Origin of the sequence: Brevundimonas sp. (assembly GCF_046293315.1) — a bacterium.
In the GTDB taxonomy this organism is placed as follows: domain Bacteria; phylum Pseudomonadota; class Alphaproteobacteria; order Caulobacterales; family Caulobacteraceae; genus Brevundimonas.
In genome coordinates this window covers 57672-115342 of sequence record NZ_JBKBPF010000009.1, presented here as the reverse complement: position 1 = coordinate 115342, position 57671 = coordinate 57672, and the positions used below count along the sequence as shown (strand labels likewise).

Sequence of the window (57671 nt, the reverse complement as noted above, 5' to 3'; positions counted from 1 at the left end):
GCGAATATACCGGCCCGCGAGGGTCACAGGTGACGTTGCGTCTGGTGACGCTGGACGGCGGCGACCTGGCCGCGCTCGATCGTCTCGAGACCGAGATTCAAGGGCTGCTGCCCGCGGCCATCGACCGCGTCGGCGGCGCGGCCTCAGCGACGGCACAGGGCGTGGACATCGCGGCCTACGCCGGTGACGGCGAGGTGGACGTGCGCGTGCCCGGCGTCAGCATCCAGGCGGAGGGGGAAACCGCCACCGTCCGCCTTCCCGGCATCAGCATCGACACCGACGGCGGCCAGTCCAGTGTCCGCGTGGGCGGCATCAGCATCCGCAGCGACGATACGGGCGACCGCGTCAACATCAGCAGCGACAACGAGGCCGTCCGAATTCGCGCCCAGGACGAGGCCGTGGAGATACGCACCCGCGACACCGCCAACGGAATCCGCGCCACCTACATTCTGGTGGACGAGCGGGGCTCCGATCTGGGCTGGCGGCTGGTGGGCTACGAAGCGCGGGGCCCCGAGGGCGGCCCCGTGGTGGTGGCGCTGGTCCGCAGCAAGGAGCGCCGCGAGGACGAGGTCTTCGACGCCGCCAAGTCGCTGGTCCGCCTGAACGTCGGGGAATAAGCCGGACGGCGGGCTTGATCGCCGTGCCCGAATGCGTCACGTCCGAGGGCCTCGAACCGACGGAGTGATCTTGGCCCAGGCGCGAAAGACGACCAGCGAAAAGGCGCCGCGGGCGTGGCAGCGGATGCTGTCCGGGCGGCGGCTGGACCTGCTGGACCCCTCGCCCTTCGACATCGAGATCGAGGACATCGCCCACGGCCTGGCCCGCGTGGCCCGCTGGAACGGCCAGACCATCGGCGACCACGCCTTCTCCGTGGCCCAGCACAGTGTGGTGGTCGAGGAGATCGTGGCCCACATCCAGCCGGACATCGCGCCCAAATGGCGGCTGGCGGCCCTGCTGCATGATGCGTCCGAATACGTCATCGGCGACATGATCTCGCCTTTCAAATCGGCCCTGGGCTTCAACTACAAGGAATTCGAGGCGCGGCTGGAGAGCGCCATCCACCTGCGGTTCGGCCTGCCGCCGAAATCGCCCGGGGCCATCAAGACCCTGATCAAGAAGGCCGACCGCGCCTGCGCCTTCTTCGAGGCGACCCAGCTGGCCGGGTTCGACCGCAAGGAATCCCTGCGCCTGTTCGGCGCCCCACCGCCGGAGTATGATCTGCTGATCCAGCCCCTGCCCGCGGGTCAGGCCCAGGCGCGGTATCTGGAACGGTACAAGGTGCTGGCCGGGGCAATGGGCGTTCTGCCCGCCGCCGACGCCTGGCACACGGAGTGAGCATGGACCGCGCCGTTCAGGACCAGGGTGTGCTGATCGGACTGTCGGTGGTGGTGTTCGCGCTGCGTGACGGCGAGGCGGTGGTACTGACCACCGGGAGCGGCCCCGACGGCGCCGGCCTGCCCTTCGGACCGTTCGAGCCAGCCCGTCACCGCACCTTCGAGCTAGCCTTGCGCGACTTCGTAGCCGAGCAGACCACTTTTCCGCTCGGCTATGTGGAGCAACTCTACACCTTCGGCGACGCGGGCCGGGAATCACCGCGCGCCGAGATGGGCGTGGGCGCCCGGCGGGTGGTCTCGGTGGGCTACCTTGCCCTGACCCCTGACGCCAGCGCAGTGGCCGGGCCGGGCGCAGCCTGGACCCCGGTGCTGGACTTCTTTCCGTGGGAAGACTGGCGCGACGGTCGTCCCGCCGTCATCGATCAGGTGCTGGCGACCCCGCTGAGGGCCTGGGCCGCCTCCAAGGACGCCGCCGTCCGCACCGCCCGTGCCGAGCGCCTGTTCGCGCTCAAGCCGGGCGCGCGCTGGAACGAGCAGCAAGTGCTGGAACGTTATGAACTGCTGTACGAGGCCGGTCTGGCCCCGGAGGCAGGCCGCGACCACGATCAGGCCCCCGCCCCCCTGCCCGGGCGCGCCATGGTGTCGGACCACCGCCGCATCCTGGCCACCGCCCTGGCGCGGCTGCGCAGCAAGATGAAATATCGTCCGGTCCTGTTCGACCTGACCGCCGACACCTTCACCCTGTCCCAGCTTCAGGCCGCCGCCGAGGCGGTGTCGGGCCTGTCCCTGCACAAACAGAATTTCCGCCGCGGCGTGGAGCGCACCGGCCTGGTCGAACCCACCGGACGGCTGAGCGCGGCCACCGGCGGACGGCCCGCCGAACTCTATCGGTACCGGGGCCCCGAAGCCTCCGGCGGCGGCGTCACGGGCCTGTCCCTGCCCGGCCAGCGATAATCGCAACGGAACGCTTGCGGGAAACGCCCGAGGCGATTAGGTATCCCGCCTCGCTCGACCACCCCTTGGGGAAACAGCGACCGCGGAGAGGTGGCAGAGTGGTCGAATGTACCGCACTCGAAATGCGGCGTACGTGGAAGCGTACCGTGGGTTCGAATCCCACCCTCTCCGCCACTGCTGAATGAACCGCATCCGGATGCGCCCCAGACGCGTCGTTAGCTTCATTCTGCTAGATTTCTTGATTTGGCTGCGGGCGAGGAGCTGCGGAGCGTCCACCTGACGGTCAGAACGTAAGGTTTCCCGGTCATGAAACGGAGACATTTCCGTCAGTGATCCGTGACGCTCGGGGCCTAACCCTGCCGTGTTGCAGGAGCGGGGCGTATCTATGGCGTTAGTGAGGGAGATCGATCGATGGTTCATCGATCAGGTGCTGCCCCACGCGCCGGCCTATCTGCGCCAGGCACGCCGCTGGGCCACGGATCCTGAAGCGGCCCGGGACATCGTCCAGGAAGCCTACGCGAGGGTCATCGCCGCACCCGACTGGCGAGCCATCACGCGACCGCGGGCGTACGTGTTGATGGTGGTTCGCAACATCGCGATCGATCGGCTACGTCAGGCTCGGCTGGCGCCGTTCGACCGCCGTGGGGACGAGGCGCTGCTGTCGGTCGAGGACGACCAGCCCGACGCCTTTCAGGCCATAGCGTCCCACGAACGGCTGCGGACGGTCCGGGCGGCCATGGCGGCCCTTCCGTCCCAGTGCCGCAAATGCCTGGAGATGCGGAAATTCGAAGAGCTGACGGTTCGTCAGATAGCGGATCGTCTGGGCCTGTCCGTCTCTACAGTCGAGAAGCATCTGTCGAAGGGGCTGCGCCTTGTCATGGAGGCCCTCAACGGCGAAGAGACGACGATCAACAGGGATGACGGCGGCGGTGACCAGGGACGGAGATCTCAGAGCGGAGGCGGCGGACTGGCTGGCGAGTCTGGACGCCGGGACTGCTCGGCCTGAGGAATTCGCCCTCTGGCGGGACGCCGATCCGCGCCGCGCCGTCGCCTTTGCAGAAGCGGTCGCCGCCTGGGAGACCTTGGGCCGGGACCAGGCGCGCGAGTCCGTCCCGGTCCCCGCCTCACCCGCCCGGGCGCCAAGTCGGCGAGCCCTCCTGCGCGCGGCGGCGGTCGCCGGCCCGGTCCTGACGCTGGCCGGCATGGCCGCGGTGCTGCGCGACGGACGCGCCCATGCCGCGACAGCCGTGGGCGAGATGCGGCGTTTCGAGGCGGCGCCGGGCCTGACGATCGAACTGAACACCGACAGCCGCCTGTCCTGGGAAGTCCGGGGCCGCGATGGCGAGGTCTGGCTTGAGAAGGGCGAGGCAGCCCTGTTCATCGACGGCGAGGCGCTCAACGGCGTGACGCTGAACCTGGCGCGTGAGAAGGTCCTGCTCGCACCGGGGGCCTACTCCACCCGGTCTCTGGGCGAGGAGCCGGAGGTCCTGGTGCTGGACGGCGGCGCGCGGGTCTCGGGCGCCGCTGCTGCGCCCCTCGCCCAGCGGGGTCAGAGGCTCAGCCTGGCGCGCGGCGCGCGGCCCACGCCTCAGCCCGAGCCGGACCTGGGCGCCGCGACCGCCTGGCGTCGGGGCGAAATCGTCTTCACCGGCGAGACGCTCAGCGAGGCCGTGGCCGAGTACAATCGCTATCTCGATCGCAAGCTGGTGCTCGCGGACGAGGACATCGGCGCAATCCGCATCGGCGGTCGCTTCGAGACCGTGCGGCCCGAGCCGTTCCTCAGGGCGCTTGAAAGCGGCTTTGACCTGACAGCCTCGGTCCAAGGCGATCGCATTCTTATCGAAAGAATGTCGACTGCCGGATAGCGGAGTCGAGCGTCGACTTCGTCTTAGCAGGCAGAAGCCGGCGGAGTATCCGCATGGCGACCAGGCAAATGGGGACCTCATGCCTTCGACCGGATCACGGGCGCTCGCGCTCATGCTGTCCACAGCGCTCATCACCAGCCTGCCGGCCATGGCCCAGGCGCAGGAGGCCGCGCAGGCCCGACCCGCCGTCTCCGCCGCCCAGACCGCATTCGATGTGCCGGCCGGTCCGGCCGCAGCCGCCCTCAACGCCTTCGCCACCCAGGCGGACGCCGAGATCCTTTATCCCTACGACGTCGTGGAAGGCCTGACGTCGCCGGGCGTGCGGGGAACCATGAGCCGGGGCGAAGCTCTGCGCCGTGTCATCGCCGGGTTGCCGCTGACCGTGGTTCAGGAAACCGGCGGCGTGATCACCCTGCGGAGAACGGCGGAGACCCGGCGGCCCAACGTGGGCGAAGTGACCACGGTCTCGGAAATCATGGTCACCGGGTCCCGCGCAGCGATCGTGCGCGCCCAGGAGGTGGAGCGAGCCGCCGATAATCTGGTCAATGTCATCTCGGCGGAAGACATCGGACAGTTCGCCGACCAGAACGTGGCGGAATCCCTGGCCCGCCTGCCGGGCGTGTCTCTCGGGCGGTCCGAGGGCGAAGGCCGCAGCGTCTCGGTGCGGGGGCTGCCATCCGAATACACCGCCGTGACCGTCAACGGCGTGCGTCTGGGAACCTCCAACGTGAACACCGCCGCCGTCTCCCTGGACTCGGTGTCCAACGAGCAACTGGCCCAGATCGAGATCAGCAAGTCGACCCTGCCCTCCCAGGACGCCGACGCCATCGGCGGCATCATCGACCTGAAGACCCTGTCGGCTTTTTCGGGGCGCGAGACGGCGCAGATCCGGGTCGAGGGCTATTACGGCGAGGAAGTCGGCGAATGGGGCGAGGAGGTTTCCGCCAACTTCACCCGCCGCCTGATGGATTGCCGGCTAGGCCTGGGCGCCAGCCTCGGCTATTCTCGCCGGCCGATCGCCGGAACCGAGCTGGAAGGCGATGCGGGCCTGGATTACGTCACCGCGCTGGAGGCTGACGAACCGGAATTCCTGCGGCCCAACGAGGTGATCCAGGTCACCGAGACCGGTGAACGGACTCGCTGGAACGCGTCGGTCAATCTGGAGTACCGGCCGGCCGCCGACACCGAACTGTTCCTGCGCGGCACCTGGAGCCGGTTGAACGACGAGGACCTGAGCTATCAGGACATCTGGGTCATTGAGGAATCCGAGGACGAGGACATTCTGGAGCTGGGCCCGCGCGGCGGCCTGTTCGACATCGTCGAGAACGAGCGCCGGCTGTTCTTCCAGGATATCTATGACAACATCACCAGCATCTCGGCGGGGGCCGACCTGACGCGGGGCGGATGGGACATCGGGCTGCAGCTCGACTACGCCCTGTCGAAGTTCGAGAACACCGACGCCATGCGCGGCCGCTTCCGGGCCGAGGACCTGCTGGTCGACCTGGACTTCACCGACGAGGGCTTCTCCCTGACGCCGGCCGTCGGCGACGGAGGCGACGGCGATGACCCGTTCAATCCGGGCGACTATCAGTTCAACCAGCTGCTATTCGTGCCCGAGGTTCGCGAAGACCAGATCTGGACGGGTCGCATCGACCTGGGCCGCGATCTGGACTTCACTATGCCCGTGCGCATCGATTTCGGCGTGAAGGCGCGCCTGCGCGAGAAATTCAACGACCGCAGCGAATACACCGGCAATCCGCGCAGCTTCGGCTACTCCATAGACATGGCCGACCTGGACGTCTTCGACGTGGCCGGCCAGGGCTACGCCAGCTTTTTCCCCACGGCCCAGAGCGGCTACCGCGCCTTTCTGGAAGCCCGGAACATCCTGCTGGCGCAACCGGAGTACCAGCGCGAGGACCTGTCGGTCGCGGTGGACTATTTCACCGCCGAGGACGTCATCGCCGGCTATGGCCAGGCCAGTTTCGAGCCGGCCCCGAACATCAAGGTGATCGCGGGTGTGCGGGTCGAGCATACCGAGGCTGAGGGCCAGGGCTTCTACACCGAGTTCGACGGCTCCGGCCGCGGCCCGGACGGCGAACCCGGCACAGGCGAGATCATCGACCTGGGCACGGTATCCAACAGCTACACCGACTGGTTCCCGGGTCTGCACCTGCGCTGGGACGCGACCGATCAGGTGGTGGTCCGCGCATCGGCGAACCGGGGCATACAGCGTCCCAACTTCACCGACCGGGCCAACCGCATCCGCGTCCAGTTCGACGAGGACGATCCAAGCGACCGCGATCTGGTCGCGGGCAACCCCTGGCTGGAGCCGCTGACGGCGAATTCCTTTGACGTTTCGGCCGCCTGGTATCCGTCGTCGGAAACCACCATCCAGGTCGCCGCCTTCTACAAGCAGATCGACAACTTCTTCATCGACTTCGAGGGGGATGGCGCCGATCTGCCGCTGCTGGGCCTGCAGTTGCCCGATGGGGTTTCGGACGACTTCGCGTCCGTCGACACCGTCATCAACGGCGAGGACGCCGAGGTGATCGGGCTGGAGCTGTCGGTGACGCAGGGGTTCAGCTTTCTGCCCGGCCTGCTCTCGGGTCTGTTCGTCCAGGGCAATGTCACCTTTGCGGACTCGGAATCCTCGGCCAGCGTGCGCGCGGGCGAGACCTTCTCCCTGCCGAACCAGCGCGACTTCCTCGGCAATCTGTCGCTGGGCTGGGAGAACGACAGCCTGTCGCTGCGTCTGGCGGCCAATCACAAGGGTGAGGCCCTGGCGGTGCTGGCCAGCGGGCCCGAGGAAGACGTCTGGAGCCGCGCCGTCACCCAGGTGGACTTCAATCTTCGCTACGACCTGAACGACAGGGTGCGGCTATACTTCGACGCCGCCAACATCACCGACGAAGCGGAAATCGACGTCTATCGGGGCGATGAGAACGGCCCGATCTTCTACACCAACTCGGCCTTCGGCAGGACGGTGCAGGTCGGTCTGAGGGCCTCGTTCTGATGTGGCTAGGGCTGGCCGCGGCCGCTCTGCTTCTGGGCGCTCAGTCCGAGGCGCAGGAGTTGCGTCCCGACAGCGCGCGGCCTGAGACGGTGGCGCGCTGGGCGCCCGGCGGCTGGCCCGACCGGGTGGTGCTGACCCCCGGCGCCGATCCGGCTCGCGAGATGGCCGTGGCCTGGCGCACTGACGGGCGTCAGGCCACGGCGCAGGCGGAACTGGCCCGAGCCACTCCCGGACCCGACATCAAGGACGGGGCGCAGGCCGTCGACGGTCGGTCAGCAAGGCTTGAGACCCAACTGGGTCCTGCAACCTATCACCAGGTCCGCTTCACCGACCTGCAGCCCGACACCGCCTACGCGTACCGCCTGCGCGGCGCTGACGGCTGGGGAGAATGGCGGCCGTTCTACACCGCGGCGGACGGGTTCGAGCCCTTTCGCTTCATCTCTCTGGGCGATATCCAGAACGATGTGCTGGAGGTCGGCGCCCGCATTGTGCGTCAGGCCCTTCGCGCCGCGCCGGATGCCGCCCTGATGGTGCATGCGGGCGACCTGGTGCAGCAGCGCGACGGCGACCCGCATGACGCGGAATGGGGCGAATGGAACGCCGTCGGCGGCCATGTCTATGGCGAGGTCCCCCAGATCGTCGCCACCGGCAATCACGAGTATATGGAGGTCCGCGAGGCCGACGGTGGCGGGGCCTATACCCGCCTCGCGCCTCACTGGAGCGCCCAGTTCGCCTTGCCGGACAATGGCGCAGCGGGGGCCCGCCAGACCACCTATGCGGTGGACCGTCAGGGCGTTCGCTTCATTGTCCTGGACAGTACTTCAGCCCTCAATTTCGGCACCCTGGAGACCCAGCGCGCCTGGCTGATCCAGACCCTCGCGGCGCCAGGGGCGCGCTGGCGGATTGTGGTCATGCACCATCCGCTTTTCAGTTGCGGCCGGGACTACGAACCCATCCGTATCCGGTCGGCGTTCGCCGACGTGCTGCGCGCAGGCGGCGCCGATCTGGTGCTGCAGGGTCATGACCACTGCTACAGCCGCGTCAGCGACCTCGACGTCGGCCCCCTGCCGCCGGGCGGGCGTCGCACGCTGTCGGGGCCAGCCTATGTAGTGTCCGTCGCCGGGGCCAAGATGTACCCGCTCAACGCCGATTCCGAAGCCCGCGCGGACGTTCGACTGGGCGACACCCAGACCTTCCAGATCGTGGACGTCACCTCGGACCGGCTGAGCTTGCGGGCCTACGACGGGACGGGCGATCTGGTCGATGCGTTCGACATCGAGCAAACCGGTGATGGTCGCATACTGGTAGATCGCCGGGACTGAGGCAGAGGCGCTCCCCGCGCGCCACGGCCGCTTTGTGCAACCCGTCCTGCGCGTCTGCATCAAGGCCTGTCCCTTCTCCCTACCGCGTCCGCCAAAGTCGGTGAAGGCTAGCTGCCCCCCATCAGGTGCGCAAAGGCGGCCATGCCCTCGGGGTAATCGCGCCAGCCGTCGCGGGCCTTGAGAGCGTCCACCCGCGCGGTCAGGTCGTCGGGACCGAAGCCATCGGGGAACCACTGGGCCCCGCCTTCCACCTGGGCGGCGAGACGCACCCCGCCGGCCCCGGCAGTGACCGTCTCGCCGGTCAGGGGACAGTCAGGCGACATGAGCCAACTGGCCACCGGGGCGACCCGGTCGGGCGACAGACGGGCGGCCTGCTCCGGCGACAGGAATTCGCCTGTCATGCCGGTGTCGGCGAAGGGAGCGATGGCGTTGGCGGCGACGTTGCGGCTCGCCCCTTCCAGGGCGATGACCCGCATCAGGCCGATCAGACCGGCCTTCGAGGCGGAATAGGCCGCCATGCCGTGCACGCCGTGCAGCCCGGCGGTGGATGTGGACACCAGAATCCGGCCGCCGCCCGCCTCGCGCATGTGCCGGTAGATGGGCAGGGTCGGTGTCAGGGTCCCAAAGAAATTGACCTCGAAATTGGCGCGGAATTCCTCGACGGTCTGTTTGTGCAAGGTCGAGGCTTCGGGCGCGCCGGCGTTGTTCAGCAGGCCATCGATGCGGCCGAAGGCGTGCAGGGCCGCCGCCAGCAGGCGCTCGCCGGAGTCCGCGTCCTCCACCGCCACGGGCGCGGCGACGGCGCGACCGCCCCGGGCCTCGATCTCGGCGACCACGGCCTCGGCCGAGCCGGGCGCGTCCGCCCCGCGGGGGCGCGTATTGACCACCACCGAGGCGCCGCGCGCCGCCAGATCGAGGGCATAGGCGCGGCCAAGGCCCCTGCCCGCCCCCGTGACGACGACGACGCGATCCTTCAGGTAGCTCATGACGGTTTCCTCTCGGGGGCGACGGCGCGCGGACGCGGCCAGGGCAGGAAGCGGGGGGTGCGGGCGCAGTAGGCGGTCCAGGCCTCACCGCGGGTGCGGGCCATGTGCGCCTCCTTGAACGGGGCCGCGGAGGCGTAGCCCATAAACCAGCCGGTGAAGAGCGGCGCGAACAGGGTGATCCAGCCCCACGGATGGGCCAGGGCGAACACGAACCACGCGGCCCACATCAGGGTCTCGCCCAGATAGTTGGGATGACGGACCCAGGCCCAGACGCCGGCGTCCAGCAGACGGCCGCGGTTATTCGGGTCGGCCTTGAAGGCCGCCAGCTGCCGGTCGGCGAGGGTCTGGAGGATGAAACCGCACAGCCAGACGGCCACGCCTGCAATGCAGAAGCCCCTCCGGGCGGGCCCGGACACGCTCGCCGGGACGGTGAGGGCGAAGACGATTGGGGCCGACCACAGCCAGAGAGTCACGCCCTGCAGCAGGTGCACCTGAAAGGCGCTCCACCACAGCCAGCGTGACCCGTGGCGGGCCCGCCAGTGGGCGTAGGGCTGGCGCTCGGCGCCGATGTTGTGGCCCCAGGTCTGGATGACCAGCCGCCCGGCCCCAATCACCAGAAACACCATGAGCAGCAAGCCGGGACCGTCCGGCGCGCGACCTGAAACGAACAGGGTCAGGATCGCCACGGCCACCGCGGCGGCCGGGTAGGAGATGTCCATGACTCCATGGTTCCGGGCCAGGGTTCCCCACAGCCAGGCCAAGGCCATGACGGCCAGCACCCCCGCCCCGCCGGGCAGGATCCATATCCGAAGGCTGTCGCGGAGCGCGGATTCGGGGACCGTCGTCGCTAGGATGATGAAGGCCAGCGGCGCAGCCGCGAGGCCGTAGTGCCAGGCCCGGCCACGGGTTCCGGACGGGATCAATGCCAGCCAGAGGATCGCCGTGGCGGCCCATGCGGCGCCGGCCAGAACAATGGATGAAACGTCCGCCATATTTCGCCCTCAAACACGCTTGCGTAAAAAGACTTGCAAAACTGGTTCATTAGCGCAAGCTACTCCTGCAATGAGCCCGCAAAGGGCCGTACACATTCGGAGGGAATGTCTTGACCAGCATCACAATGCGCGGCTCGTCGTGGCGTCGGCGTCTGGCCGGCGTGTCGACGATCGCCCTGGCCGTCACGGCCGGACTAGCGGCCCCGGCGCTCGCCCGGCAAACCGGACAGGCCCAGCCGGGGGCCGTCACGCTCGACGAAATCATCATCACGGCCCAGCGCCGCGAACAGGGTCTACAGGAAGTGCCGATCGCCGTTACGGCCTTCAGCCAGGAGACGCTGGAGCGCACGGCGGCCACCGGCCTTCAGGACGTGGCGGGCAAGGCCCCGGGCGTCACCATGACCCAGTTCAATGTGGGCGAGCCGCAGATCTTCGTGCGGGGCGTCGGCACCACCAGCGATTCCGCTGCGAGCGACCCGTCTATTGGCGTGTCCATCGACGAGGTGTCCATCGGCCGCGCGGGCGCCAGCGCCCTGGCCTTCATGGATGTGCAGCGGGTGGAAATCCTGCGCGGCCCTCAAGGAACTCTGTACGGGCGCAACGCCTCGGGTGGCGCACTGAACGTCTATACAAACAGGCCCGACTTCGCGCCCTATGGCCAGCTGACGGCGCGCTACGGCAGCTTCAACGAGATGGGCCTGGAAGGCGTGTTCAACGGCGAGATCGCCGAAGACACCGCCGGCCGCGTCGCCTTCCGCTTCAGCACCAATGACGGCTACGCCGAGAACGTTCTTACGGGCGCGGATCTGCATGGCGGGACATCCTTCGGCCTGCGCGGCCAGATTCTGCGCAACGTCGGCAACTGGACCTTCCTGGCCGGCTTCGACGGCAGTATGGAGGAGATGGACGGTCAGGCGCGGATCCCCGTCATCGTGGCTACCACCCCGGCGCCGTTCGTCGCCGTGATCGACGCCCTTCGCGCAGGCCTCGATATCCGCGAGACCTTGAATCCCGACGACACTTACCAGAACCGCACCAACTGGGGCGTAACGGGTCGGGCTGAATGGCAGGGCGACAATTTTGGCTTCGTGTCCCTGACATCCTTCCGGGACAACGACTATGACTGGCGGGACAATCTCGGAGGTCTGACCTATCCGGCGTTCCCACTGCGGGTGGACAATCAGGCCGAAGAGCAGGCGGACCAGATCAGCCAGGAATTCCGGTTTGTGTCCGCGCCGGAGTCGAACATCAACTGGGTGGCCGGCGCCTATTTCTTCCGTGAGAACGTGACCCGCACCGAACGCTTCCTCGTGCAAACGGCCCTGCCCATCGCGCCGCCCAATTTCGGCGGCGATACGACCTTCTTCCAGGACGCCACCAACACCAGCTATGCGGTGTTCGGACAGGCGGCGATCCCGTTCGCCGACATCTGGGAGCTGACCCTGGGCGCTCGCTGGACCCACGATGAGCGCGAGGTTCATCAGGTGGCCATCGACAACGACGGCGGACTAAACGCGCCTCCGGGAATCCCGCTGGGCCCCACCGGATCGCCATATGACGTGACTGCCAGCACCAGCTTCGAGGAGCCTACCTGGCGAATCGCCCTGTCGGTCGAGCCCCTGCCGGACGTGCACCTCTATGCGAGCTATGATCGCGGCTACAAGGCCGGGGCCTACATCAGTGCGGCCCAGACCGGAGCGCAGGCGATTCAGCCGCTGAACTCCGAACTGCTGGACAACTACGAGATCGGCGCCAAGACCACCGTGTTCGACGGGCGTCTCCGCTTCAACGCGGCGGCTTTCCGGCTGGACTACACCGATCTGCAGGTCAACGAACTGGCCGGTCTGAGTCTTGTGGCCTCCAACGCCCAGGCGGAGGTCGAGGGCTTCGAGATCGAGACGGCGCTCGCCGTCAGCTCGGCCATCACCATCGGCGGTTCCTACACAAGCCTGGACGCCCAGTTCACCTCCGACGCGATCTCGGCGGGCGGCACGCTGCCCTATGAAGGCAACGCCCTGCCCCGTTCGCCGGAGAGCCAGTACACCCTCTACGCCGACGGCGAATGGCGTGTGGGGCAAGGGACCCTGGCGACGCGCATCGATTACCAGTGGACGGACGACTACTTCTTCGACCCATCCAACAATCCCGAGGTGCTGATCCCGTCCTACGGGCTGCTCAGCGCCTTTGCGTCTTGGGAGTCGGACAACGGCTACAAGGTTTCGGTCTACGGCAAGAACCTGACCGACGAGGAGTACCGCAACCACGTCATCAAGAACGTAGGCGTGGGCTTCAGTGTTTTCGGTCCGCCGCGCTCGTTCGGGATCGCCCTGACCCGCACGTTCTGAGCCGCGTTTCCGAGTGAAAAACGGCCGTCGTCGCATGCCTGCGGCGGCGGCCTTTCCTTGTCAGGCGGCTCCGCCCGCCGGCGCGGCTTCACGCTCGACTTCCCAGCGGACCTGTCGGGGATCGATGGCCCGGCCCGTCGTCCGATCACAAACCACCGGTGTGAGGATTTCGCCCGTCGTCCTGTCCTTGAGCCGCAGGGGCGGCGCCTCGTCTGGGTAGAGCCAGCGCTCGCTCCAGCCGTGCATGGCCAGCACGATGGGATACATGTCGCGCCCAGCCTCGGTCAGCCGATATTCGTAGCGCACCGGGGCGTCCTGATACGGTTTGCGCTCCAGCACACCGTGCAGAACCAGACGCGACAGCCGGTCCGCCAGAATGTTGGTGGCGACGCCCAGCGCAGCGTGGATCTCGTCGAAACGGCGCAGGCGGAAATAGGCCGCCGACAGCACTGCCCAGCTCCAGTAGTCGCCCATGATGTCGGTGGAACGGTCTATGATGGGCCGGTCGGTCTCGATGGGCTGGGAGCGCCGCCTGCGAGACGTCGGCGGGGCGATCGGCGTCATGGGCGCCGTGACCGCCCAGACAACATTGTCGATTCCCGCCGGCGTTCCGTGCTCGCGGCCCAGCACCACCGGTTCCAGGCGGTCTCTGGTCTTACGGTCGTAGAAGCGCAGCGCATAGCGTTCCTGCAGTGGCGAGCGGGCCCATTTGCGCTCCCACTGTCCCTGCATGACCGCCACGCCGAACATATCCAGCCCCATGGCTGTCAGGCGGTACTCCAGCCTCGCGCCGCCTTCGGCCACCGGCTTGGTCTCGAGCATTCCGGCGGCCGTGAGGCGTTGCAGGCGATCGGCCAGGACGCTTCGCGGGGCGCCGAGCTGGTCGCGCCAGGCGCTGAAGCGCCGCACGCCGTAGAACGCCTCGCGCAGGATCAGCTGGGTCCAGGCGTCACCGGTGATGGCGAAGGCCCGCGCCACCGGATTGCCCATGATCAGGGCCCGCATGTCCGGCTCGCCCCCAAGCTCTTCGCTGCTGTCCATATCTTCCTCTAACCCAATTCGCATGCGGGTCGAGGCGGACGCCAACGCTTGCGTTAAGCGACCAAATATCCGAAGGTCTGTTCTGAAAAGTTTCTGGAGGCAATTGCCATGGCCGACGACGCCACCGCCGCACGCCGTATCGAAACCGGGCCGTTGAGCCCGCTGAATACGCTCAACCCTTATCTGCAGGGCGTCTATGAGCCGGTTTCCCGCGAGACCACGGCTATCGACCTGCCCGTGATCGGCGAAATCCCGCAGGACCTGCACGGCGCCTTTTATCGAAACGGCCCCAATCCGGCCCAGGCGCCGCAGGGCATGCACCACTGGTTCGACGGCGACGGCATGGTCCACGCGGTCTGGTTCGAGAACGGCAAGGCCGAGTACCGCAACCGCTTCGTCCGCTCGGCGGACCATGTGGCGGACCTCAACGGCGGCTGCGGGGCGGGCGGGGTGATGGAGCCCTCCACGCGGGCCGATCCGTCGTCCACGCGCGGGGACAAGGTCTACAAGGACACGGGCAACACCGATCTGGTGCTGCACAACGGTTCGTTGATGGCCCTGTGGTACATCTCGGGCCATCCGGTGCGCATCGACGCACGCACCCTGGAGACCATCGGGACCGAGACCTTCGGCGGGGCCCTGTCGCGCCATGTGTCGGCCCACTCCAAGGTGGACCCGAAGACCGGCGAGTTCGTGTTCTTCGACTATTCGCTCTACGAGCCCTGGATGACCTTCGGGGTGGTCAGCCCGACCAATGAGCTAACCCATTTCGCCCGCGTCGAGCTGCCGGGCCCGCGCCTGCCCCACGACATGGGCCTGACCGAAAACTACGTCATCCTGCACGACCTGCCGGTGGTGTTCACCGACGGTGGGTTGAAGCGCAGCACCTGGAACATTCATTTCGCCGACCAGCCGGCCCGCTTCGGCGTGGTGCCGCGCAACGGCTCGGGCGATCAGGTCCGCTGGTTCGAGACCGACAGCTGCTACATCTATCACGTGGTCAACGCCTGGGAGGACGGCGACGAGGTGGTCATGACCGCCTGCATGATGACTCCCAACGGCTTTGCCCCCAACGCTGAGTACGGCCCCTACGCCGCGATGGTGAACGTGCTGGCTCTGCACGCCGTGCCGGTGGAGTGGCGCATGAACATGAGGACCGGCGAGGTGAAGAAGCGCCAGCTGGACGACCGCATCGGGGAGTTCCCGGTAGTCAATCTGGACTATGCCTCGCGCCCCACGAAATGGTCCTATCACGTAGCCATGGCGCCCACGGAGCTGCAGCGCTTCAAAGGCCTGATCAAGTACGATCTCGAGACCGGCGCCGCGCGCTCCTGGGACTACCAACCCTCGCAGTTCGGCTCCGAGCCCGCCTTCGCCCCGCGCGTCGGCGCGACCGGGGAGGACGACGGCTATGTCATCGCCTTCGTGACCGACGACGAGACCGGCAAGTCCGAGGTGCAGGTGATCGATGCGCAGAACATGGAGGCCGGGCCGGTGGCCCGGGTGATCCTACCGGTGCGGGTGCCCGCGGGCTTCCACGGCACATGGGCGCGCGGCGACCAGCTGAAGGCCGCCTGATCCATGAGCGCCTACATCCACGACGCCGTCCGCACGCCCCGCGCCAGGGCCCGCCCCGACGGCGGACTGGCGGCGCTGAAGCCTCACGAGCTGATCGGCGGGCTGATCGACGCCATCCAGATGCGCGGCCACGCGGCGCGGGCGGCCGAGGCCCTGATCGTCGGCTGTGTCGGACAGGTGGGGGCACAGGGGGCCAATGTGGCGCTGGTGTCCAAGCTGCATGCCGGCCTGCCGGACGAAACGGCGGCGTGGAGCATCAACAACTACTGCGTCTCAGGTCTGACCGCGATCGGACAGGCCGCCGACATGGTCCAGACCGGACGCGCCCGCTCCGTGCTGGCGGGCGGGGTCGAGATGATGTCGCGCGTGCCCTTCATGGGCGACCGGGCCGACTATTACGCCGATGGGTCCTTCCCGCCCCGTACCCGCTACCTGCCGGTGGCGGTCGCCGCCGACCGGCTGGCCGAAGACGCGGGCGTGTCCCGCGCGGAGATGGATCAGGCGGCATTCGTCTCCCAGTCCCGCACGGCCGAGGCCGAGGGCGGCCCGCTGGTCGCCTCGCGCATTGCGCTGAACGGACTGGACAGTGACGAGTGCGCCCGCCCGACGACGCTGGAAAAACTCGCCAAGCTGCCCTCCGCCTTCGCCGAGATGGCCGCGCCTTATGCTGAGGCGCTGGAAGGCTGGGCCATCGATCATCGACACACCGTGGCCCACGCCCCGCCCATGTCCGACGGCTCCGGTCTGGCGCTGGTCTCGTCCGAGGCCGAGAGCGCCCGGGCGCGCATCGTGGCCCATGTGGAGGTAGGCGGCGATCCGGCCGCCTCCCTGACCGCAGGTTTCACGGCCATGGACCGGGTGCTGGAGCGGGCTGGCCTGACTCTGTCCGACATGGATCGCATCGAGTTCATGGAGGCCTTCGCCGTCACCATCGTCACCTTCCTGCGAGAGCGGGACGTGGACCCGAACAAGGTCAATGTGGGCGGCGGCCATCTGGCCAAGGGACACCCCATGGGGGCCACCGGCGCCATCCTGCTGTCGTCGCTGCTGGACGCGCTGGACGCGTGCGAGGGGCGCTATGGCCTCGTGGTCGCGGCGGGCGCCCAAGGGGTCGGCTCGGCCATGATCGTCGAACGGATGGCTCGTTGATGGACGCCCGCTCGCCCGCAACCCGCGACGCCGTCGTGGCCCGCCACGCCGCGCTGATCGATAGCGCGCTGGAGGCCATCCGCACCCGCCGCGCCTGGTCGCCGTTCAGGGACTCGCCGTCGACCAAGATCCACGGCCCGGACAAGCCCGTCGCCGGCAAGGCCGCCTTCGAGGCGCAGCTGGGCCAGCGGTTCGCGCTGGACCTGCCGGGCGTCATCAACTGGGAGGGCGCCGAGGTCTCGCCTTATACGCAGAAGCCGCTGGGCATCACCTATCCGGTGAGCACGCCCGAGGCCCTGATCGAGGCGGCGCAGGCCGCCATGCCCGACTGGGCCGCCGCCTCGCCGGACCTGCGCGCGGCGCTATGCGTCGAGATGGCGGTGCGGCTGTACGAGGCCAATTTCGAGATGGCCCACGGTGTCATGCACGTGGCGGGGCAAAGCTACACCCAGGCGTTCAGCGGTTCGGGCCCCAATGCGCTGGACCGGGGCATCGAGGCCCTGGCCTATGCGGTCAAGGCCATGCGCGACGTGGCGCCGACCGGCCGTTACGAGCGCGATTTCGCGGGCGAGCGGGTGGTTCTGGACAAAAACTATTCCATCGTCCCGCGCGGCGTTGGTCTGGTCATCTGCTGCGCCAGCTTCCCCACCTGGAACGCCTATCCGGCCATGTTCGCCAGCCTCGCCACGGGTAATCCGGTGATCGTCAAGCCGCACCCCATCGCCGTGTTGCCCATGGCCATCGTGGTGCGCGAATGCCGTCGGGTGCTGGCCGAGCACGGCTTTGACCCCAACCTCGTCACTCTGGCCGTGGACACGCTTGAGGCGCCCGTGGCCCAGCATCTGGTGGACCATCCGGCGGTGCAGATTGTCGATTTCACCGGCAGCCCCCGCTACGGCGGCCATCTGGAGCGCACGGTAACCGGCAAGCTGCTGTTCACCGAGACGGCGGGCGTCAACACGGTGGTGGTGGAGTCCGCCGCCGATCTGGACGCCGCGGCCCGGGCCATCGCCCGCGCCTCGTGCCTGTTTTCGGCCCAGATGTGCACCAGCCCGCAGGTGATCTATGTGCGCCCGGATCTGGCCGATGCGTTCGGAAATGCGCTGGCGGCGCAGATCGACGCCATCGTCGGCGATCCGGCTCTGGCCGCCGGCATCATGGGCGCGATCCAGGGCGAGGTCAGTCTGAAGGCCGTGGCCGATGTGCGCGGCGCCCTCAAGCAGCATCCCAAGGCCCGGGTGTTGCGCGAGGCCGCGCCCTACGCCCACCCGCAGTTTCCCGAGGCGCGCACCCTGACCCCGCTGGTGGTGGCAGTGGACGGTTCGGACCCTGACCTCTACGCCGAGGAGCATTTCGGGCCGGTGCTGTTCGTGGTCCGCGTGGACGGCGATGCGGCGGTGGCCGAGGCGACCCGGCTGGCGCGCGAGCACGGCTCGATCTCGTCCTATCTGTATTCCACCGACGAGGCCTTCATCGACCGCTCGACGCCGCTGTATGAGCAGGCGGGCGCCAATCTGACCATCAATCTGACCGGCGCCATGTGGATCAATTTCGCGGCGGCCTACAGCGACTATCACGTCTCCGGCCTGAACCCGGCGGGCAACGCCTGTCTGGCCGACCTGGCCTTCGTCGCCTCGCGCTTCCGCATCGTGCAGCGACGCCGCCCGGCGGCGGCATGACGGCGGACGTCTTCATCGCCGGGATCGGCATGACGGCGCTGGGCAAACGGCTGGACCAGAGCGTCAAGTCACTGACCGCCGAGGCGGTGCGCGCCGCCCTGGCCGACGCGGGTGCGGACACTGCCCACATCCAGGCCGCCTGGTTCGCCAACACCCGCCAGCCCATGCTGGAGGGGCAGAACACCGTGCGCGGCCAGATCGCCCTGCGCCCGCTGGGCCTGACCGGCATCCCCGTCATCAACGTTGAGAACGCCTGCGCCTCGGGCTCCACCGCCCTGTGGCTGGCCCTGCAGTGGCTGCGGGCGGGCGGCGGCGAAATTGCGCTGGTCGCCGGGGCCGAGAAGATGGTCTGGCCCGATCGGCCCGAGCGGGTGGCGGCGGCTTTTGCGGGGGGGACCGACATCCACGACCGCGAGGGCGTGCTGGCCTATATCCGCGAGATGGGCGGCGAGGAACCGGGCGAGGGCCGCAGCCTGTTCATGGATCTGTACGCCGCGCAGGCCCGCGCCCACATGGCCCGGCACGGCACGATCCAGGCCGACTTCGCCCATGCGGCGGCAAAGAACCACACCGCCGGAGCCCTGAACCCGCTGGCCCAGTACCGCAACCCCATGACGGCGGCTCAGGTGCTGGCCGACAAGACCATCGTCTTCCCGTTCACGCGCGCCATGTGCGCGCCAGTCAGCGACGGGGCGGCAGCCATGGTGGTGTGCAACGGAGCCGGGCTGAAGCGGCTGGGCGCCGCCGCGCGGGCGGTGCGGGTGCGCGGCTGCGCCCTCGTCAGCGCGTCCATGCGCGAGGCGGCGGACATGGACAACCACATCGGTCGCCGCGCGGCGCTGGCGGCTTGGGAGCAGGCGAGCGCCGGGCCCGACGATATCGACGCGGTGGAGGTGCACGACGCCACCAGCTACGCCGAAATCCAGCAGATCGAGAACCTGGGTCTGGCCCGGCCGGGGACCGTGGGGGAGCGGCTGCGGCGCGGCGACTTCGCCCTGGGCGGACGCACGCCCGTCAACGCCTCGGGCGGTCTGGTGGCCAAGGGCCATCCGGTGGGCGCCACAGGCATCATCCAGCTGCACGACCTGACCCGCCAGCTGCGCGGCGAGGCCGGGGCGGCCCAGATCGAGGGCGCGCGCATCGCGGCTGCCGAGAACGGGGGCGGCTTTCTGGGCGTCGAGGAGGCGGCCACCGTGGTCACTGTTCTGGAGCGCGCAGCATGAACCCGGTCGGCGTCATCTATGACGGCTGGCGCGCGCGGGCCGACCGCCCTGCCCTGATCGACGGCGACCAGACCGTCACCCATGGCGAGCTGATCGCGCGGGTGGACGCCCTGGCCGCCGACCTGCATCGCCGGGGCCTGGACCGGGGCCGCCGCATCGGCCTGTGCGCCGCCAACAGCTGGCGTCATGTGGTCGCCTATCTGGCCATCCTGCGGGCCGGCGCCGTCTGGGTTCCCCTGAACCCCCGCAACGGCCCCGGCCTGAACGCCGAGCTCCAGCGCCGCGCCGAGCTGGACATGCTGTTCGTCGATCAGCCCTCGCGGGACCAGATTGCCCCCTGCGCCCGCCGTCTGGAGCTGGAAAGCTGGATCGACGCGGTGGAGACGGGGCCGACGCCGCCGCCGATCAACGACGACCCGGACGGCGTCTTCGCCATCAAATTCACCGGCGGCTCCACCGGCAAGCCCAAGGGCGTGGTGCAGAGCCGACGCAGCGCGATGGCGGCCCTGCGATCGATGCAGGCCTACTACGGCTTCACCGCTGACGACGTGAATCTGGCGGTGGCGCCCCTGACCCACGGCTCGTCGCACTATGTGCTGCCGGTGCTGGCGGCGGGCGGGGCCCATGTACTGATGGCCCAGCCGGACCGGGCGGCCATGCTGGACGAAATGAAGCGCCGGGTCACGGTGGCCTTCATGCCGCCGACCCTGATCTATCTGTTGATGGAGGAGGCCGCCTTCGGACCGGATGACTTCACGGCTCTGCGCCACCTGACCTGGTCCGCCGCCCCCATGCCGCCGGCGCGCATCGATCAGGCGGTCGCGCGCTTCGGCCCGGTGCTGGGCGCCCTGTTCGGCCAGACCGAGGCGCCCATGACCATCGCCGCCCTGACGCCTGAACAGGTCGCGCGGCCGGAGCTGCGCGGCGCGGCAGGCTATCCCTTCCCCGATACGCCCGTGCGCGTGCTGACCGCCGGGGGCGATGTGGCGAAACAGGGCGAGGGCGAGATTCTGGTGGGCGGCGATCTGGCCGATACCGCCTATCTGGACGATCCGGTGGCGACGGACGAGGCCCGCCACGACGGCTGGCTCAGGACCGGCGATCTGGGGCGGCTGGAGTCGGACGGCCTGCTGACCATTCTTGGCCGGTCGCGCGAGATGATCATCTCGGGCGGCTACAACATCTATCCCGCCGAGGTGGAGGCCGCCCTGGGCGCCCATCCGGCGGTGCGCGAGGCCTGCGCCTTCGGCGTGGAGGACCCGGTGTGGGGCGAACGGCTGGAGGCCGCCGTGGCCTACGATCCCGCCCTCGCCGACGAGGCCGCCTTGATCGACCATGTGCGCCGGACCATCGGTCCGGTGCGCACCCCCAAGACCCTGCATCCGCTGGCCGCCCTGCCCCGCAATCCCGTGGGCAAGGTGGTGCGGGCGGATGTGAGAACCCTGATCTACCCGGCGCCCCAATGACCGGGAGACAAAACGAGAGACGGAGGAAAACGCCATGATCGTCGTGCCGAAGGACCGCATACGCGCCTACAGGGACAAGGGCTGGTGGGGTGACGACACCCTCGACGACCTGTTCCGCCGCCACTTGAAAGCTCATCCCGACGCCGAGGCCCTGATCGATCCGTTCAACGCCGCCGACATCATGGGCGGCCAGCCGGAGCGGCTGACCTGGGCCGAGGCGGACGCGTCCATCGACCGGCTGGCGGCGGTGTTTCACGCGCACGGCCTGAAGAAGGATGACGTGCTGGTCGTCCAGTTACCCAACATCAACGACCTGAGCCTGACCTATCTGGCGGCGGCGCGGCTGGGGATTATCGTCTCGCCCGCGCCGGTCCAGTACCGCGAGAGCGAGCTGGGCTACATCGTCGGCAAGACCGACGCCGTGGCCGCCCTGACCACCGACCGCATCGGCAAGCACGCCCACGGCGACATGCTGATGACGGTGGCCGGCCGCTCGCCCGGCCTGAGGCATGTGTTCGTCATGGGCGAGACCTGCCCCTCCGGCGCCATCGACCTTGAGCCTCATCTGGACGCGGTGACGCCGAAACAGATGAAGGCCGCGCGCGACGCCATCAAGGCCGCGAAGATCAGCGCCGACGACGTCTTCACCATCTGCTGGACCTCCGGCACCGAGGCCCTGCCCAAGGGCGTGCCGCGCAGCCACAACGAGTGGATCATCATGGGCGCGGGGGTGGTGGATGCTGCGGACCTCGGCCATGGGGCGCGCATCCTGAACCCGTTTCCCATGGTCAACATGGCGGGAATCTCCACCGGCTTCGTCAGTTGGTTGGTGACCGGTGGGGTGCTGATCCAGCACCACCCGTTCGACCTGCAGGTTCTACTGAAGCAGATGCGCGATGAGACCATCGACTACACCGTCGCGCCGCCCGCTGTGCTGAACCTGCTGCTGCAGAACGAGGCCCTGCTGGCGGGCATCGACTTCAACCGCCTGAAGGCCATCGGCTCGGGTTCGGCCCCTTTGTCGCCCTGGATGGTCAAGACCTTCCACGAAAAGTACGGCGTCCAGATCGTCAACTATTTCGGCTCCAACGAGGGCTGTTCATTCCCCAGCGCGTGGCAGGATGTGCCCGACCCGGCCGAGCGCGCCGCCCTGTTCCCCCGGTTCGGAGAGGGCCTGCGCTGGAAGGCCATGCTGCACGACCGCATCTCCACCCGTCTGGTGGACCCGGAAACCGAAGAGGAGATCCGCGAGCCGGGCCGTCCCGGCGAACTGCGCATGAAGGGCCCGACGGTGTTCTCGGGCTACTGGCGCGCGCCGGAGGTCAATGAGCGGGCCTTCGACGCCGACGGCTGGTTCCGCTCTGGCGACCTGTTCGAGCTGGCGGGCGAGGACAATCGCTTCATCCGCTTCGTGGGCCGGCTGAAGGACATCATCATCCGCGGCGGCATGAACATCTCGTCCGAGGAGATCGAGGGCCATCTGATGGGCCACCCCGCCATCGCCGAGGCTGCCGTGGTGGGCGCGCCCGACGAGCGGCTGGGCGAGCGCCTGTGCGCCTTCGTGGTGTTCCGCCCCGACCAGAGCGCCGACATGGTCGAGATCAACCGCTACCTGACCGAAGAGAAACAGGTGGCCGTCTACAAGCAAATCGAGCGGCTGGAGGTCATCGACGCCCTGCCGCGCAACCCGGTCGGCAAGGTCCTCAAGCGGGACCTGCGCGACCGTCTTGGAGAAACACCCTCGGCATGAGTTCCGCCTTCCCCCAGTCGATGCGGCTGCCCGTCATCGCCGCGCCCATGTTCCTGGTCTCCGGGCCCGAGCTGGTCATCGCCGCCTGCAAGGCGGGGATCGGCGGCGCGTTCCCGACGCCGAACTGCCGGACGCCCGAAGATCTGGACCGCTGGATGGACCAGATCACAAGCGCGCTCAAACCCGGAGACGGGCCGTGGATCGCCAATCTGATCACCCACTCCACCAACCCCCGGCTGGCCGACGACCTGGCCATGGTGGCCCGCTACAAGCCGCCCATCGTCATCACCGCCCTGGGGTCGCCCAAGCCGGTGATGGAGACGGTCAAGGGCTACGGTGGGCTGGTCTTCGCCGACGTGGTCAACATGAAGTTGGCCCGAAAGGCCGCCGAGGCGGGCGTTGACGGTCTGGCCTGCATCAGCGCGGGCGCGGGCGGGCACACCGGCCATCTCTCGCCCTTCGCCTTCGTCTCGGCGGTGCGCGAGTTCTTCGACGGCTATCTGACCATCGGCGGCGGCATCGCCGACGGCGCGGGGGTGGCGGGCGCGATCGCGGCGGGGGCGGACATGGTCTATATGGGCACCCGGTTCCTGGCCACGCGCGAGAGCATGGCCCAGGACGCCTACAAGCAGATGGTGGTGGACTGCGACGCCGACGACCTGATCGTCTCGCCCGCCGTCACCGGCACCGACGCCTCCTGGCTCAAGCCCAGCCTCAAGGCCGCGGGCCTCGACCCCGACGCCATGGGCGGGGCGATCCAGCGCGACTACTCTGGCGGCCAAAGCACCAAGCGCTGGAAGGACATCTGGGCCGCCGGCCAGGGCGTGGGCCGCATCGAAGCAGTGGAGTCCACCGCCGAGGTGGTGGCGCGGCTGGAGCGGGAATACCGTGAGGCGGCCGACCGCTTCCTCCGACTGAACAGCCGGGCGGCGGCGGCGTGAGCGAGCCGTTCCCGTCCCTCGCCTCGCGCTTCCATCTGGACCCGGCGGTCGACGGACTGGAGCTGGCGCGCCGCTGGGCCGAGGCGCGGTTTGCGGGCGGCTTCGCCGAGCGGCTGCGCGCCTGGCCGACCGAGGTCGAGCGGGGCCGCATGGTGATCCGCTGCGACCTGGATCCCGGCCACGCCAATTTCGTCGGCCTGGTCCACGGCGGGGTGACGGCGGCGCTGGTGGACATCGCCGGGGGCGGGGTGGCCATGACCCTGCTGAAGCCGGGCGAGCACCTGCTGTCCACCGACCTGACCCTGCGCTTCCTGAACGCGGCGCCCATCGACGCGGACCATCTGATCGCCGAGGCGCGCGCCGCCTATGCCGACCCGCGCAAGGTGGTGGCCGAGGTGACGGTGGCTCTGCCCAACGGTCGCGTGGTGGCGCACGGAACCGCCGCCGTCTCGATCCGGCGGCGCGAGAGCTAGACTCCGATCACGAGGCTGACGGTGGTGGTGGTGGAGCCGCCGATGTTCAGGGTCTGGACGGTGCTGGCGCCCTCCACCTGATAGGCCCCGGCCGTCCCGGTCGTCTGCTTGAAGGCATCCAGCGCCATGCGCACCCCCGTGGCGCCCACCGGGTGACCGCAGCCGATCAGGCCGCCAGAGGGGTTGATGGGCAACCGCCCGCCAATCTCGATGTCCCCCGCCTCGATGGCCTTCCACGCCTCGCCCGGCGCGGTCAGGCCCAGGTGGTCGATGGCCATGTACTCGGTCATGGAGAAGCAGTCGTGGGTCTCCACCGCGTCGATCTGGTCCAGCGAAACCCCGGCGCGCGTGCGGGCTTCGTCGATGGCGCGCTTCACCTGCGGAAAGACATAAGCCTCGTCCGCGCTGGCGGCGATCTTGTGGGCGTAGCTGATGGGGGCGTTGCGATGGCCCCAGCCCTTGATGCGCGGGATGGACTCCAGCGCGATCCCGCGACGCCGCGCGTAGTCCGCCGCCCGCTCGGCCGAGGCCAGAACCACCATGGCGGCGCCGTCCGTCACCTGACCGCAGTCCGTCTTGCGCACCCGCCCCTCGATCACCGGATTGGCCTCGTCGTCATTGGCGAAGGCCGCGTCCGGGAACACATAGTCACGGGTCTGGGCGTTGGGGTTCAGCCGGGCGTTGTCGAAATTGATCCGGGCGATGCGCCGCAGGTGCGCCTCGTCGATGCCGTAGCGGCGGTCGTATTCCTCGGTCAGGTCCGAAAAGGCGCGCGGCCAGACATAGCGCGCGTCCTGATACTCGTGGCCCGCCCAGGCCGCCGCGCCCAGATGCTGGGCCGCCGTCTGGCCTGGCACATTGCGCATCAGCTCCAACCCCAGCACGGCAGCGGTTCCGTAGCGGCCGGACTCGAGGTCGGCCATGGCTGCGAGGATAGCCAGCGAGCCCGAGGCGCAGGCCCCTTCGTGGCGCGAGGCCGGCATGCCATCGAAGCGCGGGTCCGACAGTGCGAAGAACCCACCCAGCATGCCCTGACCGGCGAACAGGTCGCCGACGAAATTGCCCACATGGCCCACGTCGATGTCGCCGGGATCAAGCTCGACGGCCTCCAACCCACTGGTCAGGGTTTCGGCGAACCCGTCGGCGATCTCCATGCCCTCGCGGGCCCAGTTGCGCCGGAAGTCCGATTGCCAGCCGCCGAGAATATAGACCATCCGCTCAGTCCCCTGCCGCAACGACAATGACGCCCGCGTCGGGCTGGTCGCCGTAGAGGCGCGACACGTCCTGGCTGCGGTTGTCGATCACCCCGCGCCGGTTGATGCTGCCCTTGTCCGACACCTCGTGGGCATTGGGGTTCGGCGGCGCGGTCAGGATCACGGCCCGTTCGATGCGCATGGAAGCCATGGGGTGGGCCCGGTTGTGCGCCGCCAGCCGCTCGCGCACGGCCTCGCCCAGCCGCCCGGAGGTGATCGCCTCGCCGATCTCCAGCCCCAGCTCGCGCTTCACGCCCTCCGCCGACGGCCAGGCGAGAATGCCCAGATACGGTCGGTTCTCCTCGCACAGAACTAGTTCGGTGACCAGGGGCGAGAGAGCAGTCAGCACCGCCTCGCGCGCCGGGCCGCCGTAGACCCAGGTCCCGGTGGACAGCTTGAACTCTTCCGCCAGCCGTCCGGCGAAGGCCAGGCCGCCAGTCACGTCGCCCGGCGTGATGAAGGTGGCCAGATCGCCCATGCAGTAGAAGCCCTCGTCGTCGAAGGCCTGGGCGCTGCGCTCCGGGTCGTCCAGATAGCCGCGGGTCACGTTGGGGCCCTTGACCCGGACCTCCCACCGCGTGCCGTCGTGCGGCACCAGCTTGAGGGTCACCGCCGGCAGGGGCAGGCCCAGCCCGACCTTGTCCGTATAGGCGTAGCCCGCCAGGAACCCGGCCGTGGTCTCCGTGGATCCATAGGCCGAGGTCATCATGATGCGCTGGCCGGTCTCCGCGACCGCCATCTTCTGGATGCGGTCATAGACGGGCTGGGCCAGGGCGGCGCCGCCGAACAGCATCAGCCGCAGCTCCGAGAAGAAGGTGCGGCGCAGGTCCGGGTCAGCCTCCAGCGCATCGGCCAGCAAGGCGAAACCCAGCGGCACATTGGCGTAATACTCGACCGGGATTTCCTTTAGATTCCGCAGGGAGATGTCCAGCATCCCGGGCAGGGGCTTGCCGTCGTCCACATAGAAGACGCCGCCCGCCAGCAGGGTCGCGCGCAGGACGCTGGCCCCGGCGGTGTGGTGCCACGGCAGCCAGTTCAGAATGCGCCCGTCCCAGCGCAGGCTTTCGCCCGTGGCCTGGATGCCCTGGGCCGTGTTGGCCGCCAGATTGGCGTAGGACACGGCCACCACCTTGGGCAGGCCGGTGGAGCCGGACGTCAGCAGATAGTTGGCGTGATCGTCGGGCTTGAGCGCCGCGAGACTGGCCTCGACCGCCGGGGTCGCGGGCGTGGCGAAGACCTCGGCCAGATTCACCACATGGGGCGCGTCCACCGCCTCGGGAGTCGCGGTGACCACCGTCACCCCGTCCAGATCCAGCGACGCCAGCGCAGCGGCGACGGGCCGGGCGTCCTCGATCACCAGAACGGCGGGCCGAATGCGGTCCATCACATGGCGCAGGCGCCCCAGATCGCCCCCCAGCATGGCGTACAGCAAGCTGACCGGGGCGGCCGGAGCGCCCGCCGCCATGGCGCCCAGCGCCGCCGCCGCGAAACCGGGCGAATTGGCGCCCATGATCATCACCGCGGCGCCGGACGGCAGTCTGCGATCGAGCAGCCACTGGGCGAAGCCGTCGATCTGGTCGGCCAGCTCGCCGTAGCTGGTGAAGCGCCAGTCCCCCACGCCGCCTTCGCGCCGCGCCAGGGCGGGCGCCTCCGGGCGCGACCGCGCCGTCGCACGGATCGCGCGCGGTACGTTCCAGTCATGCTCGGCCAGCGGAATGCGCGAGCGCACCAGCAGCGCGCCGTCGGGCCGCCCGGTCACCTCAAGGTCCACCGCCATGAGCCCCGCATCGCGGAAGGTTGGGGCATCCGTCGTCGGCGATTGGGCAGCCTGCACGGTCATGACGTTTCCCTATTATTGGTCTGCTTATGCAACCATGCTAGCACAGGGCCCCGTAGGCGCAACAATCTGTCGCGGCGGTTTGCCGAGCTAACCCCTTCCCATAACTTGCGTAAACAGACTATTGAGTCCTATCATCCCCGCACGGCGCGTTCGCGCCCGAGGAGCCGCACCATGACCGTTCATCAACTGCCGCCGATCAAGTCATCGCTGAAGCCGTCCAACCACCCCTATCTGACCGGCGCCTGGACGCCCATCTTCACCGAGGTGGACGCCACGGACCTGACGGTGCTGGAAGGCCGCATCCCGGACGACATCGACGGCGTCTATCTGCGCAACACCGAAAACCAGATCCACCAACCGCTGGGTCGCTATCACCCCTTCGACGGGGACGGCATGGTCCACGCCATCAGCTTTCGCGAGGGCAAGGCGGACTATCGCAACCGCTTCGTGCGCACGCGCTGCTTCCAGGCCGAGCAGGAGGCGGAGGGGTCGCTGTGGGGCGGACTGATGGACCCGCCGGGCACATCCGTGCGTCCGGGGTTCGGGGCCCACGGCGGCATCAAGGACTCCTCCAGCACCGACGTGGTGGTCCACGCCGGACAGATCCTGTCCACCTTCTACCAGTGTGGCGAGGCCTACCGGCTCGATCCCGAAACCCTGGAGCAGTCCGGCGTGGCGCCGTGGGGCCCGCTGGACGGGGTCTCGGCCCACCCCAAGGTGGACGAGGCCACCGGCGAGATGCTGTTCTTCAACTACGGCGTCCACGCGCCCTATATGCACTACGGGGTCGTCGACCGGACCGGGACCCTGGTTCACTACGTGCCGATCGTTCTGCCAGGGCCGCGCCTGCCCCACGATATGGCGTTCACCACCAACTACTCGATCCTCAACGACTTCCCGCTGTTCTGGGATCAGGAGCTCCTGAAGAAGGGCGTCCACGCCTCGCGCATGCACGACGGGCTGAAATCGCGCTTCGGCATTATTCCCCGGTACGGCCGGCCGGAGGACATCCGCTGGTTCGAGGCGGACCCCACCTATGTGCTGCACTTCCTGAATGCTTATGAGGACGGCGACGAGATCGTTCTGGACGGCTACTTCCAGGAGACCCCCTGCCCCGAGCCGCTCGAGGGCTATCCTCCGGGCATGGGGCACATGATGGCGTTCCTGGACGAGCACAGCTTCCGCCCCCGGCTGCACCGCTGGCGCTTCAACCTGAAGACCGGCGAGACCCGCGAGCATCATATGGACGACCGGCTGCTGGAGTTCGGCATGTTCAACCAGCGCCACGCCGGCGTGCCCTACCGCTACGCCTACAGCACCACCACCAGACCCGGCTGGTTCCTGTTCACCGGCTTCGTCAAACATGACCTCGAGACCGGCCAGTCCTGGGCGGTCAACCTGCCCGAAGGCGTCTACGCCAGCGAGGCGCCCTTCGTCCCCCGCATCGACGCGAAGGATGAGGACGACGGCTATCTGGTCAGTTTCCTGATCGACGAAACTACTCAAACGTCCCAGTGCATCCTGATCGATTGCAAGGACTTCGAGGCCGGGCCGGTGGTCCGCATCGCCCTGCCGCACAAGATCTCCAGCGGCACCCATTCTGTCTGGGCCGACCGCCGCTTCATCCAGAACGGTGTCCTGCCGCGATCCTGAGACGAGGGTTTCAACTCTCCCTGGCCACAACTGGGCGGTCCGGGGCGCCACGCGGCATTCCGGGAATTTTCTCACCTTGAGCGGGTCCTTTCCGCCGGTTTATTTTGTATGAGTTATGTCTGGCTGGACAACGGAGCCCCCATGCCTCTCAGACTCGTGCAACTGGACGACGCCGACGGGGATCGTCTGCTGGCCGCCATGACCGACGACGGCCGGGCCCATCGGGTCGAGGGCCATGACACTACCTATGGCCTGGCCCAGGCGGCCATCGCGGCAGGCTCAACACTGACCGAGGCGGTCGAGGTTGCCGGGCTGGGTGAGGCCGTGGACGTGCGCGCCGCCCTGGCCAAGGGGCGGGTCCGCGCCCCTATCGATCATCCCGACCCCGCGCACCTGCTGGTCACCGGCACCGGCCTGACCCACCTCGGCTCGGCCGAAGGACGCGACAAGATGCATCGCGACCTGAAGGACGCGACGACCCTGACGGACTCCATGAAGATGTTCAGGCTGGGGCTGGAGGGCGGCAAGCCGGAGCCCGGCCAGACCGGGGTACAGCCGGAGTGGTTCTACAAGGGGGACGGCGCCATCATCGCCGCGCCCGGCGCCCCCCTGAAATCCCCCGCCTTCGCCCTCGACGGCGGCGAGGAGCCGGAGTTGGCGGGCATCTATGTCATCGGCCCGGACGGAACGCCCTTCCGGCTCGGGTTCGCCCTGGGCAACGAGTTCTCGGACCATGTGACCGAGCGCCAGAACTATCTCTACCTGGCCCACTCCAAGCTGCGCGCCTGTTCGCTGGGGGCGGAGATCCTGCTGGGCGAGCCGCCCGCCGACGTGCGCGGGACGGTGCGCATCCTCCGCGGCGGGGAGGTGCTGTGGGAGAAGCCGTTCCTTAGCGGGGAGGCCAACATGTGTCACAGCCTGGTGAACCTCGAGCATCACCACTTCAAATACGCCCAGTTCCGCCGACCGGGCGACGTGCATGTCCACTTCATGGGCACGGCGACCCTGTCGTTCAGCGACGGGATCGAGGCCCGGCCGGGCGATGTGTTCGAGGTCGAGGCCGCCCCGTTCCTGACGCCGGTGCGCAATACGCTGGCCATCGAGAAGCCCGCGCCGGTGACGGTGCGTTCGCTGTGAGCACCGACCCCATCCGGCTGGGTCTGGTGGGCGTCGGCGTCATCGCCCGCAGCCAGCACCTGCCCGCGATAGCCTGCAGCCCACGTTTTGATCTGATCGGCGCCGCAGACCGCACAGGCGATCTCGACGGCGTGCCGACCCGGACCAGCCTGGCGGATCTGCTGGCGGCTGTGCCCCACATCGAGGCCGTGTCCCTGTGCACGCCGCCCGCGCCCCGCTTCGCCGACGCCCGCCTGGCCCTGTCGACCGGACGCCACCTGATGCTCGAGAAACCCCCCGGCGCCACCCTGGCCGAGGTGCGCGCGCTGGCGGAGCAGGCGGACAAGGGCGGGCTGACCCTGTTCACCACCTGGCACTCGCGACACGCCGCCGGGGTCGAGCCGGCCCGCGCGTGGCTGGCAGACAAGACCATCCAGCGCGTCCACATCGAATGGCGCGAGGACGTCCGGGTGTGGCATCCGGGACAGGACTGGATCTTCGAGCCCGGCGGACTGGGCGTGTTCGATCCCGGCATCAACGCCCTGTCCATCGTCACGCGAATCCTGCCCGTCGCCTTCCTGCTCAGGACCGCACGCCTGCATTTCCCGGAGAACCGCCAGACCCCGATCCTTGCGGATCTGGCCTTCGAAACGGTCGACGGGGCGCCGGTGACGGCCGTGTTCGACTTCCTGCAGACGGGGGACCAGACGTGGTCGATCCGTGTCGAGACCGACGACGGCGTCCTGACCCTGACGAACGGCGGCGCGGACCTGTTCATCGACGGCGAGCAGCGGCCCGGACCCGCCCACGACGGCGTGCTGGGGGGCGAGTATGCATCGCTCTATGGCCGCTTCGCCGACCTGATCGCGGCGGGGCGCAGCGATGTCGACGTGACGCCGCTCAGCCATGTGGCGGACGCCTTCATGCTGGGCGAGCGGATCAGCGCGCCGGCCTTTCAATTCTGAGACGGCCACGCGGTGTGTCCATTTGCGGCGAGAGAGGCTTGCGGGAAATGTCTGACTATTCGATGGTGAGCTCCTGAATACGACCGGCTCAGTCGGCGCCCAAGGAGAGAAACGCCATGAAGTCCCTGCTCAAACTGGGCGTAGCCGCCCTCGCGTGCGCCGCCATCGCCGGATGCGGCCAGGGTCAGGACAGCGATCAGATGGTGGTCGGCTTCTCCCAGATCGGATCAGAGTCGGGCTGGCGCGCGGCGGAGACCCGCGTGGCCCGCGAGCAGGCCGTGGAGCGCGGCATCGACCTGCGTATATCCGACGCCCAGCAACGTCAGGAGAACCAGATCCGCGCCATCCGCACCTTCATCGCCCAGGGCGTGGACGCCATCCTGCTGGCCCCGGTGGTGGAGACCGGCTGGGACGCGGTGCTGACCGAGGCGCGCCAGGCCAACATCCCCGTGGTCCTGCTGGACCGCCGCATCGATACGGCTGACGAAGGCCTCTATCTGGCCGCCGTCGCCTCCGACGCCGTCGAGGAAGGCCGTGTCGCGGGCCGCTGGCTGGCCGGGGCAGTGGGCGCCCGGCCATGCGGCGTCATCGAGCTTCAGGGCACCGTGGGCGCCAGCGTCGCCAATGACCGGCGCGCGGGCTTCGCCGAGATCGTCGCCGCGAACGCCAACCTGACCATTCTGCGCAGCCAGTCCGGAGACTTCACCCGCTCCCGCGCCAAGGAGGTGATGGAGAGCCTGATCCGTTCGGTGGGCGGCCCGAACATCTGCGCGGTCTATGCCCACAACGACGACATGATGATCGGCGCCATCCAGGCCATGACCGAGGCGGGCCTGAACCCCGGCGAAGACATCCTGACCGTTTCCATCGACGGCGTGCCCGACATCTTCCGCGCCATGGCCGAGGGTCAGGCCAACGCCACGGTCGAGTTGACCCCGAACATGGCCGGACCCGCCTTCGACCTGCTGGAGGCCTACCTGGCGGACGGGACCGAGCCCCAGAAGTGGGTGCGCACGGACTCGCCGCTCTATCTGGCGGACACGGCCGAGGCTGAGTACGCACAGCGCCGCGACCGGTACTGATCCATGGCGCACGCCCCCGGCGCCACACCCCTGCTGCAGGCGCGGGGCGTGGACAAGATCTTCCCCGGCGTACGCGCCCTGGACGGCGTGGATTTCACCCTTCGAGCCGGCGAAATCCACGCCCTGCTGGGAGAGAACGGAGCGGGGAAGTCCACCCTGATCAAGGTCATCACCGGGGTCCTGCGGCGTGACGGCGGCGACCTGGTCCTGAACGGACAGGAGATCGACCCTCACGCCCCCGCCGAAAGCGAGCGGCTGGGGATCGCCGCCGTCCATCAGGAGGCGCCGGCCCCCGTCAATCTCAGTGTGGCGGAGAACATCTTCTTCGGCCGCCAACCGATCCGCTTTGGCCTGGTCAAGCGCAGCGAGATGAACCGGCGCGCCGCCGAACTGATGAAGCCCTTCGGCCTCGACATCGACGTGTCGCGGCCCCTTTCGGTCTATTCCCTCGCCGTGCGCCAGCTGACCGCCATCGCCCGCGCCGTGGATCTGGGGGCGAAGGTGTTGATCCTAGACGAGCCCACGGCCAGTCTCGACAAGGCCGAGGTCCAGGCCCTGTTCCGCGTCCTGCGCGGCCTCGCGGAACAGGGCGTCGGCATCATTTTCATCACCCACTTTCTCGATCAGGTGTTCGAGGTCTGCGACCGGCTCACCGTCCTGCGCAACGGGGCCATGGTGGGCGAGCGCGACATCGCCGGGCTGGAGCGCCGAGAGCTGGTGGAACTGCTGCTGGGCCGGGCCTTCGATGACGCTCCCCGCATCGCGCCGCCGCCGGATCCGCATGCGCCGGTGGTCGCCCGTGCCCGGGGGCTGGGGCTGAAAGGGGTCGTCGAGCCCTTCGATCTGGAGTTCCGCGCCGGTCAGGTAGTGGGCGGCGCCGGCCTTCTGGGGTCGGGCCGGACCGAGACCGCGCTGCTGATGTTCGGCGCCCTGACGGCGGACGTGGGCGTGCTGGAAATCGACGGCGCGGCCGTGCAGATGAGCGCGCCGCGTCAGGCCCTGGCGCGCCGGTTCGCCATGCTGCCCGAGAACCGAAAGGCCGATGGCATCGTCGGGGCCCTCAGCGTGCGCGAGAACATCATCCTGGCGCTTCAGGCGCGTCAAGGCTGGCTGAAGCCCATTCCCCGCGCGCGCCAGAACGAGATCGCCGAGCGCTTCATCCGCCTGCTCGACATCCGCACGCCGGATGCGGAAAAGCCTATCGAACAGCTGTCGGGCGGCAATCAGCAGAAGGCCCTGATCGCCCGCTGGCTGGCCACCGAGCCCGTCCTGTTCCTTCTGGACGAACCGACACAGGGCGTCGACATCGGCGCCCACGCCGAGATCCTCAAGCTGGTGGACGAGATGCGGGCGAACGGCATGGCGGTCTATCTGATCTCCTCCGAGATCGAGGAGCTGACCGCCCTGTCCCAGACCATCTCGGTCATGCGCGACCGGCGTCAGGTCCGGGTCCTGTCGCACGACCAGATCGATCCCGACCGCATCCTGGGCGCCATAGCAGACATGGACGCCGCATGAGCGCCCTGAAGGACACGGCCCGCTGGCTGATGACGGCCCGGCCGCAGCTTGCGGCCCTGGCGCTTGTGCTTGCTTTGAACATGGTCATCGCGCCCGGCTTTCTGGACCTGACATGGTCCGACGGGCGTCTGTACGGCAGCCCGATCAATCTGCTGAACCGCGCCGCGCCGGTGGCCCTGCTGGCGCTGGGCATGAGCATGGTGATCGCCACCCGGGGCATCGACCTGTCGGTGGGCGCGGTCATGGCCATCGCGGGCGCTGTGGCCGCAGTGCTCGTCAACGGCGGCGCGCCCTGGCCCGTGGCCGTCGCGGCGGCGCTGGGCGCGGGATTGGCGTGCGGCCTGTGGAACGGGGTGCTGGTTGCGGTCATCGGCATCCAGCCCATCGTGGCCACCCTGATCCTGATGGTGGCCGGGCGCGGCGTCGCCCAGCTGATCACCGACGGCCGCATTCTGACCTTCAATGACCCGGGGCTGGCGACCATCGGCAGCGGAGCGTGGCTGGGCCTGCCCATTCCCGTCTGGATCACCCTCGCTGCGGCCGCGGCCCTGATCGTCCTGACCCGCCGAACGGCGCTGGGCCTGTTCATCGAGGCCATCGGGATCAATCCCGCCGCCAGCCGCCTGTCGGGCGTCAACAGCCGTATGGTGCTGATCTGCGTCTATGTGGCCTCGGGCCTGATGGCCGCCCTGGCCGGGCTGATCGTGGCCGGCGACATTCGCGGCGCGGACGCCAACAACGCCGGTCTGTGGCTGGAGCTGGACGCCATTCTGGCGGCGGTGATCGGCGGGGCGTCCCTGTACGGCGGGCGTCTGGGGCTGTCGCTGGCCCTGCTGGGGGTGTGGATCCTTCAGGGGCTGAAGCTGGCGATCCTGCGCTCGGGCCTGCCGGCGGAATACAATCTCATTGTGATGGCGCTGCTGATCGCCGTCATTCTGGCGCTGCAGTCGCCGGCGGGCGGCCGGGCGTGGCGCCGCCTGACACCCCCTCGCCGGGAGACCGCCCCATGATCGGCCTTCGCGCCCCGACGCTGGTGACCATCGGCCTGTTCGTGCTCATGTACGCCGTCTTCGCGCTGCAGTTTCCCTACATGGCCACCCCGCGCGTGGCCGGGAACCTGCTGACCGACAGCGCTTACCTGGGCATCCTCGCCGTGGGCATGACCATGGTGATCGTGGCCGGAGGCATCGACCTGTCGGTGGGCGCGGTCATGGCGTTTTCGTCCCTGCTGATCGCCATCGCCATCGGCGACTGGGGCCTGCACCCGCTGGCCGCCTTCGCCGTGGCGCTGACGCTGGGCGCGGGCTTCGGCGCCCTGGTCGGCGCGGCCATCCACTATCTGGAGGCGCCGCCCTTCATCGTCACCCTGACGGCCATGTTCCTGGCCCGGGGCGCGGCGCTGGTGCTGTCGCAGGAGTCCGTTCCCGTCCAGCACCCCCTCTACGCCCAGCTGGCGTTCTGGAGCCTGCCGCTGCCGGGCGGCGGGGGACTGACCCTGATCGCTGTCATCATGATCGCGGCGGTGGTCATCGGCGGCCTGCTGCTTCACCGCACCCGTTTCGGGTCGCAGGTCTACGCCGTCGGCGGCGACGCGCGCGCGGCCCTGCTGATGGGCGCGCCGGTGGGCCGGGTCACCATCCTGATCTACGCCTTCTCCGGCTTCATGGCGGCGCTGGCGGGGGTGGTGTTCTCCATCTACACCGGGGCGGGCTACGCCCTGTCCGGGGTCGGCGTGGAGCTTGAGGCCATCGCCGCGGTGGTCATAGGCGGCGCCCTTCTGACCGGCGGCTCGGGCGGCATGATCGGCTCGTTCTTCGGGGTGATGATCCAGGGCCTGATCCTGACCTACATCACCTTCGAGGGCTCGCTGACCAGCTGGTGGGCCAAGATCGTCATCGGCCTGATGATCCTGCTGTTCCTCGTGCTGCGCGCCGCCAGCGACAGCCGCTGGCTGAACCGGCTGCGCGCGCTATCGTGGTTCGGCGCAAGGAGATGACCATGGCCAATGCGGACAGGACCCGGTTCGGCGTGACCCCCGACGGCGAGGTCGTGGAGCGGGTCACGCTTCGAAACGCCGCGGGCATGCAGGTGGATGTGATCACCCTCGGCGCCTCTCTGCAGGGCGTCCAGGTTCCCGACCGCGAGGGCCGCCTCGGCCATGTGCTTCTGGGCCACGAGACGCTGGAGCCCTATGTGCGCCAGCCCCACTTCATGGGCGCCTGCGTCGGGCGCTACGCCAATCGCATCGGCGGCGCCGCTTTCACCCTGGACGGCCGCCCCTTCCGCCTCACCGCCAATGAAGGCGCCAACGCCCTGCACGGCGGCGTTCGAGGGCTCGACAAGGTAGTCTGGCGCATCCAGTCCGCGGACCCGCATCAGGTGGTGCTGCGCCACGTCAGCCCGGACGGCGACCAGGGCTTTCCGGGCGCGCTGACCATTACGGCAACCTACCGGCTGGACCCGGAGGCCGACCATCTGGACCTGATGCTGGAGGCCGTGACCGATGCGCCGACCGTGGTGTCGCTGGCCCCCCACGGCTATTTCAACCTGGCCGGGGCGGACGGCGATCGCGACGTGATGGATCACGCCCTGACCCTCGCCGCTTCTTCCTATACCCCGGTGGATGAGGACCTGATCCCCACCGGCGAGGTTCGCCCCGTGGACGGCACGCCCTTCGACTTCCGCACCGCCCGCCGCATCGGCGACAGGGTCCGCGACGGGCGGGACGCGCAGATCCGGATCGGCCGCGGCTATGACCACAATTTCGTTCGCGAGGACGGGCGGACCGGGACCCCGACCTTCACCGCACGGCTGGCCGATCCAGCCTCCGGCCGCGTGATGGAGCTGCTGACAACCGAGCCGGGGCTGCAGGTCTACTCGGGCAACTTCCTGACCGGAGAGCTGATCGGTCGGAACGGGGTGGCCTATCGGCAGGGACAGGGTCTGTGCCTGGAGCCCCAGAACTTCCCGCACGCGCCGAACCAGCCGGGCTTTCCCTCAGCGCGGCTCGATCCGGGCGACACCTATCGCCATCACACCGTGTGGCGGTTCTCCGCGGGGTAAATCACGACCAGCCGGGAGGACGAGCGTCCGACCCGGCTGGTCGCCTGGGCGTCACGCCGCGCGACGCTGGGCCGGGGCCAGGTCAAAGCGGTCGGCGTTCATCACCTGCACCCAGGCCGCGATGAAGTCCTTGATGAACTTCGCCCTGGCGTCCGAGGCCGCATAGACCTCCGACAGGGCGCGCAGCTGGGAGTTGGAGCCGAACGCCAGATCCGTGCGGGTGGCGGTCCACTTCTCCTCGTGGGTCTTGCGGCAGGTGCCGAGGAAGACCTCGTCGCCCCGGTCGTCCACTTCCTTCCACGCTGTGCCCATGTCGAGCAGGTTAACGAAGAAGTCGTTGGTCAGCTGGCCCGGCCGGTCGGTGAACACGCCGTGCTTCGAGCCGTCGTGGTTGGCGCCCAGCACCCGCAGTCCGCCCACCAGAACCGTCATCTGCGGGGCGCTGAGGCCCAGCAGCTGGGCCCGGTCGACCAGCACTTCCTCGGTCGGCACATTGTAGCGCACGCCGAGGTAGTTGCGGAAACCCTCGACCTTGGGCTCCAGAACGTCGAAGCCTTCGGCGTCGGTCTGTTCGGCGCTGGCGTCGGTGCGGCCGGGGGTGAACGGAACCTGCACCTCGTGGCCGGCGGCCTTCGCCGCCTGCTCGATGCCGACGGAGCCGCCCAGAACGATCAGGTCGGCGATGGAGACCTTGCGGCCGCCCGCCGCCGTGGCGTCGAACTCGGCCTTGATGCGCTCATAGACCTGGAGGACCTTGGCCAGCTGTTCCGGCTGGTTGACCTTCCAGTTCCGCTGAGGCTCCAGACGGATGCGCGCGCCGTTGGCGCCGCCCCGGTGGTCCGACCTGCGATAGGTCGAGGCCGAGGCCCAGGCGGTGGTGACCAGTTCGGACACGCTGAGGCCGGAGTCGGCGATCTTGCCCTTCAGCGTCTTGATGTCGTTGGCGTCGACCACCGGGTGATCCAGCGGCGGGATGGGGTCCTGCCAGAGCAGGTCTTCTGCCGGCACTTCCGGGCCCAGATAGCGGGCCTTGGGGCCCATGTCGCGATGGCACAGCTTGAACCAGGCGCGGGCGAAGGCGTCGGCGAACTGGTCCGGATTGGCGCGGAAGCGCTCGGAGATCGCGCGATACGCCGGATCCATCTTCATGGCCATGTCGGCCGTGGTCATCATGGTCGGGACGCGCTTGCCGGGGGTGTGCGCGGCCGGGGCCAGGGTCTCGTCCGGATTGCCCACCGGCTGCCACTGCTGCGCGCCCGCCGGGCTGCGGACCAGTTCGTACTCGTGGTCCAGCAGCATCTCGAAATAGGTCATGTCCCACTGGATCGGCGTGGGGGTCCAGGCGCCTTCGAGGCCCGAGGTGATGGTGTGGTCGCCCATGCCGCTCTCATGGCCGGACTGCCAGCCCAGGCCCTGCTGGGCGATGTCGGCGCCCTCGGGTTCGGCCCCGATCTTGGAGGCGTCGCCGGCCCCGTGGCACTTGCCGAAGGTGTGGCCGCCGGCGGTCAGGGCGACGGTCTCCTCGTCGTTCATGCCCATGCGGGCGAAGGTCTCGCGAATGTCGCGGCCCGACTGGATCGGATCGGGATTGCCGCCCGGGCCTTCCGGATTGACGTAGATCAGGCCCATCTGGATGGCGGCCAGCGGGCTTTCCAGCACCATCTCGCGGTCAGGCTGGATGCGGGTCTCGTTGCCTTCCTGGCCGACCCACTTCTCCTCGGTGCCCCAGTAGATGTCCTTCTCGGGCTCCCAGATGTCGGCGCGGCCGCCGCCGAAGCCGAACACGGGCCCGCCCATGGATTCGATGGCCACATTGCCGGCCAGGATCATCAGGTCGGCCCAGGACAGCTGGGCCCCGTACTTCTGCTTGATCGGCCACAGCAGACGCCGGGCCTTGTCCAGGTTGGCGTTGTCCGGCCAGCTGTTCAGCGGCGCGAAGCGCTGCGATCCGGACGTGGAGCCGCCGCGGCCGTCGCCGGTGCGGTAGGTGCCGGCCGAGTGCCAGGCCATGCGAATGAAGAAGGGGCCGTAGTGGCCATAATCCGCCGGCCACCAGGGCTGGCTGTCGGTCATCAGGGCGTGCAGGTCACGCTTCACCGCCGCATAGTCGAGGGCCTTGAAGGCCTCGGCGTAGTCGAAGTCGTCGCCCATGGGGTCGCCGCTGACCCCTTGCTGGTGAAGGATCTCCAGCGACAGCTGATTGGGCCACCAGTCGCGGTTCGTGCGTCCCAGCAGCGAGCGCAGGGCCCCCTGCTTCTTCATCGGGCAACCGAGGGGTCCGCCGTTCTGTTCACCGTCCATGATGTTCCTCCTTTTATCGCTGGCCAGACAACAACCGTAGCCGCTTCGAGATCAAAAGGAAAATCGATAAACTTTTTTTGCAGCGATAGATAAATCTATAGCAGGCGGCGTTTGAGGCCCCGGAGCCGAAAAAAACACTGTCCGAATTGTCCGAATTGTCCGAATTGTTGAAATCGACCTCCCTCCACGCATCGCGTGAGCCGGCAGTTTAAGGCGCCGCGGAGGGCGTGAGACCAAAAAGCGGATTCAGCGCCGGTCCCGCGCGGCGATTCGCCTGTCGGGCCAGGTTCCGCCACGCCGCGCATCACTGGTTTGCGCGTCCTTTCGCGGTTGCGTAAGACAGCAGTCTCCCCCACGCCCAACCCCGGATCGCTCATGTCCAGCCTGCAGTCCTCCGCCCTCGCGCGCGTCAAGCCTTCGGCCACCCTGGCCGTGACCGCCAAGGCGCGCGAGCTCAAGCGGGCCGGCCGCGACGTGATCGGCCTCGGCGCCGGCGAGCCGGACTTCGACACCCCCGACAACATCAAGCAGGCCGCCATCGCCGCCATCCAGCGCGGCGACACCAAATATACCGACGTGGACGGCACGCCCGAGCTGAAGGCCGCCGTCGTCGCCAAATTCGCCCGCGAGAACGGCCTGACCTACGAGACCAGCCAGATCCATGTGGCGCCCGGCGGCAAGGCGGTGCTGTACAACGCCCTCGTCGCCACCCTGTCGCCCGGCGACGAGGTGATCGTGCCCGCGCCCTACTGGGTCAGCTACCCGGACATGGTGCTGCTGGCGGGCGGCGAGCCGGTGGAGATCGTGGGTCAGGCCGCCGACGGCTTCAAGCTGAAGCCTGGGGTGCTGGAGGCCGCCATCACGCCGAAGACCAAGTGGTTGATCCTCAACAGCCCCTCCAATCCCACGGGCGCCGCCTACACCCGCGCCGAGCTGGAATCCCTGGCCGAGGTCCTGCGCCGTCATCCCCACGTCTGGGTCATGACCGACGACATGTACGAGCATCTGGTCTACGGCGGGTTTGACTACACCACCATCGCCCAGGTGGCGCCGGACCTTTACGAGCGCACCCTGACGGTCAACGGCGTGTCCAAGGCCTATGCGATGACCGGCTGGCGGATCGGCTATGCGGGCGGGCCCAAGCCCCTGATCGACCTGATGCGCAAGGTGGCGGGCCAGACCACGTCCAACCCCTCCTCCATCAGCCAGGCCGCCGCCGTCGAAGCCCTGAACGGGCCTCAGGACTTCATGGCCGTGCGCCGCGCCGCCTTCGAAAAGCGCCGCGATCTGGTGGTGGCCATGCTGAACGAGGCCGAGGGCATCACCTGCGCCACGCCCGAGGGCGCCTTCTATGTCTATCCGTCGGCCGAAGGGCTGATGGGCAAGACGACCACAACCGGCGTCGTCATCGACAGCGACGAGGTCTTCGCCCGCGAACTGCTGGAGGCCGAGGGCGTGGCGGTGGTGCACGGCGCGGCCTTCGGCCTGTCGCCCTTCTTCCGCATCAGCTACGCCACGTCGGAGGATGTGCTGGAGGAAGCCTGCAAACGCATCCAGCGGTTCTGCGCCTCTCTTTCCTGACGCGTCGCCGGGGGCTGGCTTCCGCCGGTTCGCGTGCCATATGTCGGGCTGAACCGCTGATCAGGGACGCCCCATGACCGACCCCGCCGCCCATGCCGCCGACGCCCGCATCGTCATCGTCGGCGCGGGTCATGCGGGCGGCTCGGCGGCGGCGTTTCTGCGCCAGTACGGCCATGGGGGCCCTATCGTCCTGATCGGCGACGAGGCGTCCATTCCCTACCAGCGCCCGCCCCTGTCCAAGGCCTGGCTGAAGGGCGAGGCGGACATCGCGGCGGTCGAACTGCGCCCCGCGTCCTGGTACGCCGAGAACCACGTGGACCTGCGCACCGAAACCGCCGCTGTCGCCATTGATCGGGACGCCCGGACGGTGACGCTCAATGATGGATCGGCTGTTCCCTACGACGTGCTGATCCTGGCCACCGGCTCGCGCGCCCGCCGGCTCGAGATTCCCGGGGCCGACCTGCCCGGTGTGCTCGCCCTGCGCACCTTCGCCGACGCCGAGGCGCTGAAGGCGGTGCTGGAGCCCGGCGCGCGGCTGGCGGTGATCGGGGGCGGCTATGTGGGGCTGGAGGCGGCCGCGTCGGCGCGGGCGCTGGGGGCCGAGGCCGTCATCATCGAGCGCGAGGCCCGCTGTCTGGCCCGGGTCGCCTGCGGGCCCCTCTCGGACTTCTTCCAGGACCTTCACCGCGCCCATGGCGTCAGCCTCGAGCTGAACGCCGGCGTCTCCGGCTTCGAGGAGGCGCACGGCGTCCTCACCGGCGTGCGGCTGGAGGACGGGCGCGTCATCCCCTGCGACATCGCCCTGGTGGGCGTCGGCGGCGTGGCCAATGACGAACTGGCGTGCGCGGCGGGGATCGCTTGCGAGAACGGGGTGGTGGTGGATCATCAGGCCCGCACCGGCGATCCCGCCATCTTCGCCATCGGCGATGTGACGTTCCGCCCCCTGCCCCTCTATGAGGACCGCTCGTTCCGTCTGGAAAGCGTGCCCAATGCGCTGGAGCAGGCCAGGCAGGTCGCCGCCGCCGTCACCGGCCGCCCTGCGCCTGCGCCCGAGACGCCGTGGTTCTGGTCGGACCAGTACGATGTGAAGCTGCAGATCGCCGGCCTGCCGTTCGAGGCCGATGACGTGGTGGTGCGCGGCGATCCGGCGGCGGGGGCCTTCGCCGTGTTCCATCTGAAGGGCGACCGCCTGCGCGCGGTGGAGGCGGTCAACGCCGCGCCCGAGTTCATGATGGGCAAGCAACTGATCGCCAGATCAACCCCGGTCGACCGCGCGAAGCTGGCCGATCCGTCGGTATCCATGAAGGCGGTGGCGCAGGCGTAAGCCCACCTCACCGGGCTCTCAATCCCAATGTCCCGGCGCATGGGGAAAGCTCAGTCGCTCGTAGTGGGCCAGATCATGCTCCGGCGGCGCATGGCCCTGCGGCATCGGCAGGCCGTTCAGGCTGCGCCAGTAGGCGATTGACGAGTCCCGCCACCACCGCGCCTCCTCCTCCTGAATGGCCAAGAAGTCCGCCACTTCTGAATGGCGGCGCGCGTCCACATGGTCGGCCAGTCCGGCCCAGGTGCGGCGCATCTCGCCCGTGGCCGCCACGCCCCGGTCGTAGCGCGCCACCAGTTCGTGCCACAGGGGCCGTCCTGACGGCATGGGATGGTCCCACGGCAGATGGTGGAACCACAGCAGAAAGCGCTCATCGATCCGCGCCAGGTCCGCGAAGCCGGCCGCAACCTCCGGCGCATACTGGCTCACCGCATTGCTGCCCGAGGCCGTGCGGTCGAAGCCGATGCCCTCGGCGTCGGCCCGGTGGAAATAGGTGGGGTTCCAGTCCGCGCGCGGCAGATCGTCCACCCAGGGCCCCGGTCCGTAATGGTGCCCGGTCGCCATCAGGTGGTTCAGGCCCAGCGGCGTCATGTAGTCCACCACCGCCTCGCGCGAGCCCATCATCATCTCGACCACCGGCTCCACGAACGCAGGGTCGGGCGAGAAGGTCATGGCGGTCCATTCACGGGCGATGGCCTCGGCGCCCAGCCCGGGATCCCACGCCAGCCGCCCGAACAGGTACCAGTTGGCCTGGTCGAACTGCGAGCCGGACCAGTTTCGGTCGCTGCCCGTATTGGCCACCCCCGCCATGCCGGTCAGCCGGTGGCCGAACAGCGAGCCGTCCACCACCCGCGCCACTGTCGAGCCCGGCCCGTGCACATGGGTGTCGGCGTCCAGCACCTCTTCGTACAGCGGGCCCAGCCAGGCCAGATGGGTGGCGAAACCGAGGTACTCCTTGGTGATCTGGAACTCCATCATCAGGGGGGTGTCGGGGGTCGCCCCGAACAGCGGATGGAACGGCTCGCGCGGCTGGAAATCGATGGGGCCGTTCTTCACCTGGACGATGACGTTGTCGCGGAACTGGCCGTCCAGCGGGACGAACTCGTCATACGCCTGCATGGCCCGGTCGGTGGGCACGCCGTCGTCATAGACAAAGGCCCGCCACATCACGACTCCGTCGTGAGGGGCCACAGCATCGGCCAGCATGTTGGCGCCGTCCGCATGGCTGCGCCCGTAGTCCTGCGGCCCGGGCTGGCCCTCGGAGTTGGCCTTGACCAGAAAGCCGCCGAAGTCGGGGATGAGGGCGTAGATCTCGTCGGCCTTTGCTCGCCACCAGGCCTGCACCCGTGGGTCCAGCGGGTCGGCCGTGTCCAGCCCGCCGATCTCCACCGGGGCCGAGAACCGCGCCGACAGATAGACCCGTACGCCATAGGGCCGGAACACCCCGGCCAGGGCCGCGGCCTTCTCCAGCCACGGCGCCGTCAGGCTGAGGGCGTCGGTATTGACGTTGTTGATGACCGTGCCGTTGATCCCGATGGCGGCGTTGGCCCGGGCGTAGTCGGTGTAGCGCGGGTCCAGATGGTCCGGCAGCTTGTGCCAGTCCCACAGCGACTGCCCCGCGTATCCCCGCTCCACGGTCCGGTCCAGATTGTCCCAGTGGTTCAGCAGGCGCAGGCTCACCGCCGGCGTCTCGCGGATGTTCAGGTCCGTCAGCGCCTGCCGGGTCTGGATCAGGCGCAGAAAGTGGAAGGCGCCGTACAGCGCGCCCGCGTCCCCGCCGCCGGCGATCACCGTGGCCGCATGCCCGTCCACGTCGACGCTGCGGATCACATAGCCCTCGGCGCCCAGCCCCGTCAGGTCCAGCCCCAGCGCCGCGATGGCCGCATCCCCCGCGCGCCCGACCAGCAACGCCCCGTCCCGGCTGACCGCCCTCGCCCGTTCCGGCGCCGCGCCCAGCAGGCCGGACAGCCCGCGCTGCAACTCGTCGACGGCCACGCCCAGAGTCGCGGAGTCGCCCACTGTCACCATTTGCGTCGCCGCCGCCCGGTAGCTTGTCGCCGCCCGGGCCTCCAGGGGCGGATAGCGCAGCCACAGGTCATAGCCGTCCTCGGCCTTCGCCACCCAGGCGGTGGTCAGGAACAGAGCGGCCGCGATCATCGCGGCGAGCAGGGCCCGCGTCATGGTCGTCCTCCCGTCGCCCGAGCGGCGATCATCGGCGTCTTTTGACACCTCTTGTTATCGCTACCATTTCACAGGCTTTCCCCGGCGCCAATGGGGCCGGGGCGGGTCAGATCAGGCCGCGCACCCTCAGCGCCGGCGCGAAGGCGACCGGGCGCGTCCCGGGCAGGCGCACGGTCAGGGCATCGTCGGTCTGCTCGAAAGCGACGGCGCTCGCGCCCAGCAACTCCACCGCCTGAACCGCCCGGCCGTCCATGGCGCGGCGGCCGAGGCTGGTGATCCGCAGGGGTCGCCCATCCTCGGGCCAGTCCATGGCGATGGCGTAGAGCGTCTCGCCCTTCGCCGTGAACCGCACGTCGGCGGCGGTGAAGGGCCCCACGGCCCCCTCGCCGTGCATGCCCTCGCGGATTTCGGTGGGGCCCTCGCCCCAGATGCGCCACGGGCGCGCGCCGTGGATGGCCTCGCCGTTGATCGCCATCCAGGCGGCCATGTCGCCCAGGATCGCCGCCTCCTCCGCGTCGATGGACCCGTCCCCGCGCTGGGGAATGCTCAGCAACAGCACGCCGTTCTTGGAGACCACGTCCGCCAGCCGCTGAATCACCGCCTTGGCCGGCACATAGGACCGGTCGCGGAAGCGGGCGCGGTTGTAGTGCCAGTCACCGATGCAGGTGCAGGTCTGCCACGGCTCGTCGCGGATTTCGGTCAGAAAGCCGCGCTCCACCGACTCGGTGACGCCGCGACGCTGATCGACCGTCAGCCGCTTGCCCGTGACCACCGGCAGTTCGCCGCGCCAGTTCAGCGACGCGTTGTAGAGGTGGGCCGTCGCCTCCAGGCCGTGGTGCTCCAGCGGCAGGCCGTAGTTGTCGAAATAGACGAAGTCGGGCCGGTAGCGGTCCACCAGATCCCGCTGCCGCAGGGCCCAGTTGGCCGCGAAGCCGGGGTCGTTGGCGGGAATGGTCTCGATCCACTGGCCGCTGTTGGCGTCGTGGAAGGCGTTCATGGCCGCGATGCTGTCGATGCCGTCCGGCGGCGCCATGGTCGCGCCGGTATAGAGCGCCTGGGGGTCCAGCCCTTCCCACCACGTCCCGATCCCGTCCTGACGCCGCAGCCGCGCGGCGTCGTAGCGCACGCCCGCACGCGCGCCTTCGGGGTCATAGCCATAGGCCGTCTGCCACCAATGCCAGGCGTGGGCGCCGTGGTTGGAGACGCCGAAGCGCAGGCCCCGCCCCCGCACCGCCCGCTCCCACCTCCCGACGATATCGATCCCCGGCCCGACGCGGGTGGTGTTCCAGTCGTGGTGGGCGCTGGCGAACATGTCCAGATTGTCGTGGTGGTTGGCCATGGAGACGATGTATTTCGCCCCCGCCGCCTCATAGAGGTCCAGCAGCGCCTCGGGGTTGAAGGCCTCCGCCCGCCAGCGCCCGATGAATTCCACGAAGCCGAATTCGGACGGATGCCCGTATGTGGCCAGGTGGTGGTCGTAGACCGGGTTGCCCTGCTGGTACATCTGGCGGCCGTACCAGTCGCCGGCCTCGGGGACGCACTGGGGACCCCAGTGGGACCAGATGCCCAGCTTGGCGTCGCGAAACCAGTCCGGCGTCCGGTAGCCTGCGATCAGCGAGCCCCAGTCCGCCCGGAACGGCCCGGTCGCCGCCGGGACCGTGGCGCATCCGGCCAGCGCCAGTCCGCCGGCGCCGGCCAGCAGGCTGCGTCTCGAAAATCCGCCCGTCATCTCGGTTCTCCATAAACCACGCCGCGGCCGTCGGTGGCCACATAGACCCGGCCGGGAAGGCGCGGATCGCCCGCCACCGCCCGGTAACGGCGGGCATATTCATGGTGGTCGTCATTGACCCTCAGCCAGGCTCGGCCCGCGTCGTCGGACCGATAGATGCCCAGCACCCCGTCCCGCTCACCGATGGCGTAGAGCGCCGGATAGTCGTGGCCCGGCATGGGGGCGCCGAAGTCCATGGACCGCACGGCCACATCGCTGTCGACCCGCTGGAAACGCTGGCCGCCGTCGAGGGAGCGGTACAGGCCGCGCGTGGACACAAACCACAGGTCGCCGTCGCGACCCGGCGTGGCGCGCAGGGAAAAGGCGATCTCGCGCCAGTGGGGCTGGTCCCGCCACAGCTCGTCGGGCAGGCCCCGACTGGGCATAGGCGCGAAGGTCGCGGCGCCGTCCACGCTGACAAACCAGTCGCCCGAAGCGAAATCCACCGCATAGAACAACAACGGATCATGCCGGTCCGCCACCGGCCGGGCCAGCAGCGGCAGGCCCTGCACCGGCCGCCAGGTCGCGCCCCGGTCGCGGCTCAGAACCGGCCGGGGTGTGGCGACCACGAAGGTCTCCCCGTCCGCCGACACGGTGATGGGGGCGTCCCGGTACAGGTCCATGCGCGGGTTCTGCGCCGCCTCCGGATCGGCGGCGGGCGCGGGCCGGCCCAGCGGCCGCCAGCTTCGCCCGTGGTCGTCCGACCAGGCCAGGGTCGAGCCGTCCGCGCCGTCCGACCCGACGCCCTCATGCGGCGTGCCCGAGCGCACCACGATCTCGGGCGCATGCCACGCGTAGTCGATGCCGTTGGTGTTGCCGAACACCGGGGTGCTGAACTGCAACGTCGGCGAGGTGTCCAGGTCCTCATGGGCAAAGCCGGAGATGTCGCCGAAACCGGTCAGCAGCGGTGGCCCCTCCCGCGGGCTGACCAGGGTGATGACGGCGGTCTGCTCGATGCCGTTCACCCAAGGGCGCCAGCGGGTCGGGGCGCCCTGGTCTGCCGCGCCCAGATTGCGCGTGGCGTACAGCGTCGCCCCGGTGCCATAGACCATGTGGTCTGCGTCGAACGGATCGATGGCCAGGGCCGCGATCCACCAGCCGAAGTCCGGGTCGTCCAGTCCCCAGTACAGGAACGGCGTCTCGCTCACATCGCGCACCGCCTGTTCGCGCAGGCTGGTCCAGCGCCGGCCGTCGTCGGTGGTGCGCCACAGGGTGTCGCCGGGCCGCCAGCGGTTCAGGGTGGAGACCATCACCACGCCCGGCTGGTCCCGCGCCACGTCGAGGCCCATGAAGCCGCCGCTTCCCGGTTCGTGGGGCGGGGTGATGTCGCGCCAGTCGCCGCTGTCGAGATCCAGTCGCCAGACCGCCCCGTCGGTCACCCCGTTCGGGCCGACGCCCCGGGTCCAGGTGGTGTAGAGCACGCCGCGCGCGTCGATCACCCCCTTGACCGGCGACAGGCCGTCGGGCCCGCCGTCCAGCCGTCGCCAGCTCCGGCCGCCGTCGTCCGAGCGATAGAGGCCCTGCGCCCCGTCGTCCGCCACACCCGCCAGAATGACCGCGCTGCCGTGCCCCGGCGCGCCACTTCGGGCGTCGAACAGGACGAAGCTGATGCCGGGATTGGTGGGTTGGCCCTGCGGCGGGACGCCTCGCCCGGCATGGGGAAAGCTCGCAACCCGCCGCCAGGTCCGGCCATGATCGTCGCTGCGCTGAAGCCCGTGGTGGCGCGATCCGAAATACAGCACCGCCGTGGCGTTGGGATCGACCGCCAGCCGTTCGCCCAGGCCCCGGCCATCCTCGTTGCCGCCCATGGGGAAGTCCACGGGATGGGTGCTCCAGGTCTCGCCCCGGTTCGCCGAGCGCAGGATGGCGGCGCGCCCGCCCCGGTGCATGCCCACCGCCGCATAGACCACGTCAGGGTCCACCGGGTCCGGCGCGATGCTCTCCACGCCGTAGAAGCTGGATTCCGCCTCGTCGTCCTGCAATGGAACCCAGCGGTCCAGCGCCGCGTCGAAGCGATAGGCCCCGCCCATGTCCGAGCGCGCGTAGGCCAGACCCGGCTCGATCGGGCTGAACACAACCCCGGGAATGAACCCGCCGCCGCCCACCGTCACATTGCGCCAGACGTAGTCCGCGTCCTGCGCCGTGACGGTGACGGGCCACAGCAGGGCCAGAATCAGAACGAGCGTCAGGCGTGCAGACATGGCGGTCCCTCCCCAGGGCGACAGATCGCGGTTGCCGTTCCGGCGTACTCGCGCGACAGTGATAGCGCTAACGGAATAACAGTTGACACGATTGCCACCTATGCATCAAGTTTGCACTGGTAAAAACGAGAGCCGCCGTTCGAGCTGGCTCCGGGGGAGTGAAATCTGCATGGCCGACGGCCGCGCCCTTCCCCTGAGTCCGCGTCGCGCGACGACCCGCGTGTTTGCGTCCGAACCCTGAGCGAACTTCCGGCGCGATCGCACCCGCGGTCGCGCCGTCCCTTTGTCCGCCCACCAAGAAATCAGTCCTGGGGAGGTCCTGATGATCCATAGCCGCCGCTTCCTGACCGCGACCACGGCCGTCCTGGCCCTGTCCGCCGCCGCCTGCGCCTCGGCGCAATCGGTCGATCTGCCCGCCCCGGTTCCGGCCGGCGCGGACATCCCCGTGTCCGACGACGCCCGCGCGGACCCGGCCAACTGGCCCGCAAGCGCCACGCCGGACGGCATCACGGATGCGGCGACCGAGGCCTTCATCACCGAGTTGATGAGCCGCATGACGCTGGAGGAGAAGGTCGGCCAGACCATCCAGGCGGACATCTCGGCCATCACGCCCGAAGATCTCGCCATCTATCCGCTGGGCTCGATCCTGGCGGGCGGCAATTCCGAACCGGGCGGCGACGCCTACGCCTCGCCCCAGGCCTGGCTGGATCTGGCGCTGGCGTTCCGCGAGGCGGCGGCGGCGCGCGGCGGGACGGCCATTCCGCTGATCTTCGGCATCGACGCGGTTCACGGTCACAACAATGTGGTTGGGGCCACCCTCTTTCCGCACAACATCGGCCTGGGCGCCGCGCGCAATCCGGAGCTGATCCGCCGCATCGCCGAGGTCACGGCGCTGGAGGTGGCGGTGACCGGGGCTGACTGGACCTTCGGTCCGACGGTGGCCGTGCCCCGCGACGACCGCTGGGGCCGGGCCTATGAGGGCTATGGCGAGCATCCCGAGATCGTGGCGTCCTATGCGGGCGCGGTCACGCTGGGTCTTCAGGGCGAGCTGGTTTCCGGGCAGCCTCTGGCGGCCGGTCGCATCGCCGGATCGGCCAAGCACTGGCTCGCCGACGGCGGCACCCTGAACGGAGCCGACCAGGGCGACGCGCAGATCACCGAGCGCGAACTGATCGACATCCACGCGGCGGGCTATCCGCCCTCCATCGATGCGGGCATCCTGACGGTCATGGCCAGCTTCTCCAGCTGGAACGGCGTCAAGCACACGGGCAACCCCACCATCCTGACCGACGTGCTGCGGGGCCCGCTGGGTTTTGACGGCTTCGTGGTCTCGGACTGGAACGCCCACGGCCAGATGCCGGGCTGTTCCAACGAAAGCTGCGCCGCCGCCTTCAACGCCGGCATCGACATGGTCATGGCGCCCGACAGCTGGCGACCCCTGTACCAGAACACCCTTGAGCAGGCGCGCTCGGGCGAGATCGGCATGGCGCGTCTGGACGAGGCCGTGCGCCGCATCCTGCGGGTCAAGGTCAAGCTGGGCCTGTTCGAGTCCGAAGGGCCGGCCAGCCGCGCGCTGGAAGGCCAGTTCCAGCATCTGGGCGCGCCGGAGCACCGCGCCGTGGCCCGCGACGCGGTGCGCCAGTCGCTGGTGCTGCTCAAGAACGACGGCGTCCTGCCCATCCGCGCGGGCGCCAACATCCTGGTGGCCGGGGCCGCGGCGGACGACATCGGCCAGGCGTCGGGCGGCTGGACCCTGACCTGGCAGGGCACGGGCAACCGGCGCGAGCACTTCCCCAACGGCCAGTCCATCTGGGAAGGGATCGAGGAGGCCGTGACCGAAGCTGGCGGCGCCGCCACCCTGTCGGCCGACGGCTCGTTCGACACCCGCCCCGACGTGGCCATCGTCGTCTTCGGCGAGACGCCCTATGCCGAGTTCCAGGGCGATGTGGAGCATCTGGACTTCGTGCCCGAAGAGCCGCTGGAGACCCTGCGCACGCTTCAGGCCCAGGGCATTCCTACCGTCTCGGTGTTCCTGTCCGGGCGGCCCATGTGGACCAATCCGGAGATCAACGCCTCGGACGCCTTCGTGGCCGCCTGGCTGCCGGGCGCGGAAGGCGGCGGCATCGCCGACGTTCTGATCGGGGACGCGGCGGGTGCCCCGCGCCACGACTTCACCGGAACCCTGTCGTTCTCGTGGCCACGTACGGCGGTGCAGGGGCCGCTGAACGCCGGACAGACCGGCTATGACCCCCTGTTCGCCTATGGCCACGGCCTGTCCTACGCCCGGCCGGGCGAGGTTCCCGCGCTGAGCGAAGAGTCCGGCGTCACCGGCGCGGCGGCGAACCCGGACCGCTACTTCACCGAGGGGCGCTTTACCCCGCCCTGGTCGCTGGCCCTGCGCGATGCAGGCGGCGAACGGCGTTTGGGCCAGGAGGCTTCCGGCGCCAGCCCGCGCGACGGCGTGACCGTGCGCTCCGCCGACGGCTCGGCGCAGGAATCGGCCCGGGCGCTGGTGTTCTCCGGGGACGGCGGCGTGGCCAACATCTCGGCTGCGCCGGTGGACCTGACCCGCCAGACCAACGGCGAGATGGCCATCGGTTTCCGCTACCGCGTCGATGCGGCCCCTACAGGTCCGGTGTTCCTGACGCTGGACGAGGGCATGGTCGACATGACGCGCATCTTCGGCGCGGCGCCCATCGGCGAATGGCGCGAGATCAAGGTGCGCCTGTCCTGTCTGCGCGACGCCGGGGCCAATGTGGCCGAGGTGTCCGAGCCGTTCGGCCTGAGCACGGCGTCCGCCTTCGCCGTCAGCTTCGAGACCGTGCGGCTGGCCTCCAACGAAGGCGACGCGGTGTGCCCGACCGACTAGACTGACGCCCATGAGAGAACGATCCGCCATCGCCCTGGTCGGCGTCGACTGGGGCACCACCAACCTGCGCGCCTTCGCCATGGACGGCGACGGCGCGGTGCTGGATTGTCGGGCGGATGATCGCGGCGCGGCGAGCCTGTCGCCGGACCGGTTCGCCGCGGTGCTGGACGATGTGATCGGCGACTGGCGGGCGAACGGCGCCACGGTGCTGATCTGCGGCATGGCCGGGGCGCGCGGCGGCTGGGTCGAGGCGCCCTATGTGGAGACGCCCGCAGCCCTCGCGGATCTGGTTGCGCATCTGACGGAGGCCGCGCCCGGCGTCCGCATCGTCCCCGGTGTCTGCAAGCGCGAGCACGGCCGCCTGATCGACGTCATGCGCGGCGAGGAGGTTCAGGTGCTGGGCGCCCTCACCGACGGCGTGGCGGTCTGTCCCGGCACCCATTCCAAATGGGTGCGCATGGAGGCCGGCCGCATCACCGACCTGCGCACCGTCATGACCGGAGAGCTGTTCGCCGTGTTACGCGCCCACTCGATCCTCGGCCGCAGCATGACCGAAGGCCCGTTCGACCCCGAGGCTTTCGACGAGGGCGTGGACCGGGGGCTCGAAGATCCCGCCCTCACCGCCGCCCTGTTCTCGGTGCGCACGGCCGGGCTGGACGGCCGTCTGGCGCCCAGCGCCGCGCCTGACTATCTGTCGGGCCTGCTGATCGGCGCCGAGATCGCGGGCGCGGGCGGCGGGTTCGAGGGGCCGGTCCATCTGATCGGAGCCCCGGCGCTGAACGACCGCTACGGCCGCGCCCTCGCCCGCGCCGGACGGACCTCGACGCCCGTCGATCCCGAGGCCGCCGTCACGCGCGGTCTATGGCGCCTGTGGAAGGAAACCGCATGACCGATCTGGAGACCCTGGACGCCCTGCCCCTGATCGCCATCCTGCGCGGGCTGACGCCGGAGCAGGCCCCCGCCGTGGGCGACGCCCTCGTCGAGGCCGGGTTCCGGGTGCTGGAGGTTCCGCTGAACTCGCCCCGGCCGCTGGACAGCATCCGCCTCCTGGCCGATCGGTTCGCGGGTCAGGCCCTGGTCGGGGCCGGCACCGTGCTGACCCCCCAGGCCGCGCGCGAGACCGTGGAGGCGGGCGGTCGCCTGATCATTTCGCCCAATGCCGACCCGGCTGTGATCGCGGAAACCCGGCGGCTGCAGGCCCTGTCCCTGCCCGGTGTGTTTACGCCTACAGAGGCGTTCGCGGCGCTGGCGGCCGGGGCCGACGCCCTGAAGCTGTTCCCCGCCGAGATCGCCGGGCCGGCCGGCCTCAAGGCCCTGCGCGCGGTGCTGCCGTCCGGGACGCGCCTGTACGCCGTGGGCGGGGTGGCGCCGGACACCCTGGCCGACTGGCGCCGCGCGGGCGCCTCGGGCTTCGGCATCGGTTCGGCCCTCTACAAGCCCGGCATGGGCGCGGCCGAGGTGGGGGACCGCGCGACCGCCTTCGTCGACGCCTGGGCCGCCGGCTACTGATCCAGCCAGGCCGCCACCCACACCAGCGGCGCGTTCCAGTTCACGGCCACCTCGTTCAGGGCATAGGAGTCCACATGGTCCGCCCAGCACGCCTGGGGCGCGCACGTGCCGCGCATGGCCTGGGCCACCGGATCGGCCATGGACCGGCTGTTCGGTCCGCCGGACACGGCGCCCGCGGGCGGCGCGGGGTAGCCCGCCGTTGACGGCGCCCAGAAGCGGTGGTGCGGGTGCTGCATCGGCCGCGCGCCCCAGCCGCTGACGAAGGACTGGTCCAGCACATTGCGGCCCAGCAGATAGTCCGCCGCATCCACCACGGCCTCGCGGTACCTGGCCTCGCCGGTCAGATCGTGGGCCACGGCCAGGATCATGGCCCGGTTCAGGATGTCGCCGCTGGAGCCCCAGGTATAGTCGCCCGCGCCGAAGGGGATGGCGTAGCCTTGCCCGTCCCGCAGCGTCAGATAGCGGTCGGCCGCCCCGATCAGGGCCGCCCGCGCCTGCGTCACGTCCTGCTCGGCCAGACCGGTCTCGACGGTCGCCAGGGTAATTGTCCCCAGCGCGCCCACCGAGGGCCAGGTGATATGGCCGGTGTCGGCGCCGGCGTCGCCCGGCGCGCCCAGCCAGTGGGGCGATGCGCGCATGTGCTGCTCGAACGCCGCCTCGCCCGTTGCGGCGTAGAGCTCCACCGCCGCCCAGTAGAATTCGTCGCGCACGTCGCTGTCGCCATAGTCGCCGCCGCCGTGGAACTGGCCCACGGCATAGATCTCCGGGTTGCGCTCGGCGGCGGCGAAGGCGCGCCGCGCGGCGGTTTGGCAGCGCGCCGAGAACGTCGGGTCCACCTCCCGCCAGACCCGCGCGCACTGGGCCGCCGTCGCCGCCAGATTCAGGGTCGCGGCCGTAGATGGTGCATAGAGAAAGCGCGGCTCCGGATCGTTGTGGGGGGCCATGGGCAGGGCCGTCCAGCGCACGTCATGGGCCTTGTGGTGCGCCATGCCGCCCGCGTCCACTTCGGTGAAACCCAGCGCTGCGCCGCGCTCGAACCGGCCCACGGGCACGCTCAGCCGCGCCCCGTCCGGGACCTGCATGGCCAGCATGAATTCCATCTGCCAGCGCGCCTCATCCAGCAGGTCGCCCACCCCATTGCTGGACTCGGGCAAGGCCAGGGCGCCGTCGGCGAACGTGGTCGCGCCGAACCGCTCGTGGGCGTTCAGCAGGGTCCACAGGGCGATGCCGCCGTTGACCACATACTTTCCGTGGTCGCCCGCGTCGTACCAGCCCCCGCCGACGTTCAGTGCGTAGTCGCAGCCCGGCCAGACGTTGCCGTTCATGTCCTCGCCGGAAAAGCACGTCAGGCTCTCGTCCACATGGGCGGCGGGGCGGGCCAGATCGGGGCGCTCCACATGGGCGGCCGCGATCTCGATGCCGCTGCGGTTCTGGTAGAAATAGCTGGCTGCGTCCGCCGCCAGCCCGGCCCAAGGCCGCCCGGTAATCGCGAACGGGCGGCTCTCCATGTCGCCGACGATCAGGCGATAGCCCTCGCCCGCTGTCGTCGCGCCGGAGAAGTCGATGCGGTGCACGGCTTCGCCCGAGGCGTCGTCCATGCCGAAGGGTTCGCTGGTCCCGGACGCCGCCACGGCGCCGGACGCATCGACCAGCCGCCAGTCCAGCGGCGTCTCCACCTGGCTGGGGACCAGCGCGATCTTGCGGCCCTCCGTCTCGAACCCGGCCTGGCTGAGCCGCACCGGCGGAACCGGCGCTGCCTGCGCATGAGCGTTAGCGCTAACATTCATGGCCAGAAAGCTGGCCGCGATCATCACCCGCAGGCGCATGGGGTCCTCCTCCCGCTTGTTCCCTCGTCGCCGTCGTTCTGCGCGACGGCGAGGCTCCGGGCTTCAGCGTCCCGGATCCCCGCCTGCAGCTTGCCCGCAAAAGGCGCGGTCCGTCCAGATGGACCAGCGACCGAACCCTAGCGCCGCACGGTCACCGCCTGCCCCGCATACTCCACCGTCTGATGCGGCGCGGCGTCCACGGTCCACGGCGCGTCGCCGGCTCCATCGATGAAGCGCACATGGACCGTGCGGCTCGCGGGCATGCCCGGATACGACCCCTGACGGGCGCCGATGGTCAGCACCCCGGCAGAGTCGTCCCAGGTGATGGGCATGGTGGCGAAGGCCCCGCGCTCGTAGCCGTAGGTGGTGCCCTCGTCCTGATAGAGATCGAACGAGCCGTCCGCGCCCACATAGACGTTCAGGGTGATGGGGCCGTCCAGAGCCTCGGCCGTGTGCTGGATCGCCGGGCCCGTGGGCACGATCGATCCTGACCGCACGAACAGGGGCATGCGGGCCAGCGGCGCAGCAGCCGTGATCGACTGACCGCCCGCATGACGCGCGCCGTTGTTGAAGTCGTACCAGTCCGCGCCCCGGGGCAGCCAGACCTGACGGCTGCGCGCCTGGTGCTCATGCACGGGGGCGACCAGGAAGGCCCGGCCGAACATGAACTGGTCATTGACCTGGCGGGCCCGCTCGTCGTGCGGGAAGTCCATCACCAGACCGCGCATAATGGTGCCGTCGCGGTGATAGGCCTCGGCGCCCAGGGTGTAGATGTAGGGCATCAGGCGGTAGCGCAGGCGGAGATAGTCGCTGAGCGCCTCATAGACCTCGGTGCCCTCCGGCGCGATCTCCCAGACCTCGCGGTTGGGGAACTCGCCGTGCGAACGGAAGATGGGCGTGAAGGCCCCGAACTGGAACCAACGCAGGTTCAGCTCGCGCCACTCAGCCTGATCCTCGGGGGTGATGTCCTCGGTGGTGTAGCGATCCTCCACCGAGAAGCCGCCGATGTCGTGGGTCCAGTTGGGAATGCCCGACAGTCCCACCTGAACCCCCGCCGAAATCTGTTCGCGCAGATCATCCCAGCGCGGCACCACATCGCCCGACCACAGGGTCGAGGCCGTGCGCTGCAGACCGCCCCAGGCGGCGCGGGTCAGGATGTAGGCGCGCCGGTCCGGCTGGGCCTCGCGCAGGCCCTCATAGACGCCCTCGGCGTTGACCAGCGGATAGGAGTTGAACACCAGCGCCGCCGGACCCGCCGCCGTCGGGCCCATGCGCAGGGTCCGTTCGCGCCGGTCCAGGTTGGAGTGCATGTCCGGCTCCACCGAATCCAGCCACCAGCCGTCGAAGCCAAGCCCGTGCAGATGCTCGCGGATCTGGCGCCAGTACAGCGCCCGCGCCTCCTCGTGATACGGGTCATAGAAGCTGTTGGCGTAGCCCGGCCCGACCCAGTCGCGCGCGCCCACCTCGACATTGCGGGTGTACATGCCGCCGATGGCCTCGAGCTCGCGATAGTGCTCTGTGGTCGGATAGAACTTGGGCCACACCGAGATCATGATGTTGATGTTCCGGGCGTGCAGCTGGGCGACCATGCCGCCCGGATCGGGGAAGCGCGACGCCTCGAACTCGTGGCTGCCCCAGGCGTTCTCGGGCCAGTAGAACCAGTCCTGCACGATGTTGTCGATCGGCAGGTTGCGGCTGCGGTAGCCCTCGGCGATCTCGAGCACTTCGTCCTGGGTATTGTAGCGCTGGCGGCTCTGCCAGAAGCCATAGGCCCAGCGCGGCATCATCACGGCGTCGCCGGTCAGGTCGCGGTAGCCGGCGATCACCTGGTCAAGATTTTCACCACCGACGAAGTAGTAATCCACCGCATGGCCCACCTCGGACCACAACGACAGGGCCTGATGCTGCTCGACCGGCAGCGGGTCCAGATGGCGCAGGGCCAGGTAACCGTCATTGGGCAGCCACTCGACCCGGATCGGAACCCGGCGACCGGCTTCCATCTGGATCTGGAAGTCGTGGTTCCACGGATTCCAGTTCTGGCGCCAGCGGTCCATCACCAGTTCGCCGTCGACCCAGACCTTCACATAGGACGAGGCGTACAGGCGGAACTTGTGCTCGCCCGAGACGGTCGGCTCAAGGGTGCCTTCCCAGGTCACGGTCACGCCGGGCTGGCCCGAGCGGCCCATGTCGCCCACCTGCGCGGGCTGGCCCGGCTGCACCTTGAAGCCCGGCGGCCAGCGTTGGTGATCGCGGATGAATTCGTAATTGATCTGGTTCTCGATGCGCGACAGGGCCAGCTCGCCGTCCTGGAAATAGCTGGCCGTCAGGCCGCCGAAATTCCCCTCGGAGTCCCGCACGATCAGGCGCTGGTCCAGCATGCCGTATTCGCGCGGATCGCCGAACCGGGTCAGGCTGTTGTTCTCCCACAGCACGCCATACCCCCGGCTGGAGGTCATGAACGGCACGCCGGAATCGATGTTGTGCTGGGTCAGCTCCACATCGGCGCCGCGCTGGTTCATCAGCCCCTGCTGGTGCTGGCCCAGGCCATAGATGGCCTCATCCGGCGCCGCCTCGAACACCTGACGCACGGAGTGGAAGGAATGCACCCCGTCCTGGTCCTCGACCATGAAGGGGCTGATCTCGCGCCCGCCGGCGCGCTCGGCCAGCAGGACCTCGCCGGCCGCATCCAGGAACCGCACCCGGCCCGTGGCGCGCGACACCTCGGCGGTCATCTCGGGGGTGGAGACGAAGACATGGCCGCCCCGCGTCGTGACCTCGAAGCCTGTCGCGGCAGGCTCCGCCGTCACCATCAGGCTGTCGGGCAGATTGGTGAAGTCGGCCTCAGGCGTCGCGGTCACATGGATGATGCGCGGCCCCATGACCCGCAGGCGCACTCGCCGCGCCGGTCCCTCGGCCGGGGTCACGATCACCCCCGTGGCGGTGCGCTCGACGCCGGCTTCTTCAGCCTGGCTCTGCACCACCGCCGCCGCCGTCGTCGTCGGAGCAAACAGCGCCCCGCCCGGCACGCCCAGAGCCAGCGCCATGGCGGCGCCCGTCAGCAAATGTCTCATGGTTTCCACTCCCGTCAATTCTGGTCGGCGCCCACGGCGCGCACCGCGCCCGCCCGCGCCTGATCGCTCAGCCTGACCCGCAGAAGCACGGGTCGGTCGGTGAAGTTCAGGCCATAGTCAGTCTGGTCGCCGTTCCAGCGACGCTCGAACACCCACTCGCCCGCGTCGTTGAAATGGCCCTGCTCGACCCGCAGGATCTGGCCGCTGCGCCCGTCGTCCAGGGGCTTGCGGTCAAAGCTGACCCGCGCCCAGTAGCCGGTGAGCACATAGTCGTCCTCGCCCAGGCGGGCCACGATGGCGCCGCCGTCGGGGCTGGCCCGCTCACGGGGCGGAATCTCGCCCAGCCAGGTCCAGTCGTGCATGCCGAACTGCCACAGGCGGAACCGCACCGTCGCGGTCCAGTCGCCCAGATCCAGCACCTGTTCGGCGCTGTCGTCCGGCT

The 57671-nt window shown here is 69.2% G+C and carries 41 protein-coding genes and 1 tRNA gene (2 of these 42 cut by a window edge); 30 read left to right on the top strand and 12 right to left on the bottom strand.

Annotation, left to right across the window (positions count from 1 at the left end; genetic code table 11):
* The 8 genes from ACK4SE_RS09940 to ACK4SE_RS09905 all read left to right on the top strand — a co-directional run.
* Positions 1–617 carry the 3' portion of a methyltransferase type 11 gene (locus ACK4SE_RS09940; protein ID WP_409691904.1) on the top strand. The gene continues 199 nt to the left of window position 1, outside the view, so only the last 617 of its 816 coding nucleotides appear in the window; its start codon lies off the left edge, out of view; it ends in the stop codon at positions 615–617.
* A gap of 124 nt (positions 618–741) precedes the next feature.
* Entirely contained in the window at positions 742–1335 is a 594-nt protein-coding gene (locus ACK4SE_RS09935; protein ID WP_409692008.1) for a YfbR-like 5'-deoxynucleotidase, read from the top strand.
* Positions 1336–1337: 2 nt separating this feature from the next.
* Positions 1338–2288, top strand: a complete 951-nt coding sequence (locus tag ACK4SE_RS09930) for an NUDIX hydrolase (protein WP_409691902.1) — start codon at positions 1338–1340, stop codon at positions 2286–2288.
* Positions 2289–2372: 84 nt separating this feature from the next.
* Positions 2373–2462: transfer RNA gene (locus ACK4SE_RS09925), tRNA-Ser, on the top strand.
* A gap of 211 nt (positions 2463–2673) precedes the next feature.
* Complete coding sequence (locus ACK4SE_RS09920) at positions 2674–3294, top strand: RNA polymerase sigma factor (RefSeq protein WP_409691899.1); 621 nt, start codon at positions 2674–2676, stop codon at positions 3292–3294.
* On the top strand, positions 3218–4153 hold the full coding sequence (locus ACK4SE_RS09915; protein ID WP_409691896.1) for a FecR family protein: 936 nt from the start codon (positions 3218–3220) through the stop codon (positions 4151–4153). The genes ACK4SE_RS09920 and ACK4SE_RS09915 overlap by 77 nt, the downstream gene beginning before the upstream one ends.
* A gap of 112 nt (positions 4154–4265) precedes the next feature.
* Positions 4266–7166, top strand: a complete 2901-nt coding sequence (locus tag ACK4SE_RS09910) for a TonB-dependent receptor (RefSeq protein ID WP_409691894.1) — start codon at positions 4266–4268, stop codon at positions 7164–7166.
* On the top strand, positions 7166–8488 hold the full coding sequence (locus ACK4SE_RS09905) for a metallophosphoesterase (RefSeq protein ID WP_409691892.1): 1323 nt from the start codon (positions 7166–7168) through the stop codon (positions 8486–8488). The genes ACK4SE_RS09910 and ACK4SE_RS09905 overlap by 1 nt, the downstream gene beginning before the upstream one ends.
* Positions 8489–8595: 107 nt before the next feature.
* On the opposite strand, the gene ACK4SE_RS09900 is transcribed toward ACK4SE_RS09905, so the two are convergent.
* Both ACK4SE_RS09900 and ACK4SE_RS09895 read right to left on the bottom strand, forming a co-directional pair.
* The gene (locus ACK4SE_RS09900) at positions 8596–9474 is read right to left on the bottom strand and encodes an SDR family NAD(P)-dependent oxidoreductase (RefSeq protein WP_409691889.1); all 879 of its coding nucleotides are present in this window, start codon (positions 9472–9474) and stop codon (positions 8596–8598) included.
* Complete coding sequence (locus tag ACK4SE_RS09895) at positions 9471–10466, bottom strand: DUF1295 domain-containing protein (RefSeq protein WP_409691886.1); 996 nt, start codon at positions 10464–10466, stop codon at positions 9471–9473. The genes ACK4SE_RS09900 and ACK4SE_RS09895 overlap by 4 nt, the downstream gene beginning before the upstream one ends.
* A 110-nt stretch (positions 10467–10576) precedes the next feature.
* On the opposite strand from ACK4SE_RS09895, the gene ACK4SE_RS09890 reads away from it, so the two are divergent.
* Positions 10577–12811, top strand: a complete 2235-nt coding sequence (locus ACK4SE_RS09890; RefSeq protein ID WP_409691883.1) for a TonB-dependent receptor — start codon at positions 10577–10579, stop codon at positions 12809–12811.
* A 60-nt stretch (positions 12812–12871) separates the two neighbouring features.
* Here the strand turns inward: ACK4SE_RS09890 and ACK4SE_RS09885 are convergent, their stop codons facing one another.
* The gene (locus ACK4SE_RS09885; RefSeq protein ID WP_409691880.1) at positions 12872–13852 is read right to left on the bottom strand and encodes a winged helix-turn-helix transcriptional regulator; all 981 of its coding nucleotides are present in this window, start codon (positions 13850–13852) and stop codon (positions 12872–12874) included.
* A gap of 108 nt (positions 13853–13960) precedes the next feature.
* Here ACK4SE_RS09885 and ACK4SE_RS09880 point away from each other — a divergent pair, with 108 nt between their 5' ends.
* The 8 genes from ACK4SE_RS09880 to ACK4SE_RS09845 are packed head-to-tail and all read left to right on the top strand — an operon-like array spanning position 13961 to position 24111.
* Positions 13961–15430 carry a carotenoid oxygenase family protein gene (locus ACK4SE_RS09880; RefSeq protein WP_409691877.1) on the top strand — a complete coding sequence of 490 codons (1470 nt, stop codon included), beginning with the start codon at positions 13961–13963 and terminating at the stop codon, positions 15428–15430.
* A 3-nt stretch (positions 15431–15433) separates the two neighbouring features.
* Positions 15434–16579, top strand: a complete 1146-nt coding sequence (locus ACK4SE_RS09875) for a thiolase family protein (protein ID WP_409691874.1) — start codon at positions 15434–15436, stop codon at positions 16577–16579.
* Positions 16579–18258, top strand: a complete 1680-nt coding sequence (locus tag ACK4SE_RS09870; RefSeq protein ID WP_409692005.1) for an aldehyde dehydrogenase family protein — start codon at positions 16579–16581, stop codon at positions 18256–18258. The genes ACK4SE_RS09875 and ACK4SE_RS09870 overlap by 1 nt, the downstream gene beginning before the upstream one ends.
* Positions 18255–19481, top strand: coding sequence for a thiolase family protein (locus tag ACK4SE_RS09865; RefSeq protein WP_409691871.1), 1227 nt, complete (start codon positions 18255–18257; stop codon positions 19479–19481). The genes ACK4SE_RS09870 and ACK4SE_RS09865 overlap by 4 nt, the downstream gene beginning before the upstream one ends.
* Positions 19478–20947, top strand: coding sequence for a class I adenylate-forming enzyme family protein (locus tag ACK4SE_RS09860; protein ID WP_409691869.1), 1470 nt, complete (start codon positions 19478–19480; stop codon positions 20945–20947). Before ACK4SE_RS09865 ends, ACK4SE_RS09860 begins: the two co-directional genes overlap by 4 nt.
* Before the next feature lie 34 nt (positions 20948–20981).
* On the top strand, positions 20982–22697 hold the full coding sequence (locus ACK4SE_RS09855) for an AMP-binding protein (protein ID WP_409691866.1): 1716 nt from the start codon (positions 20982–20984) through the stop codon (positions 22695–22697).
* Positions 22694–23638: an NAD(P)H-dependent flavin oxidoreductase gene (locus ACK4SE_RS09850; RefSeq protein WP_409691864.1), complete on the top strand. Its 945-nt coding sequence runs from the start codon at positions 22694–22696 to the stop codon at positions 23636–23638. The genes ACK4SE_RS09855 and ACK4SE_RS09850 overlap by 4 nt, the downstream gene beginning before the upstream one ends.
* Entirely contained in the window at positions 23635–24111 is a 477-nt protein-coding gene (locus tag ACK4SE_RS09845) for a PaaI family thioesterase (protein ID WP_409691861.1), read from the top strand. The genes ACK4SE_RS09850 and ACK4SE_RS09845 overlap by 4 nt, the downstream gene beginning before the upstream one ends.
* Here ACK4SE_RS09845 and ACK4SE_RS09840 read toward each other — a convergent pair.
* Together ACK4SE_RS09840 and ACK4SE_RS09835 are read right to left on the bottom strand one after the other, a co-directional pair.
* On the bottom strand, positions 24108–25325 hold the full coding sequence (locus ACK4SE_RS09840) for an acetyl-CoA acetyltransferase (protein ID WP_409691859.1): 1218 nt from the start codon (positions 25323–25325) through the stop codon (positions 24108–24110). The two genes, ACK4SE_RS09845 and ACK4SE_RS09840, sit on opposite strands and share 4 nt — an antisense overlap.
* 4 nt (positions 25326–25329) lie before the next feature.
* A complete protein-coding gene (locus ACK4SE_RS09835; protein WP_409691857.1) occupies positions 25330–27204 on the bottom strand; it encodes an AMP-binding protein in 1875 nt (624 codons plus the stop codon).
* A 171-nt stretch (positions 27205–27375) separates the two neighbouring features.
* On the opposite strand from ACK4SE_RS09835, the gene ACK4SE_RS09830 reads away from it, so the two are divergent.
* The 8 genes from ACK4SE_RS09830 to ACK4SE_RS09795 all read left to right on the top strand — a co-directional run bounded on the left by ACK4SE_RS09830 (position 27376) and on the right by ACK4SE_RS09795 (position 36601).
* On the top strand, positions 27376–28857 hold the full coding sequence (locus ACK4SE_RS09830; protein WP_409691854.1) for a carotenoid oxygenase family protein: 1482 nt from the start codon (positions 27376–27378) through the stop codon (positions 28855–28857).
* Positions 28858–28998: 141 nt separating this feature from the next.
* Positions 28999–29994: an AraD1 family protein gene (araD1, locus tag ACK4SE_RS09825; protein ID WP_409691851.1), complete on the top strand. Its 996-nt coding sequence runs from the start codon at positions 28999–29001 to the stop codon at positions 29992–29994.
* Positions 29991–30938 carry a Gfo/Idh/MocA family protein gene (locus ACK4SE_RS09820; protein ID WP_409691848.1) on the top strand — a complete coding sequence of 316 codons (948 nt, stop codon included), beginning with the start codon at positions 29991–29993 and terminating at the stop codon, positions 30936–30938. Before araD1 ends, ACK4SE_RS09820 begins: the two co-directional genes overlap by 4 nt.
* Positions 30939–31054: 116 nt before the next feature.
* Positions 31055–32020, top strand: coding sequence for an ABC transporter substrate-binding protein (locus ACK4SE_RS09815; RefSeq protein WP_409691845.1), 966 nt, complete (start codon positions 31055–31057; stop codon positions 32018–32020).
* A gap of 3 nt (positions 32021–32023) precedes the next feature.
* Complete coding sequence (locus tag ACK4SE_RS09810; protein WP_409691842.1) at positions 32024–33538, top strand: sugar ABC transporter ATP-binding protein; 1515 nt, start codon at positions 32024–32026, stop codon at positions 33536–33538.
* Complete coding sequence (locus tag ACK4SE_RS09805) at positions 33535–34548, top strand: ABC transporter permease (RefSeq protein ID WP_409691839.1); 1014 nt, start codon at positions 33535–33537, stop codon at positions 34546–34548. Before ACK4SE_RS09810 ends, ACK4SE_RS09805 begins: the two co-directional genes overlap by 4 nt.
* The gene (gene yjfF / locus ACK4SE_RS09800) at positions 34545–35534 is read left to right on the top strand and encodes a galactofuranose ABC transporter, permease protein YjfF (protein WP_409691836.1); all 990 of its coding nucleotides are present in this window, start codon (positions 34545–34547) and stop codon (positions 35532–35534) included. Before ACK4SE_RS09805 ends, yjfF begins: the two co-directional genes overlap by 4 nt.
* A 2-nt stretch (positions 35535–35536) precedes the next feature.
* Positions 35537–36601, top strand: coding sequence for an aldose epimerase family protein (locus tag ACK4SE_RS09795; RefSeq protein ID WP_409691833.1), 1065 nt, complete (start codon positions 35537–35539; stop codon positions 36599–36601).
* 51 nt (positions 36602–36652) lie between these two features.
* Here the strand turns inward: ACK4SE_RS09795 and katG are convergent, their stop codons facing one another.
* Complete coding sequence (gene katG / locus ACK4SE_RS09790; RefSeq protein ID WP_409691831.1) at positions 36653–38902, bottom strand: catalase/peroxidase HPI; 2250 nt, start codon at positions 38900–38902, stop codon at positions 36653–36655.
* A 375-nt stretch (positions 38903–39277) separates the two neighbouring features.
* Between katG and ACK4SE_RS09785 the strand changes: the two genes are divergently transcribed.
* Together ACK4SE_RS09785 and ACK4SE_RS09780 are read left to right on the top strand one after the other, a co-directional pair.
* Positions 39278–40483, top strand: coding sequence for a pyridoxal phosphate-dependent aminotransferase (locus ACK4SE_RS09785; protein WP_409691829.1), 1206 nt, complete (start codon positions 39278–39280; stop codon positions 40481–40483).
* A gap of 73 nt (positions 40484–40556) precedes the next feature.
* On the top strand, positions 40557–41807 hold the full coding sequence (locus ACK4SE_RS09780; protein ID WP_409691827.1) for an NAD(P)/FAD-dependent oxidoreductase: 1251 nt from the start codon (positions 40557–40559) through the stop codon (positions 41805–41807).
* Positions 41808–41825: 18 nt separating this feature from the next.
* Here ACK4SE_RS09780 and ACK4SE_RS09775 read toward each other — a convergent pair whose 3' ends face one another.
* The 3 genes from ACK4SE_RS09775 to ACK4SE_RS09765 all read right to left on the bottom strand — a co-directional run bounded on the left by ACK4SE_RS09775 (position 41826) and on the right by ACK4SE_RS09765 (position 47954).
* Positions 41826–43985: an alpha-glucuronidase family glycosyl hydrolase gene (locus ACK4SE_RS09775; RefSeq protein ID WP_409691824.1), complete on the bottom strand. Its 2160-nt coding sequence runs from the start codon at positions 43983–43985 to the stop codon at positions 41826–41828.
* A 106-nt stretch (positions 43986–44091) separates the two neighbouring features.
* Positions 44092–45714 carry an alpha-L-fucosidase gene (locus ACK4SE_RS09770; protein WP_409691821.1) on the bottom strand — a complete coding sequence of 541 codons (1623 nt, stop codon included), beginning with the start codon at positions 45712–45714 and terminating at the stop codon, positions 44092–44094.
* Entirely contained in the window at positions 45711–47954 is a 2244-nt protein-coding gene (locus ACK4SE_RS09765) for a hypothetical protein (RefSeq protein WP_409691818.1), read from the bottom strand. The genes ACK4SE_RS09770 and ACK4SE_RS09765 overlap by 4 nt, the downstream gene beginning before the upstream one ends.
* 322 nt (positions 47955–48276) lie before the next feature.
* Here ACK4SE_RS09765 and ACK4SE_RS09760 point away from each other — a divergent pair, with 322 nt between their 5' ends.
* Genes ACK4SE_RS09760 through ACK4SE_RS09750 form a run of 3 tightly spaced genes read left to right on the top strand, consistent with a single transcriptional unit; the run spans position 48277 to position 52332 of the window.
* Positions 48277–50823: a glycoside hydrolase family 3 protein gene (locus ACK4SE_RS09760; protein ID WP_409691815.1), complete on the top strand. Its 2547-nt coding sequence runs from the start codon at positions 48277–48279 to the stop codon at positions 50821–50823.
* A 10-nt stretch (positions 50824–50833) separates the two neighbouring features.
* Entirely contained in the window at positions 50834–51712 is an 879-nt protein-coding gene (locus ACK4SE_RS09755; RefSeq protein ID WP_409691813.1) for a 2-dehydro-3-deoxygalactonokinase, read from the top strand.
* Complete coding sequence (locus ACK4SE_RS09750; RefSeq protein ID WP_409691810.1) at positions 51709–52332, top strand: 2-dehydro-3-deoxy-6-phosphogalactonate aldolase; 624 nt, start codon at positions 51709–51711, stop codon at positions 52330–52332. The genes ACK4SE_RS09755 and ACK4SE_RS09750 overlap by 4 nt, the downstream gene beginning before the upstream one ends.
* Here the strand turns inward: ACK4SE_RS09750 and ACK4SE_RS09745 are convergent.
* The 3 genes from ACK4SE_RS09745 to ACK4SE_RS09735 all read right to left on the bottom strand — a co-directional run.
* Positions 52326–54158, bottom strand: coding sequence for a glycoside hydrolase family 9 protein (locus ACK4SE_RS09745; RefSeq protein WP_409691808.1), 1833 nt, complete (start codon positions 54156–54158; stop codon positions 52326–52328). The genes ACK4SE_RS09750 and ACK4SE_RS09745 overlap by 7 nt on opposite strands.
* Before the next feature lie 137 nt (positions 54159–54295).
* On the bottom strand, positions 54296–57229 hold the full coding sequence (locus tag ACK4SE_RS09740) for a TIM-barrel domain-containing protein (protein ID WP_409691806.1): 2934 nt from the start codon (positions 57227–57229) through the stop codon (positions 54296–54298).
* 14 nt (positions 57230–57243) lie between these two features.
* Positions 57244–57671, bottom strand: the 3' portion of a protein-coding gene (locus ACK4SE_RS09735) for a DUF5597 domain-containing protein (RefSeq protein WP_409691803.1). 1276 nt of this gene lie beyond the right edge of the window; only the last 428 of its 1704 coding nucleotides appear in the window; its start codon lies beyond the right edge, outside the window; its stop codon occupies positions 57244–57246.

What these genes read in the sequence shown, in the direction of transcription:
- yjfF (WP_409691836.1), top strand. Translation starts at nt 34,545, where the DNA reads ATGATCGGCCTTCGCGCCCCGACGCTGGTGACCATCGGCCTGTTCGTG.
- ACK4SE_RS09875 (WP_409691874.1), top strand. Translation starts at nt 15,434, where the DNA reads ATGAGCGCCTACATCCACGACGCCGTCCGCACGCCCCGCGCCAGGGCC.
- ACK4SE_RS09765 (WP_409691818.1), bottom strand. Translation starts at nt 47,954, where the DNA reads ATGTCTGCACGCCTGACGCTCGTTCTGATTCTGGCCCTGCTGTGGCCC.
- ACK4SE_RS09920 (WP_409691899.1), top strand. Translation starts at nt 2,674, where the DNA reads ATGGCGTTAGTGAGGGAGATCGATCGATGGTTCATCGATCAGGTGCTG.
- ACK4SE_RS09935 (WP_409692008.1), top strand. Translation starts at nt 742, where the DNA reads ATGCTGTCCGGGCGGCGGCTGGACCTGCTGGACCCCTCGCCCTTCGAC.
- ACK4SE_RS09785 (WP_409691829.1), top strand. Translation starts at nt 39,278, where the DNA reads ATGTCCAGCCTGCAGTCCTCCGCCCTCGCGCGCGTCAAGCCTTCGGCC.
- ACK4SE_RS09870 (WP_409692005.1), top strand. Translation starts at nt 16,579, where the DNA reads ATGGACGCCCGCTCGCCCGCAACCCGCGACGCCGTCGTGGCCCGCCAC.
- ACK4SE_RS09905 (WP_409691892.1), top strand. Translation starts at nt 7,166, where the DNA reads ATGTGGCTAGGGCTGGCCGCGGCCGCTCTGCTTCTGGGCGCTCAGTCC.
- ACK4SE_RS09830 (WP_409691854.1), top strand. Translation starts at nt 27,376, where the DNA reads ATGACCGTTCATCAACTGCCGCCGATCAAGTCATCGCTGAAGCCGTCC.
- araD1 (WP_409691851.1), top strand. Translation starts at nt 28,999, where the DNA reads ATGCCTCTCAGACTCGTGCAACTGGACGACGCCGACGGGGATCGTCTG.
- ACK4SE_RS09775 (WP_409691824.1), bottom strand. Translation starts at nt 43,985, where the DNA reads ATGACGCGGGCCCTGCTCGCCGCGATGATCGCGGCCGCTCTGTTCCTG.
- ACK4SE_RS09850 (WP_409691864.1), top strand. Translation starts at nt 22,694, where the DNA reads ATGAGTTCCGCCTTCCCCCAGTCGATGCGGCTGCCCGTCATCGCCGCG.
- ACK4SE_RS09835 (WP_409691857.1), bottom strand. Translation starts at nt 27,204, where the DNA reads ATGACCGTGCAGGCTGCCCAATCGCCGACGACGGATGCCCCAACCTTC.
- ACK4SE_RS09855 (WP_409691866.1), top strand. Translation starts at nt 20,982, where the DNA reads ATGATCGTCGTGCCGAAGGACCGCATACGCGCCTACAGGGACAAGGGC.
- ACK4SE_RS09780 (WP_409691827.1), top strand. Translation starts at nt 40,557, where the DNA reads ATGACCGACCCCGCCGCCCATGCCGCCGACGCCCGCATCGTCATCGTC.
- ACK4SE_RS09895 (WP_409691886.1), bottom strand. Translation starts at nt 10,466, where the DNA reads ATGGCGGACGTTTCATCCATTGTTCTGGCCGGCGCCGCATGGGCCGCC.
- ACK4SE_RS09755 (WP_409691813.1), top strand. Translation starts at nt 50,834, where the DNA reads ATGAGAGAACGATCCGCCATCGCCCTGGTCGGCGTCGACTGGGGCACC.
- ACK4SE_RS09795 (WP_409691833.1), top strand. Translation starts at nt 35,537, where the DNA reads ATGGCCAATGCGGACAGGACCCGGTTCGGCGTGACCCCCGACGGCGAG.
- ACK4SE_RS09910 (WP_409691894.1), top strand. Translation starts at nt 4,266, where the DNA reads ATGCTGTCCACAGCGCTCATCACCAGCCTGCCGGCCATGGCCCAGGCG.
- katG (WP_409691831.1), bottom strand. Translation starts at nt 38,902, where the DNA reads ATGGACGGTGAACAGAACGGCGGACCCCTCGGTTGCCCGATGAAGAAG.
- ACK4SE_RS09885 (WP_409691880.1), bottom strand. Translation starts at nt 13,852, where the DNA reads ATGGACAGCAGCGAAGAGCTTGGGGGCGAGCCGGACATGCGGGCCCTG.
- ACK4SE_RS09805 (WP_409691839.1), top strand. Translation starts at nt 33,535, where the DNA reads ATGAGCGCCCTGAAGGACACGGCCCGCTGGCTGATGACGGCCCGGCCG.
- ACK4SE_RS09770 (WP_409691821.1), bottom strand. Translation starts at nt 45,714, where the DNA reads ATGACGGGCGGATTTTCGAGACGCAGCCTGCTGGCCGGCGCCGGCGGA.
- ACK4SE_RS09900 (WP_409691889.1), bottom strand. Translation starts at nt 9,474, where the DNA reads ATGAGCTACCTGAAGGATCGCGTCGTCGTCGTCACGGGGGCGGGCAGG.
- ACK4SE_RS09865 (WP_409691871.1), top strand. Translation starts at nt 18,255, where the DNA reads ATGACGGCGGACGTCTTCATCGCCGGGATCGGCATGACGGCGCTGGGC.
- ACK4SE_RS09750 (WP_409691810.1), top strand. Translation starts at nt 51,709, where the DNA reads ATGACCGATCTGGAGACCCTGGACGCCCTGCCCCTGATCGCCATCCTG.
- ACK4SE_RS09860 (WP_409691869.1), top strand. Translation starts at nt 19,478, where the DNA reads ATGAACCCGGTCGGCGTCATCTATGACGGCTGGCGCGCGCGGGCCGAC.
- ACK4SE_RS09880 (WP_409691877.1), top strand. Translation starts at nt 13,961, where the DNA reads ATGGCCGACGACGCCACCGCCGCACGCCGTATCGAAACCGGGCCGTTG.
- ACK4SE_RS09840 (WP_409691859.1), bottom strand. Translation starts at nt 25,325, where the DNA reads ATGGTCTATATTCTCGGCGGCTGGCAATCGGACTTCCGGCGCAACTGG.
- ACK4SE_RS09815 (WP_409691845.1), top strand. Translation starts at nt 31,055, where the DNA reads ATGAAGTCCCTGCTCAAACTGGGCGTAGCCGCCCTCGCGTGCGCCGCC.
- ACK4SE_RS09740 (WP_409691806.1), bottom strand. Translation starts at nt 57,229, where the DNA reads ATGAGACATTTGCTGACGGGCGCCGCCATGGCGCTGGCTCTGGGCGTG.
- ACK4SE_RS09810 (WP_409691842.1), top strand. Translation starts at nt 32,024, where the DNA reads ATGGCGCACGCCCCCGGCGCCACACCCCTGCTGCAGGCGCGGGGCGTG.
- ACK4SE_RS09930 (WP_409691902.1), top strand. Translation starts at nt 1,338, where the DNA reads ATGGACCGCGCCGTTCAGGACCAGGGTGTGCTGATCGGACTGTCGGTG.
- ACK4SE_RS09745 (WP_409691808.1), bottom strand. Translation starts at nt 54,158, where the DNA reads ATGCGCCTGCGGGTGATGATCGCGGCCAGCTTTCTGGCCATGAATGTT.
- ACK4SE_RS09760 (WP_409691815.1), top strand. Translation starts at nt 48,277, where the DNA reads ATGATCCATAGCCGCCGCTTCCTGACCGCGACCACGGCCGTCCTGGCC.